Origin of the sequence: Pseudomonas proteolytica, from assembly GCF_007858275.1 — a bacterium.
Classification (GTDB): domain Bacteria; phylum Pseudomonadota; class Gammaproteobacteria; order Pseudomonadales; family Pseudomonadaceae; genus Aquipseudomonas; species Aquipseudomonas proteolytica.
Map to the genome: position 1 here is coordinate 112,957 of NZ_VFEV01000008.1, position 57,226 is coordinate 170,182.

At 60.3% G+C, this 57,226-nt stretch carries 47 protein-coding genes, 1 tRNA gene and 1 pseudogene (1 of these 49 cut by a window edge); 27 read left to right on the forward strand and 22 right to left on the reverse strand.

From position 1 onward, the window contains the following. Positions 1 to 39: 39 nt before the first annotated feature. Positions 40 to 2,136 carry a type III secretion system export apparatus subunit SctV gene (gene sctV, locus FIV38_RS08110; protein ID WP_092237305.1) on the reverse strand — a complete coding sequence of 699 codons (2,097 nt, stop codon included), beginning with the start codon at positions 2,134 to 2,136 and terminating at the stop codon, positions 40 to 42. Continuing rightward, positions 2,133 to 3,224 carry an HrpJ domain-containing protein gene (locus FIV38_RS08115; RefSeq protein WP_092233494.1) on the reverse strand — a complete coding sequence of 364 codons (1,092 nt, stop codon included), beginning with the start codon at positions 3,222 to 3,224 and terminating at the stop codon, positions 2,133 to 2,135. The genes sctV and FIV38_RS08115 overlap by 4 nt, the downstream gene beginning before the upstream one ends. Before the next feature lie 261 nt (positions 3,225 to 3,485). Here FIV38_RS08115 and FIV38_RS08120 point away from each other — a divergent pair, with 261 nt between their 5' ends. Further along, positions 3,486 to 4,037 (forward strand): RNA polymerase sigma factor, encoded by a 552-nt coding sequence (locus FIV38_RS08120; RefSeq protein ID WP_029295739.1) that lies wholly within the window; start codon positions 3,486 to 3,488, stop codon positions 4,035 to 4,037. Between the two features lie 38 nt (positions 4,038 to 4,075). Here the strand turns inward: FIV38_RS08120 and FIV38_RS08125 are convergent, their stop codons facing one another. Beyond that, positions 4,076 to 5,293, reverse strand: coding sequence for an MFS transporter (locus FIV38_RS08125; protein WP_032857819.1), 1,218 nt, complete (start codon positions 5,291 to 5,293; stop codon positions 4,076 to 4,078). Between the two features lie 415 nt (positions 5,294 to 5,708). Here FIV38_RS08125 and FIV38_RS08130 point away from each other — a divergent pair. From FIV38_RS08130 to FIV38_RS08180, 10 genes are all read left to right on the forward strand, one after another. After that, positions 5,709 to 5,785 (forward strand) — tRNA-Met (locus FIV38_RS08130). A 168-nt stretch (positions 5,786 to 5,953) separates the two neighbouring features. Then, entirely contained in the window at positions 5,954 to 7,195 is a 1,242-nt protein-coding gene (locus tag FIV38_RS08135) for a tyrosine-type recombinase/integrase (RefSeq protein ID WP_092233491.1), read from the forward strand. Between the two features lie 252 nt (positions 7,196 to 7,447). Further along, positions 7,448 to 7,987: a hypothetical protein gene (locus FIV38_RS08140; protein ID WP_139273548.1), complete on the forward strand. Its 540-nt coding sequence runs from the start codon at positions 7,448 to 7,450 to the stop codon at positions 7,985 to 7,987. Positions 7,988 to 8,061: 74 nt separating this feature from the next. Further along, on the forward strand, positions 8,062 to 8,295 hold the full coding sequence (locus FIV38_RS08145; protein ID WP_092233482.1) for a helix-turn-helix transcriptional regulator: 234 nt from the start codon (positions 8,062 to 8,064) through the stop codon (positions 8,293 to 8,295). Positions 8,296 to 8,297: 2 nt separating this feature from the next. Next, entirely contained in the window at positions 8,298 to 8,570 is a 273-nt protein-coding gene (locus tag FIV38_RS08150; protein ID WP_092233480.1) for a helix-turn-helix transcriptional regulator, read from the forward strand. After that, entirely contained in the window at positions 8,567 to 8,896 is a 330-nt protein-coding gene (locus FIV38_RS08155; protein ID WP_092233477.1) for a hypothetical protein, read from the forward strand. Before FIV38_RS08150 ends, FIV38_RS08155 begins: the two co-directional genes overlap by 4 nt. 537 nt (positions 8,897 to 9,433) lie before the next feature. Next, on the forward strand, positions 9,434 to 9,718 hold the full coding sequence (locus tag FIV38_RS08165; RefSeq protein WP_235860982.1) for a DUF3077 domain-containing protein: 285 nt from the start codon (positions 9,434 to 9,436) through the stop codon (positions 9,716 to 9,718). Next, on the forward strand, positions 9,715 to 12,507 hold the full coding sequence (locus tag FIV38_RS08170; protein ID WP_092233474.1) for a DUF927 domain-containing protein: 2,793 nt from the start codon (positions 9,715 to 9,717) through the stop codon (positions 12,505 to 12,507). Before FIV38_RS08165 ends, FIV38_RS08170 begins: the two co-directional genes overlap by 4 nt. Before the next feature lie 142 nt (positions 12,508 to 12,649). After that, positions 12,650 to 13,318: an HK97 family phage prohead protease gene (locus FIV38_RS08175; RefSeq protein WP_092233471.1), complete on the forward strand. Its 669-nt coding sequence runs from the start codon at positions 12,650 to 12,652 to the stop codon at positions 13,316 to 13,318. 1 nt (position 13,319) lies between these two features. After that, on the forward strand, positions 13,320 to 14,582 hold the full coding sequence (locus FIV38_RS08180; RefSeq protein ID WP_092233468.1) for a phage major capsid protein: 1,263 nt from the start codon (positions 13,320 to 13,322) through the stop codon (positions 14,580 to 14,582). A 529-nt stretch (positions 14,583 to 15,111) separates the two neighbouring features. Here the strand turns inward: FIV38_RS08180 and FIV38_RS08185 are convergent. The 4 genes from FIV38_RS08185 to FIV38_RS08200 form a co-directional block, all read right to left on the reverse strand. After that, positions 15,112 to 17,166, reverse strand: coding sequence for a TonB-dependent receptor domain-containing protein (locus tag FIV38_RS08185; protein WP_092233465.1), 2,055 nt, complete (start codon positions 17,164 to 17,166; stop codon positions 15,112 to 15,114). A gap of 285 nt (positions 17,167 to 17,451) precedes the next feature. After that, positions 17,452 to 19,935, reverse strand: coding sequence for a TonB-dependent siderophore receptor (locus FIV38_RS08190; RefSeq protein ID WP_235860980.1), 2,484 nt, complete (start codon positions 19,933 to 19,935; stop codon positions 17,452 to 17,454). 126 nt (positions 19,936 to 20,061) lie between these two features. Next, the gene (locus FIV38_RS08195; protein ID WP_092233462.1) at positions 20,062 to 21,009 is read right to left on the reverse strand and encodes a FecR domain-containing protein; all 948 of its coding nucleotides are present in this window, start codon (positions 21,007 to 21,009) and stop codon (positions 20,062 to 20,064) included. Next, positions 21,009 to 21,509 (reverse strand): sigma-70 family RNA polymerase sigma factor, encoded by a 501-nt coding sequence (locus FIV38_RS08200; RefSeq protein ID WP_092233459.1) that lies wholly within the window; start codon positions 21,507 to 21,509, stop codon positions 21,009 to 21,011. The genes FIV38_RS08195 and FIV38_RS08200 overlap by 1 nt, the downstream gene beginning before the upstream one ends. Positions 21,510 to 21,713: 204 nt before the next feature. On the opposite strand from FIV38_RS08200, the gene ggt reads away from it, so the two are divergent. After that, positions 21,714 to 23,558 (forward strand): gamma-glutamyltransferase, encoded by a 1,845-nt coding sequence (ggt, locus tag FIV38_RS08205; RefSeq protein ID WP_092233456.1) that lies wholly within the window; start codon positions 21,714 to 21,716, stop codon positions 23,556 to 23,558. A gap of 36 nt (positions 23,559 to 23,594) precedes the next feature. On the opposite strand, the gene ddlA is transcribed toward ggt, so the two are convergent. After that, the gene (gene ddlA / locus FIV38_RS08210; RefSeq protein WP_092233453.1) at positions 23,595 to 24,689 is read right to left on the reverse strand and encodes a D-alanine--D-alanine ligase; all 1,095 of its coding nucleotides are present in this window, start codon (positions 24,687 to 24,689) and stop codon (positions 23,595 to 23,597) included. A 154-nt stretch (positions 24,690 to 24,843) separates the two neighbouring features. Between ddlA and FIV38_RS08215 the strand changes: the two genes are divergently transcribed. Next, complete coding sequence (locus tag FIV38_RS08215) at positions 24,844 to 25,653, forward strand: AraC family transcriptional regulator (RefSeq protein WP_092233450.1); 810 nt, start codon at positions 24,844 to 24,846, stop codon at positions 25,651 to 25,653. Positions 25,654 to 25,760: 107 nt separating this feature from the next. On the opposite strand, the gene FIV38_RS08220 is transcribed toward FIV38_RS08215, so the two are convergent. Continuing rightward, the gene (locus tag FIV38_RS08220; protein WP_371128938.1) at positions 25,761 to 27,125 is read right to left on the reverse strand and encodes an MFS transporter; all 1,365 of its coding nucleotides are present in this window, start codon (positions 27,123 to 27,125) and stop codon (positions 25,761 to 25,763) included. Positions 27,126 to 27,255: 130 nt separating this feature from the next. Between FIV38_RS08220 and FIV38_RS08225 the strand changes: the two genes are divergently transcribed. Both FIV38_RS08225 and FIV38_RS08230 read left to right on the forward strand, forming a co-directional pair. Next, positions 27,256 to 28,140: a LysR family transcriptional regulator gene (locus FIV38_RS08225; RefSeq protein ID WP_092233447.1), complete on the forward strand. Its 885-nt coding sequence runs from the start codon at positions 27,256 to 27,258 to the stop codon at positions 28,138 to 28,140. Positions 28,141 to 28,212: 72 nt separating this feature from the next. Continuing rightward, entirely contained in the window at positions 28,213 to 28,728 is a 516-nt protein-coding gene (locus FIV38_RS08230; protein WP_029295784.1) for a GNAT family N-acetyltransferase, read from the forward strand. Positions 28,729 to 28,744: 16 nt separating this feature from the next. On the opposite strand, the gene FIV38_RS30870 is transcribed toward FIV38_RS08230, so the two are convergent. From FIV38_RS30870 to FIV38_RS08240, 3 genes and pseudogenes are all read right to left on the reverse strand, one after another. Beyond that, a complete protein-coding gene (locus tag FIV38_RS30870; protein ID WP_405045210.1) occupies positions 28,745 to 29,176 on the reverse strand; it encodes a methyl-accepting chemotaxis protein in 432 nt (143 codons plus the stop codon). Positions 29,177 to 29,284: 108 nt separating this feature from the next. After that, positions 29,285 to 30,061 (reverse strand): annotated as a pseudogene (locus FIV38_RS30875) (PAS domain-containing protein); the annotation flags it as partial. Between the two features lie 104 nt (positions 30,062 to 30,165). Next, positions 30,166 to 30,498 carry a DUF2790 domain-containing protein gene (locus FIV38_RS08240; protein WP_092233441.1) on the reverse strand — a complete coding sequence of 111 codons (333 nt, stop codon included), beginning with the start codon at positions 30,496 to 30,498 and terminating at the stop codon, positions 30,166 to 30,168. Between the two features lie 257 nt (positions 30,499 to 30,755). Between FIV38_RS08240 and FIV38_RS08245 the strand changes: the two genes are divergently transcribed. The 4 genes from FIV38_RS08245 to FIV38_RS08260 all read left to right on the forward strand — a co-directional run bounded on the left by FIV38_RS08245 (position 30,756) and on the right by FIV38_RS08260 (position 34,766). Beyond that, a complete protein-coding gene (locus FIV38_RS08245) occupies positions 30,756 to 32,084 on the forward strand; it encodes an OprD family porin (RefSeq protein WP_092233438.1) in 1,329 nt (442 codons plus the stop codon). A gap of 174 nt (positions 32,085 to 32,258) precedes the next feature. Next, positions 32,259 to 32,453: a DUF2790 domain-containing protein gene (locus FIV38_RS08250; protein WP_029295793.1), complete on the forward strand. Its 195-nt coding sequence runs from the start codon at positions 32,259 to 32,261 to the stop codon at positions 32,451 to 32,453. A gap of 235 nt (positions 32,454 to 32,688) precedes the next feature. Beyond that, entirely contained in the window at positions 32,689 to 33,363 is a 675-nt protein-coding gene (locus FIV38_RS08255) for a heavy metal response regulator transcription factor (RefSeq protein ID WP_029295795.1), read from the forward strand. Further along, positions 33,360 to 34,766 carry a heavy metal sensor histidine kinase gene (locus FIV38_RS08260; RefSeq protein WP_092233435.1) on the forward strand — a complete coding sequence of 469 codons (1,407 nt, stop codon included), beginning with the start codon at positions 33,360 to 33,362 and terminating at the stop codon, positions 34,764 to 34,766. The genes FIV38_RS08255 and FIV38_RS08260 overlap by 4 nt, the downstream gene beginning before the upstream one ends. Positions 34,767 to 35,412: 646 nt before the next feature. Here FIV38_RS08260 and FIV38_RS08265 read toward each other — a convergent pair. The 3 genes from FIV38_RS08265 to FIV38_RS08275 are packed head-to-tail and all read right to left on the reverse strand — an operon-like array spanning position 35,413 to position 40,985. Next, positions 35,413 to 38,562, reverse strand: coding sequence for a CusA/CzcA family heavy metal efflux RND transporter (locus tag FIV38_RS08265; protein ID WP_092233432.1), 3,150 nt, complete (start codon positions 38,560 to 38,562; stop codon positions 35,413 to 35,415). Between the two features lie 18 nt (positions 38,563 to 38,580). Next, a complete protein-coding gene (locus tag FIV38_RS08270; protein WP_092233429.1) occupies positions 38,581 to 39,744 on the reverse strand; it encodes an efflux RND transporter periplasmic adaptor subunit in 1,164 nt (387 codons plus the stop codon). A gap of 17 nt (positions 39,745 to 39,761) precedes the next feature. Beyond that, positions 39,762 to 40,985: a TolC family protein gene (locus tag FIV38_RS08275; protein WP_092233426.1), complete on the reverse strand. Its 1,224-nt coding sequence runs from the start codon at positions 40,983 to 40,985 to the stop codon at positions 39,762 to 39,764. 183 nt (positions 40,986 to 41,168) lie between these two features. Here FIV38_RS08275 and FIV38_RS08280 point away from each other — a divergent pair, with 183 nt between their 5' ends. Next, complete coding sequence (locus tag FIV38_RS08280; RefSeq protein ID WP_092233423.1) at positions 41,169 to 41,843, forward strand: heavy metal response regulator transcription factor; 675 nt, start codon at positions 41,169 to 41,171, stop codon at positions 41,841 to 41,843. Positions 41,844 to 42,007: 164 nt separating this feature from the next. Here the strand turns inward: FIV38_RS08280 and FIV38_RS08285 are convergent, their stop codons facing one another. Continuing rightward, the gene (locus tag FIV38_RS08285) at positions 42,008 to 43,291 is read right to left on the reverse strand and encodes an MFS transporter (RefSeq protein WP_029295808.1); all 1,284 of its coding nucleotides are present in this window, start codon (positions 43,289 to 43,291) and stop codon (positions 42,008 to 42,010) included. A 181-nt stretch (positions 43,292 to 43,472) separates the two neighbouring features. Between FIV38_RS08285 and FIV38_RS08290 the strand changes: the two genes are divergently transcribed. Beyond that, on the forward strand, positions 43,473 to 44,891 hold the full coding sequence (locus FIV38_RS08290; protein WP_029295811.1) for a short-chain fatty acid transporter: 1,419 nt from the start codon (positions 43,473 to 43,475) through the stop codon (positions 44,889 to 44,891). A 37-nt stretch (positions 44,892 to 44,928) separates the two neighbouring features. On the opposite strand, the gene FIV38_RS08295 is transcribed toward FIV38_RS08290, so the two are convergent. Together FIV38_RS08295 and FIV38_RS08300 are read right to left on the reverse strand one after the other, a co-directional pair. Then, positions 44,929 to 45,270, reverse strand: a complete 342-nt coding sequence (locus FIV38_RS08295) for a HepT-like ribonuclease domain-containing protein (RefSeq protein ID WP_029295813.1) — start codon at positions 45,268 to 45,270, stop codon at positions 44,929 to 44,931. Then, a complete protein-coding gene (locus FIV38_RS08300) occupies positions 45,267 to 45,557 on the reverse strand; it encodes a nucleotidyltransferase family protein (protein ID WP_029295815.1) in 291 nt (96 codons plus the stop codon). Before FIV38_RS08300 ends, FIV38_RS08295 begins: the two co-directional genes overlap by 4 nt. Before the next feature lie 262 nt (positions 45,558 to 45,819). Between FIV38_RS08300 and FIV38_RS08305 the strand changes: the two genes are divergently transcribed. Continuing rightward, positions 45,820 to 46,989, forward strand: a complete 1,170-nt coding sequence (locus FIV38_RS08305; protein WP_092233420.1) for a hypothetical protein — start codon at positions 45,820 to 45,822, stop codon at positions 46,987 to 46,989. 169 nt (positions 46,990 to 47,158) lie between these two features. After that, positions 47,159 to 47,683 carry an SET domain-containing protein gene (locus tag FIV38_RS08310; protein ID WP_092233417.1) on the forward strand — a complete coding sequence of 175 codons (525 nt, stop codon included), beginning with the start codon at positions 47,159 to 47,161 and terminating at the stop codon, positions 47,681 to 47,683. Here FIV38_RS08310 and can read toward each other — a convergent pair. After that, complete coding sequence (gene can, locus FIV38_RS08315) at positions 47,680 to 48,324, reverse strand: carbonate dehydratase (protein ID WP_029295821.1); 645 nt, start codon at positions 48,322 to 48,324, stop codon at positions 47,680 to 47,682. The two genes, FIV38_RS08310 and can, sit on opposite strands and share 4 nt — an antisense overlap. 139 nt (positions 48,325 to 48,463) lie before the next feature. Between can and FIV38_RS08320 the strand changes: the two genes are divergently transcribed. Continuing rightward, positions 48,464 to 48,868 (forward strand): hypothetical protein, encoded by a 405-nt coding sequence (locus FIV38_RS08320; protein ID WP_029295823.1) that lies wholly within the window; start codon positions 48,464 to 48,466, stop codon positions 48,866 to 48,868. Positions 48,869 to 48,964: 96 nt separating this feature from the next. On the opposite strand, the gene rimI is transcribed toward FIV38_RS08320, so the two are convergent. Both rimI and FIV38_RS08330 read right to left on the reverse strand, forming a co-directional pair. After that, positions 48,965 to 49,417 carry a ribosomal protein S18-alanine N-acetyltransferase gene (rimI, locus tag FIV38_RS08325; protein WP_005784514.1) on the reverse strand — a complete coding sequence of 151 codons (453 nt, stop codon included), beginning with the start codon at positions 49,415 to 49,417 and terminating at the stop codon, positions 48,965 to 48,967. Beyond that, complete coding sequence (locus FIV38_RS08330) at positions 49,410 to 50,162, reverse strand: flagellar biosynthesis protein FlhF (RefSeq protein WP_092233414.1); 753 nt, start codon at positions 50,160 to 50,162, stop codon at positions 49,410 to 49,412. Before FIV38_RS08330 ends, rimI begins: the two co-directional genes overlap by 8 nt. A gap of 228 nt (positions 50,163 to 50,390) precedes the next feature. Between FIV38_RS08330 and mksB the strand changes: the two genes are divergently transcribed. Genes mksB through mksF form a run of 3 tightly spaced genes read left to right on the forward strand, consistent with a single transcriptional unit; the run spans position 50,391 to position 55,199 of the window. Further along, positions 50,391 to 51,665, forward strand: coding sequence for an Mks condensin complex protein MksB (gene mksB / locus FIV38_RS08335; RefSeq protein ID WP_070996414.1), 1,275 nt, complete (start codon positions 50,391 to 50,393; stop codon positions 51,663 to 51,665). After that, positions 51,655 to 52,362 (forward strand): Mks condensin complex protein MksE, encoded by a 708-nt coding sequence (gene mksE / locus FIV38_RS08340; RefSeq protein ID WP_029295831.1) that lies wholly within the window; start codon positions 51,655 to 51,657, stop codon positions 52,360 to 52,362. Before mksB ends, mksE begins: the two co-directional genes overlap by 11 nt. Then, positions 52,359 to 55,199 (forward strand): Mks condensin complex protein MksF, encoded by a 2,841-nt coding sequence (gene mksF, locus FIV38_RS08345; protein ID WP_029295833.1) that lies wholly within the window; start codon positions 52,359 to 52,361, stop codon positions 55,197 to 55,199. Before mksE ends, mksF begins: the two co-directional genes overlap by 4 nt. Positions 55,200 to 55,267: 68 nt before the next feature. Here mksF and FIV38_RS08350 read toward each other — a convergent pair whose 3' ends face one another. After that, positions 55,268 to 57,226: the 3' portion of a PqiB family protein gene (locus FIV38_RS08350; RefSeq protein WP_070996415.1), read on the reverse strand. The gene runs 345 nt beyond the window's last position; 1,959 of the gene's 2,304 nt are visible here — the last part of the coding sequence; its start codon lies beyond the right edge, outside the window; the stop codon is at positions 55,268 to 55,270.

The window sequence follows — 57,226 nt, forward strand, 5'->3', positions numbered from 1 at the left end:
TGACGTGTTCAACAGCCTGCACAACCACCCCAGACGTGCTCATGCCACCTCCTCGCGCAACAGATTGTCCTGGGCAAGATCAAAGCGCCCCGACACCTTGACCTTGGACGAAGCGCTGAGCTCGGCGAACGACAGGACCGGTACATGGTTGAACTCTTCCAACAGCAAGGTGCGCATGGGACTGCGCAAATCCTGTGCAACCAGCAGCACACTTTTGCTCTTGGGGCGCACGACAAAGGCTTGCTTGAGCAGGCTGACCAGCGCCGCACTGCTTTCGTTATCCAGGGAAAAGAACACACCCGTCTGGGTCTGGCGCAGGGCATCGCGCAACACGTTTTCGGTGTGGGGCGACAACAGCCAGGCATGCAGGCCGTCGGCTTCGCTGTACTGGTGAAGAATCTGCGACTTGAGGGCAATGCGCGCATAGTCGGTCAGGGCTTCCGGTTCACGTTCATGCTGACCGTGTTCGATCAGGGCCTCGACAATCAGCCGCACGGCCCGCAGCGGTACGCCTTCGCCGGCCAGGCGCTGCAACACCGATGAGAACCGCGAAAGCGGCATGATCCGTTGCAGTTCCTGCACCAGCTCCGGCTGATTGAACTCCAGCCAACTGAGAATCGCCTTGCTCTCCTGGATGCCGAGGAACTGCGGGCCGCTGAGCAACATGGCCCGGGTCATCCGCTCCTGAAGCAGGCTGTACGCCGTCGAGCGCGCCAAGTGTTCATCGGCAAGCACAGGGTCGTCGGGCGCAAACCACACCCAGTCCTGTTCATCGCGCTCGGCCAGGCCCCTGCTCCCGCTTTCTGGATCCGCTGCCAGTGCCGCAAGCTCCACGCCAACCCAGTCACCGAGCGTGGCCTTCAACAGGGGCACTTCGTGCACGCAGAAGCGAAATTCATCGTCGGCCAACGCCGGCGCAAACTCGACTTCAAATGGCGGTAACGTCAAGCCAATCTGGGTCACCAGGCTGTTGCGGCTCTGGCGCACGCCGTGGATGACCTCCGTCACCAGCGGGCTGTTCTGCAGGGCCAGCGGAAACTGCAACAGGTAGGGGCGCGACGGATCAAAACCGCGCAGGTCCTCCACCCCGTTTTGCTCAGGCGGGACGGTATCGGTAACCGGCTCCTGTGATTTTTCCTCACGCTGGCGCTGGCGCATCAGGTAATAACCCAGGCTGCCAGTCATCAGCGAAATCAGGATAAACACCACCGTGGGCATCCCCGGCAACGCCGCAAAAGCAAGCATGCCGACCGAAGCGATCATCCAGCTCTTGGGTTCACTGGTCATTTGCCGGGCAATTTCGGCGCCCATGTTGTTGCTGCCCTTGCTGCGCCCGGACGGGGCCACACGGGTGATAATCATGCCGGCAGTCAGCGAGATCAGCAGGGCCGGAATCTGCGCGATCAGGCCATCACCAATGGTCAATACCGAGTACAACGCCATGGAGTCGCCGGCGCTCATGCCATGCTGGAACATGCCGGTGGCAAAACCACCCAGCAAGTTGATCACCACAATGATCAACCCCGCGATGGCGTCTCCCTTGACGAACTTCATCGCGCCGTCCATGGCCCCGAACAGCTGGCTTTCACGCGACAGCTGCTCACGCTTGTCCCGGGCCTGGTTGCCGTCGATCAGCCCGGCACGCAGGTCGCTGTCGATGGACATTTGCTTGCCGGGCATCGCGTCCAGGCTAAAGCGTGCAGCCACTTCCGCGACCCGTTCCGAGCCCTTGGTAATGACCAGGAAGTTGACCAGGGTCAGGATCATGAAGATCACCAACCCCACCGCCAGATTGCCGCCCACCACAAAGTTGCCGAACGCCTCGACAATGTCACCGGCGTCCTGCTCCAGCAGGATCAGGCGTGTGGTCGCAATCGACAACGCCAGGCGAAACATCGTGGTCAACAGCAGAATCGATGGAAACGAAGAAAAGGCTAGCGGCCCCGGCAAATACAACGCCAGCACGATCAACAGGCACGAAATACAAATATTGAGGGCAATCAGGATATCCACCAGCCAGGTGGGCAACGGCACGATAAAGATAAACACGATGGCCATGACCACCACCGCGCCCAGCACCTCGGCGCGTTGTGCAACCTTCAGCAGCAACGCATTGATTGCCCGCAACGCACTCATGCCTTCAATCCCGGCCACGTGTGGGTATGGCGCGAGCCACGCTCCTGCGCGGCGTATTCAAGCAGCACGTGCTTGTAGCTGTTCAACGCTTCTTCGCGCCGTCTTGCATCACACCACCAGGCCAGGGGCAGGGCCTTGAGTTCCGGGAAAAAGGCACTGAGGCCACTCAACTGATGAGCCAGCTGACTGCCGCCCAAATCCCGGGCCAGGTGTTTGATTTCCTGGGAGGAAAGACCACCGGCCGCATACCCCAGCAAGCGTTGCAACAAGCCCACCGGATCCAGCTGCAGTTCGGGGTACAGAAGCAGGGATTGCCCGATCAACGCCTTGCAGCGCGCGAGCACACCACTCAATCGACTGCAATCGTTGAGGCCCAGCAGCAAGGTTCGCAACTGGCCCCGGTCGACCGACGAGGTCTGTGCCGCAACATCATCGGCCAGGGCCCGGCGTATCAGCTTCAACCCGGACGCAAAGTCCCCTTCACCGAACAGCCCCAGCAATGATTGCATCAGGGTCGCCAGCGATTGGCTCGTGACCACGCTGGTGTAATACATGCTGCGTACAGCCTGGCGCAGCTGCGGGTCATCCGTGCCCGCCTGCAGCGCCAACGCGGTATTCAGCCCCGCCTGGATCTGTGGCTTGTAATCGGCCTCCAGGCCAGCCAGGGAAGTGCGCGCCAGGCTCGCCTCTGCGGTGCGGCCCTCGGCATCCGCCTGCAGCGCCACGTGCTTGAGCACCACATAGGCCCGCGCGGGGTCGTTGCCGGTGATGTCCATCATCTTGCCGACCCCGCCACCGAGCAGCAGCTGGACCCTGACATTGCGGGCGATGGTCGCCATTTTCGCCTGGGCCGGGTGACCCAATTGCTCATAGAGCTGGGTCAGTTGCTCGACCGCCGGGATGCGCAAGCCTAGTTGGCGCTGCCCCAACGCCCGGGCGTTGAGTTCGACCTCTTGGCTGAACAGCACACTGAGATCGTCCGCAACGGGGGCGCTTATCGGCGAAGACAGCCCACTTTCAATCCGTGCCGGTGCCGGTTGATTCAGGTGCGCGGAATTTTGCACATCTAGGTTGGGATCGACTTTCATGGAAATGCCATAGCAAGAGATTCGTATCCTTGTGTGGCTGGAAGGCCCGATCCGGTTCCATCTTCATGCGCTTCCCATGGCCCATGAAAATACCCGCACAAATCCACGATGCTCTGCGCAAGCTATTGCACAAAAAACACCTAAAACAAGATATTTCCTTATATTTATCAAATAGATATCTACATATTCCGTTTGGCACAAGCGGTGCTAACAGGGTTCTCGTCGAAACCATTTCGACCGTTTTTACCCTGAGGAAAAATCATGGATATCCCAATCAGTGTTTTAGTCAATCTTCCCCGTGACCCTAGCCAATCCATCCAAGATCTGTCCGACGAGCACCACAAACGCCTGCGCCGGTTCATTCATAAACGCGTACTGAACCCGGAGGATGCGGACGATATCCTGCAACTGACGTATCTGGAGGCATGGCGTAACCGCCATCACTTCAGCGCGCAGGCGTCCCTGAGCACCTGGATGTGCGGGATCGCGCTGAATTTGATCCGCAATCACTTTCGCCGGCTCTATGCCAAGCCGGTGCATTGCGAGTTCGATGAATCGTTGTCCCACGGACACAACGAAGAGCAGGACCTGGCGCGCCAATTCGAGATCAGCCGCCGGCTGGAAAACACCCTCAATGCGATCCAGCACCTGCCCCTGGAAATGCGCAACACCTTGTATGCCTCACTGGAAACCGACGGCAGCTACCAGGACACCGCCGATGCCCTGGCGATTCCGATCGGTACCGTCCGTTCCCGCCTGTCCCGGGCACGGGAACAACTGAAACGCGCGACAAACTCTCACCCGTTCCAGTAGGAGAGGGACCGCCCAGGGATAGGGCCAACCTTCCGGTTTCAGGCTTTTTTCGAACGCGGCAACAAAATCGCCAGCACCCCGAGCAGCGGCAGGAACGAGCACAGCGTGTACACGTATTCGATGCCGTGGATGTCCGCCAGATAGCCCAGCAACGCCGCACCAATCCCGCCAAACCCGAACATCAGGCCAAAGAATACCCCGGCGATCATCCCCACATTGCCCGGTACCAATTCCTGCGCGTAAACAACAATCGCCGAGAACGCCGAGGCCAGGATAAAACCGATCACCACACTGAGCACGCTGGTCCAGAACAGATCGACATGGGGCAGCAACAGGGTGAACGGGGCCACGCCCAGGATCGAGAACCAGATCACCGCCTTACGGCCGATTTTGTCGCCAATCGGCCCACCAAAGAACGTGCCCGCCGCCACCGCCCCAAGGAACAGGAACAGATGCAGTTGGGAACTGGCCACCGACAGGTCGAACTTCTCGATCAGGTAAAAGGTGAAGTAGCTGGTGAAGCTGGCCATGTAGAAGTACTTAGAAAACACCAACAACCCCAGCACCACCAGCGCACCCAGTACGCGGTTTTTCGACAGGCCATGGGTAGCGGCCTGGCCTTGCTTGAGCTTGAACAGGTTCAAGTGGTTGCGGTACCAGCGGCTGATCGCGTACAGCACCCCCAGGGCGAACACCGCGAACAAACCGAACCAGGCCACATTGCCCTGGCCAAACGGAATGATGATCGCCGCCGCCAGCAACGGGCCAAAGGCCGAGCCGGCGTTACCGCCCACCTGGAAGGTCGACTGCGCCAGGCCGTAGCGGCCACCGGATGCCAGGCGCGCCACGCGGGATGCTTCCGGGTGGAAGGTCGAGGAACCGATACCAATCAAGGCCGCCGCCAGCAGAATCAGTGGAAAACTGCCGACCTGGGACATCATCAGAATCCCGATCAGCGTGCAGATCATCCCGCACGGCAGCAGGAACGGCTTGGGATGGCGATCGGTGTAGTAACCCACCCACGGCTGGAGCAAGGACGCCGTGAGTTGGAACGTCAGGGTAATCAGGCCGACCTGGGTAAAGGTCAGGCCATAACTTTCCTTGAGCATCGGATAGATCGACGGCAACACCGCCTGAATCAAGTCATTGATCAAGTGCGCCAGCGCTACGGCGCCGATGATAGACATGACCAACGGGCTGGATTGCCCGGCGGCCGGCGTCGTAGCCACTGAAGGCTGGGAATTGGTAAGAGCCATGAGGAACGTTTCCGTACAGCAGATGGATGCACAGGTGCAGGTGTGACAATGTGCCACTTATTGGGGCAGGAAGGCTATCCCGTTAGCAGGCTAACGAGTAGGTGAATCGATGCAGCGGTCATGTCTTGTAAAGAGCCAGCAAGCTAGTACGCCGACGGTAGAACACCCCAGATCAAATGTGGGAGCGGGCTTGCCCGCGAAGGCGGCGTGTCAGTCAAGTACTGCTAACCTGATACACCGCCATCGCGAGCAAGCCCGCTCCCGCACTTTAATCTTTGCGGCTTTGGGACCTGCGCAAAACCCAGCCAATGGCCGCCTTACCCGGCGTTTTTGCTTAAACAGTTGATAGCGTAGATAAATTTTCAAAAAAAGCGCTTGACGCTTGTTCGTTCTGAGCGAATAATGCGCGCCACTTGGCTACATAGCTCAGTTGGTTAGAGCATAGCATTCATAATGCTGGGGTCCGGGGTTCAAGTCCCTGTGTAGCCACCAAGTACCTGTTTACAGATGTCTACATGAGTCTCTAAACAACCTCAAGAAGCCCGCCTAGTGCGGGCTTTCTTGTTTCTGGCTGTATCTCCTTATCTACCCCTATATCTTCCCGTCGTGTATCCCCCTGTGTATCCTTGATGAAAAATAGAACCGAGGGGATACAAGCCAATGAAGCGCTCCGAAATCAAGCGCCGCCCGCTGTCTGATACCGCCCTAGCGGGCCTGGAGCCCGACACCAAGGAATACCGGGAACAGGATGGCAACGGCCTGTATTTCCGCGTGAAGCCTGACGGCCAGAAGTCCTGGCAACTACGTTACAAGACGCCTGCAGGTAAGTGGAGTTGGCTGGGGTTAGGTGGTTACCCGGAGGTCGGTGGGGCGCTGGCCAGACAGAAGGCTTCCGAACTGCGCGCCGATGCGGCTGAAGGCAAGAATCCGATAGCAACCAAACAGGCCCGCCAAGCTGCCGATCTGGCAGCCAGCAACAGCACCTTTGAATCACTGGCGCGGGAGTGGCACACCTCCCGGCTCAACTCTTGGGATGCTGGCACCGCTAAACGAGTTATGGGCGCACTGGAGCGTCATGTGTTCCCTACCTTCGGCAAACGGCTGTACACCGGCATCCTGTCGATGGAGTGGATGGAGCTGCTACGCGGACTGGAACAGCAAGGCATTCTTGAGCAAATGAGCCGAGTGAGGGCCTACTGCAAGGATGTGTACGATCTGGCCCGGGTGACGGGGCGAGCTGTGAACAACCCGCTTGAGGGCGTCCACAAGTTCTTGGCCTCAGGTAAAGCTGAGAACTATGCCCATGTCAGCCTTGAGGAGCTGCCTGCCCTGCTCCGTGCTATCCGCTCCTATCCCCACGCCAAAGACGTACAACTCGGCTTACGCCTGCTGACCATGATAGCCGTGCGCCCCAGCGAGCTGCGCGAAGCCCGCTGGGAAGAATTCGATCTAAACAAGAAGCTTTGGACAATCCCAGTAGAACGCAAGGGACGCAAGAAAGGGCTTGAACACCTGGTGCCACTCAGCCGCCAGGCCATTGAAATACTGGAAGAGCTGCGCGGCCTGACTGGAGCCTACCCACTGCTATTCCCCGGAAGAAGCGACCGCACCAAACCCCGTAGCGATACCGTGTTTCTGATGGCCTTGCGTCGCCTTGGCTATGAGGGCAGACAGACCGGTCATGGTTTCCGCCATATCGCCAGCACCATCCTGAACGAACACGAGTTTGATGCCGACCACGTCGAAGCCCAGCTCAGCCACAAGGCGCCAGGTGTACGCGGGATCTACAACAAGGCTCAGTATTTGACACAACGCACAACGATGATGCAGTGGTACGCCGATTACCTTGACAGACTGGAGAAAGGCAACGTGATCCAAGGTAATTTTGGAAAGGTGGTTTGAGCATGCACCAGAGCCCCGGCCTAAAATCTCGTGTTCTTAGTGTTCTTGGTGTTCCTGAATCCGTGAAGCCCTTTAAATTCGTGGCTTTCAGATCTGGAACACGAACAAAAAAAAGATGGAACACAACACACAGATACGGTGAAAGGTGTTCTTCAAAACCGCCTCTTCTGCCTGCGGGCCAAGGTGATGGAAACGCTGTGTCGAATCACGGCGCGGGGGGTTCGCAGAGCTTTCGGGGCGAGGGGTTCTGTAATGGATGATGAATTAGAGGACATGGATAACACTTTTAAAAACGCGGTATCTGTTCGTAGTACACGCAGCTGGGTCCTAATTCCTGATGGTGAGAATCCAAAGCGCATGCTTTGGCATTGGGTGCCATGGGCTGAGGACGATCTCGATAAGCTGTTTCGGCGAGTGAACGATGGGAGTTCTTCCGAGGAGGATCACGAACTGTTTGACGCCTGCATGCTGGACAGATTCATTGGCAGGGTTGAAGCCGGAGAACCAGTCGAGCCATGGATTCTCGCCAGCTTGGCCAAGTCCTTCACTCACGTGCTAATGGGAGCGCAATGGAGTGATGCAATCCGGCTACCTGGGCGCCCCGCTCCACGGGTCAGGAGCTGGCGTGAACAGCGGGATCTAGATATTTTTTTTGACGTGATGCATTGCGTAGGCAGGGAAGGACTTGTGGTAACTAAGGCAATCGAAACGGTAGCTGAAAAGCATGCTGTTTCTTACCAGGCCGCCAGAGCCGCCTACTACCGGTGGAAAGCACTTTCTAAAAACTGGTAAAAAACTTAGAAAGACCCATAACAACCGAATGTCTAAATTTCGTCCTGTCTCTCCCAAGTTACAGGACGCTCACCATGAACACCGTAATTCAGCGATTTGCCGAATCGCTCCAGCTCCACCCCTCTGGTCTTCTTACGCCTGCCCAAGTTGCCGTCGAGCTGGGCGTCTCGCATAGGACGCTTGCCGCCTGGCGCAGCTCCCGCAATACGGGCCCAGCTTGGATGCGAATCGGTTCGCGAGTGCGCTATAGCAAAGCAGCATTGCTGGCCTGGCTCAAAGATCGCTCCCAGAAAACGAGCGAGGCCTGACCATGTCTGCGACAACAGAAACCAAGTCAAACAAATCCAACGTAGTTTTGCTCGACCCGGCCACGACGCTCATTCGAATCCCAGAAGTCATGGCGATTGTAGGGTTGGCGCGGCCCACCATTTACAAGTTGATGCGGCGAGCTGACAGCGGCTTTCCGCTGCCTGTAAAGCTCAGTCACAGCAATGCACGTGGTGCCCCTGTTGCTTGGGTATTGAGTGAGGTTCAGGAGTGGGTTCGGGGACGGATCGCAGCCCGTGGGCAGGTGGCAGCATGACCCCTGTGTTCCTGCCGCATTCCCTTCTTGATGCAGTTGAAGCGACTCTGCCTCCAGCGGTAGCCAAGGGCAAACATGACCTCTGCGCGCTGCGTGATCGTGCGATCGCAGAGGGTGCCCATGTTCTGCTGTTGGCCTGGCCGACGCTCGACTGGGTGTTGCTGGCCATCGAGATCCCAGAGGGAGTGGTGATCAAGGATGCACAACAGCTCATCCCCAACCTGCTGGCCAACCCTACCGCCCTGGAGCACATGCGCTCAGAGTCCCGTAAAGGCCAGCACCTGAGCTGGTTGTCTCTGACTCGCTCCGTCGCCACTCAGCACTAACGAAAACGCCCCCGGCTGCAACCGGAGGCGTTAGAGGTAGACTCATATGCCCATTCAATTTATGACGCATTGCGCAATCGCGCAAGCTCCGCTTGTTGCACTTCTAAAATCGAGGCGCTATGCTCCGGCTGTCGCTGCAAATTCAGTGACCGGGTTTGACGGCCCGAGCAACTTGGCGCACAGGCGCCCCATCCGACAGCAGGCGCTTTTTTTGTGCCCGCAGTTTCGTGTTATGGCGGCTGTGCGTGGGAGACCTTCGGGTCTGCCGGGTTCCAAGTTCCCGGTCCGTCAACCTGCGCACAGCTGCCACCTTAAATCGTTTGACGGCGATTCGTGGCAGCTCCATTTAAACTTGGAGTATCGCCTCATGAAGCACGCAAACGCCCTCAATCCGTCCAGTAACTCCAGTCGAGCCGCCGCACACCGTGCCATGGCCATGTCTGCCCTTCATGCAAACTCCAGCCTGTCCACTCGACTGGCTCGCTACAACCAACACATGAGCAAAGCTCGCACCTTGGAAAATGCTGGGGGCGCGCTATGAAGACCACTCACATCGAAGCCAAAACAGCAGGCGGTATGTCCTTCGGCGCCTGCAACGTGGACGGGCAAAAAATATTCCGTATCAACCCTGACATCCCTGTAGGGGACGCTCTGGAACACGCCTCGAATCTGCTGGGAATAGTAAACAGGTTGACTTTGGTTAGCGGCATGGATGACGGCAATGAGACTGTTACGTGGGCCGCTCACGAATTGGGCGAGATGGCAAAAGCGATAATTGACGATGTTACGACCGGCCTTCTAATCGCGGGGAACACCCCATGAGTACGGGAAAAAAACACCCCAGCTTCGCCAGCGTGAAAGCCGCTGCCCTGGGGGCCATTGACCGCGTGCTGGCTCACTGGCTGCCAAACGGAAAACGCGAAGACGGCGGCAAAGAATACTCGGCCCCGAACCCAACCCGCGCAGACAAACACGCCGGATCGTTCAAGGTGAATCTGAACAAGGGTACTTGGTCAGATTTCGCCACGGGCGACAAGGGTGGCGACCTAATTGACCTGGTGCGTTACCTCGATGGCGGAACAGATGTTGAGGCGTGCAATAAGCTGGCTGGCTTTCTCGGCGTAACCGCCGGCGCCTCCAGCAATGAAAAATCGCCTCCCAGCAAAACAGCCGCCTGGGTGCCCATACTTCCAATCCCTGATAGTGCCATGCGTAAGATTCCGGCTAAGCATCGCCAGCACGGAGCGCCATCGAGAATGTGGATCTATCGGGACGCCGCCAGCCAGCCACTGATGGTCCTATACCGCTTCGACCTGGGTTTGGATGACAGTGGTACAGCACGCAAGGTGTTCGCGCCGCTGACCTGGTGCAAAGGTGCCAGCGGATCCAGTCAGTGGCGGTGGCAAGGTCTAAATGCACCTCGGCCACTTTTGCGGCTAGATGAGTTGGCGAAACGCTCTGCTGATCCTGTCGTTTTATGTGAGGGTGAAAAAGCCGCCGATGCTGCCGGAAAGCTGCTACCTGGCTACGTCTCTACGTGCTGGCTCAACGGCACGAACTCTTGGCAAAAAGCGGATTTCCTACCCTTGGCAGGCCGTGATGTATTGCTCTGGCCAGACAACGATAGTCCGGGCTTGCATTGCATGGTGGAGATCGAAAAGCACCTGCTCAAAATCGGCGCAGGGTCAATACGGAGCGTTCCGGTAACCGCACTAAGCGATCAGCTTTCCGAAGGGGATGATGCGGCGGATTTTGAGTCCGCTGGATGGACCAGCGAGCGACTTGATGCGCTGATTGCAGGCTTGAGCCTCGCAAAAAAAGAGGTGATCCCTACCAAGCAAAAACCGAATTCGTCCCATCCAACGGGTTTTCGTGTAACCGCGGATGGCGTGTTCTACGCGAGTGAAGATGGCGAGGCGAGGCCCGTATGCTCGCGGCTTGAAATCCTTGCGCGCACACGGGACGAAAAAGGCCACAACTGGGGTTTGCTGGTGGAGTTCGATGATCCTGACGGTGACCGAAAGCGGTGGAACATCCCCGCTCGCAGCATGGCTGGTGACTTTGGCAAAGAAGTACTGGGGCCACTTGTTGATATGGGGCTTCGGCTTGCAGGTAACCGCGCAGCTCGGAATTCACGCAATGACCTCCAAAGCTACTTGCAGGGATATGACAGTAAGGATCGAGCTCGATTGGTGACCCGGCTGGGCTGGCAAGGCAATGCGTATTTACTGCCCGATCAGCAGGTGGGGGCAAGTCCGGAGCGGCTGCATTTTTACGACGCTGGGGCTCAGCTTCCCCCTATCAGCCGATCCGGGTCACTTGATCAGTGGCAACGTCATATCGGAGCCCTGTGCATCGACAACCACCGCCTGACTTTTGTCGTGTGTGTTGCGTTCGCGGGTCCGCTGCTGCAGCTGCTGGGACAGGAGTCGGGAGGATTCCATCTGTACGGTGATAGCTCGGGTGGTAAGACTACACACCTCCAGGTAGCCGCCTCAGTTTACGGTGGCCAACGCTTGGTGCGTTCCTGGCGATCAACTGACAACGCCTTGGAATCGATAGCGGCGGCACACTCGGACGGTTTGCTGGTATTGGATGAGATAGGAATGTGCGACCCCCGCATTATCGGGGAAACGGTCTACATGCTGGGTAATGGGGCTGGCAAAGCTCGCGCTAACGATCGTGGCCTGGTGGGTAGGCAGGTTCAAGAATGGAGGCTGCTGTTTCTTTCTACCGGTGAAAAAACACTGGCTCAACACATGTCTGAGGCCCATAAGGAATTGAAAGCGGGCATGGAGGTTCGTCTACTTGCTGTACCTGCCGATGCGGGAAAAGGTATGGGTATGTTTGAGGCGCTCCATGGCTTTGCTGATGCGGCGGCGCTCTCTGATGCGTTGAAAGCAAGAGCAGGAAAGTACTACGGCGCCCCTCTACTGGAGTTCCTAAATAACCTCTGCACGCCTGGTCAAATTGAGGGTTATCGGATCCTTCTGCGGCGAACTGTAGAGCGCTTCGTGACTGAGTCATTGCCGCCCAACCCCAGCGGACAAGCACAGCGCGCCGCCGGCAGATTTGGCTTAGCGGCAGCAGCCGGGGAGCTTGCAACCGCCCTTGGCGTCACTGGGTGGCCGGATGGCACGGCCACTAAAGCAGCGGAGGTCTGCTTGGCAGCCTGGCTCGGTGAGCGAGGTGGGGCCGGGAACATGGAAGGTGACGCCATCATTTCGCGTCTGAGAGGTGTAATCGAGCGGTATGGGGAAAGCCGATTCACAAGGTGGGATGCCATCGCGGCAAAAACAGACGATCACGCCCCCCGAACTGTTGACCGACTGGGCTTCAGACGAACTATTGAACATGGCCTGGGTGATGATACCTATACCTCTGTCACATACTATTTTCTTGCGACAACTTGGCGCGACGACGTATTCAAAGGAATGAACGTAGTTGCCGTAAATAAAGAGTTGATAAAGCGAGGCGTACTTGAGCCGGCAGGCGATGGAAAGGCTTCACAATCAATTTCACTGCCGGGAATGCCCAAGACAAGAGCATATATAGTTAATGCTTCGGCACTACTTGACTTGGATTCAGCCCGACAATCTATCGCTGCTTAAAATTAATAATTGCCGCTTGCATTTTCGGCGCACCGTAAGATAATGGCAGTGTAGAGCGTGTGACGCGCTTTACACCCGTTACAGTTGCGCGTGATGCGACCCTGAGCGGCAAATATCATATTTGTCACTTATGGACTTTTATATGCACACATTCCACTCTGCGCCACTTCATCTTAAGCTTCTAGACGCCAATCAAACTCGCACCGGTGAGTTCTCTGGATACGCCTCAACTTTTGGTGGCGATCCGGACTCGCAGGGGCATGTTATTGAGCCTGGTGCCTTCAACAAGAGCCTCACCCGTCATGCTGTTGAAGGGACAAAGCCAGCAATGTTGTGGCAGCACAATAGAAACCAGCCAGTCGGAGTCTGGCTGTCCATGGTTGAAGATAGCCGAGGACTACTTGTTTCCGGCAAGCTAACACTCGATGTTGCGATTGCAAAAGAGAGTTATGCGCTTATGAAGGACGGCGCCCTGGCAATGAGCATTGGCTTTTTCATGCTGGATGCCAAGCCGCTAGGCGCCGGTCTGAGCCTGGTAAAAGAAATAGATCTATTAGAAGTTAGCTTGGTGTCCTTACCAGCCAACAAGCATGCAGTAATTACCGAGGTTAAATCCTTTAACCCAAACAACCCCAGAGAATTCGAAAGGCAAGTGCGCGACGCACTTGGGCTTTCATCCCGTGAAGCCAAACGGCTTATGTCGGGTGGCTGGTCTGCTCTTGTCCGAGATGAACAGAGTGATAACAGCCAAGAGCTTGCTTTGATTGCAAGCAGACTTGAAGAAATCACTAAAACATTGAGGACGAATTAAAATGAGCAATGAAATCGTATTAAAAGCCCTTGAAGAGCACGCCAAAGCGATGGATGGTTTCCGCGCCGGAATCCAGTCGGATATTGCTGCTGTAAAAGGCCAGGTGAGCGACCTCAGTACCGAGGTCGATAAAAAATTGGGTATCCGAAAAAACTTGTCCGTCGCTGACGTTCTTGGTGGCGGGCGCGGCACCAACACTTTCGAGAACTTGAATACTGGCGACATTACCGACGCAGCCGGCAACATCATCAAGCGAGGCAGTATGGAACGCAGTGACACAAAAGGATTGATTGGCGAGTTCTCGCACAGTGAGCAATTCAAATCCTTGGCTAATGGTGCCCCATCTACTGGTCGGGTCCAGATCGAGGGTATTACGCTCAAAGCGTTAACCAACTCCGGCCAAGGTGTCGCGGGCACCACGGGATTCGATGTTCAACCTCAAAGAGCGGAGGGTATTTACAACGACCCTCGGCGTCCACTCACGCTGCTGGATGTAATTCCGTCTCTGCCTGTTGACTCAAGCGCTTTCGAATACATGCAGTTACAAAACTACGTCAACACAGCGGCGTTCCAGACTGAGGAGGGTCAGCAAAAAGCTGAGTCCAACTTTGAAATGACTCCCGAGACGGCGAACATCGCCACTGTTGCTCACTGGACGAAAGCATCGGTTCAAGTGCTTTCCGATGCTCCAGCGCTCGGCCAAAAGCTGATGAATCTCTTGGAGTATGGCGTGCTCGCCAAGCTTGAAAGTGAGATCGTCGCGGGTGCTGGTGGGAAAGGTAAAATCAAAGGGCTGGTAGAGTTGGGGATGGATTTCGTGCCGAGCGGTGTAGCCGACCCTGCGGTGCTCACTCCAACTGATCGCATTGGCGCCGCAGTAGTCAATCTTCAGGCCAATGGATGGAAGCCTGGGCTGATCATCATGAACCCGGTTGACTGGCAGCTCATTGCGTCTCAGAAGGGCACAGACGGTCAGTACGTATTGGGCAGTCCGCGAGACCCTTCTCCATTGACGTTGTGGAACGTACCGGTGGTGCTGACCCCAAGCCTTGCTCGGAACATCACCATCGTGATGGATCCGGCTCAAGCTGCCATTCTTGATCGGGAGCAGCCTTCCCTGTTAGCAAGCCGTGAGGACGGGCAGAACTTCACGACCAACATGGTTACGTTGCTCGGTGAACTACGTGCCGGTCTTGCGGTGTTCGCTCCAGGTGCAGTGTTGATCGTCGATGTGAATGGTGATCTTGGTGCGACTGTACCCTGACAGGCATAGCTAACCGTGTTGGAGCCCGCTCATGCAGCGGGCTTTTTAATGCCTGTTTAGAACACCGACAGCTGTTAGATAGCAGGTGTGTTCTTTATCGTTAAGAACGTGTTCCATCCCTCAAACCCTTGATTTGCTTGGCCTTCAGCGCGAAAGGAACACCGAGAACACGAAGAACACCGATATTTTGGCGTATCTGTAGCAGCATCAAAGGGAGGGGGGGTAAAAAACTTCGTTGCCGATCCACTCTAGACCGCTCGCCCCCCTCTCTGCGCAAAGTCGGGAAATATGAGGAGGGGGGGGTATGGGCAGTAGAGATCAGCTTGTATCCCCACGCGTATCCCTAACCGAAGTCAATGAATTTATACCTATATAAATCAGCATCTTAATAGACCAGTTCAAATGACTGTGTACCACCAAGTACTAAAAACGGCTTACCGAAAGGTAGGCCGTTTTTTTATGCCCGCAGAAATCTTCGAGAGCAAGCCCACGAGCTACTGACGCTCGTGGGCCCTGGCTTAGCTACCCCTCAAAAGTAAGTGGTCGCCCCGGCAAAGAACGCACGGCCCGGCACATAGAACGTCGTCGAACCATCCCGCGCATCTTCATCCAGCAAGTTCTGCACGCCGCCATTCAACGTCAACCACTTGGTCACAGCCAGGTTCGCCGTCAGGTCGTAGGTGGTGTACGACTTGACGAAGTCATTGCCGATACCCCGCTGTTTGCCGACATGCTGCGCCGACAATTCGGTGTTGAGCTTGTCGGTGACTTGCCAGTTGAGCGCACTGAAGGCAGACAACTTGGGCGCGCTGATCAGGTCCTGGCCGGTGGACAGGTTTTTGCTCTCCAGCATGTAGGTGGCGTTGGTGCGCCAGTCCAGGGAGTCGGTCAGCGGGACGCGAACCGAGCCTTCCCAGCCACGAGTCCGGGCTTCTTCGACGTTTTCCAGCATGGTCCACCAGCGGCCCTGGAACTGGCCCAGTGGCGCGTATTCGATCTTGTCTTCGAAATCGGTGTGGAAGTAAGTCAGGCTGGCCTCCCAACCGTCACGGTCGAAGGACACGCCAATCTCCTTGTTGACGCTGGTTTCTGGCGACAGGTTCGGGTTACCGGCCATCCAGCAACTGCCGCTCACGTAACCCAGGGGTTTCAACGAACCGCAACCGCGACCGCCCGACTCGGTGGCGGCACCGGCGCTGCCCTCTTTCAGGCTGGGCGCACGGAAGCCCTTGGACACACCGCCGCGCACGGTCCAGTCCGGATGCGGATGGTAGACCAGGTACGCCCGCGGGCTGTTGTGGTTGCCATAGTCTTGACTGTGGTCGAAGCGGTTACCCAGGGTCAGCGCCAGGTTGTCGAGCAGGTACAACTCATCTTCGATAAACGCGGCCGAGTAGTCGCCCTTGAGCGAAGAACCGGAAACTGCAGCACCTTGATAGTCCACGGGCACCGTGCCCAGGGTGTCGCTGTTGGTCAGCTCTTCACGCTTCCACTGCCCGCCCACCGTCAAACGCTGATCGAGAAGGAATTCAAACGGGATGTTCAGGCTGCCTTCGGCGATTTTTTCTTCGGCGCTGGATTTGCCCCAGTCGATGTCGTTCTTGAACTTGTTCAGGTACAGGTCCACTTTCGACGTACCGAAACTCCAGTCGCCCGTGTGGGACACGGAATAGCTGTCGCGAATCAAACGGCCGGGACCGAAGCCCTCACCCAGGGTTTCACCCCAGTCACCAAAAGTCTTTTTGCTCGACCAGGACCGCTCGACGCCATGCACAGCCTCGAACGACAGGCTTTGCTCGTCATTGATCTTCCAATCGAGCAAAGCGTTGACGCTGTGGTCCTTGGCACCGCCCGCGCCGTCGCCGTACATGAACTCGCCATCCTTATCCAGGCGCGCGGTGACCTCATCGGCCGCACGGCGGGTGAGGTTGGCACCCAGGCGCAGGCCCACCGACTCGGTCAGAGGCCCGGACAGGTTGAGACTGGTCTGGGTAGTCTGGCCGCGGTCGGAATCTTCGGGAATCGTGGTGTTGACGTTGGCCGAACCGCTCCAGGTGCGCGACACCTTGCGGGTGATGATGTTGATCACCCCGCCCATGGCATCCGAGCCGTACAGCGAAGACATAGGCCCGCGCACGATCTCGATGCGCTCGATCATGTTCGGGGTGATCCAGTTCAGGTCCTGGCGCGCCAGGTCGCGGCGATAGCTCAAATCCCCCGAGCCGCCGAGGCGTTTGCCATCCACCAGGATCAAGGTGTACTTGTCGTCCAGGCCGCGCAGTTTGATTTTCGACTGCTCGCCCACCGGCCCGAAGCCACCGGTGACACCCGGCACACGCCGCAGCAGGGTGTTGAGGTCATAAACCGGCTGGCGCTCGATTTCTTCGCGGGTAATGACGCTGACGCTGGCCGGCGCATCGCGCAGGTCGGTGGCGCCGCCGGTGGCGGTGACGAACGAGGTATCAAGTTCCGTGACAGCGTGTTTATCGACCTCACCAATCTCTTCTGCTTGCAACGCCGGGGCGGCGATCAGCATGCCGACGGCCAGGAAAAGAGAACTGAAAAGATAGGGGGGATTATTCATTGCAAACAGTCCTTGTTGAGCCGGCATGCACCAAGACGGAGCACTAAAGGCTGTGGAGTGTAATGCAAATCCTTATCATTTATAAAAGCATTTATGACAAGTCCGATACAATTCCATACATTTCAAGCAGATTTATTTTCTGCTAAATCCGTCGAAAAGTCGGAAAAAGAGCCAATAACTAAGTATTTGGCAACGTTAAAATATTTACTAAAAAGTCGGAATAATGCTCTGCTCATCGCCCCCGAGCAGCCAGTTAAAAGACAGTTCAGGGGGCGGCCTACGCCATCAGAAAGCGTATTTGGTGCTCAGCATGAAGTTTCGCGGCTCACCGTAGGAACCGCTGTAGAAGTTGCCATCCAGGGAGCTGATGTACTTCTTGTCCAACAGGTTGTTGACCGTCGCAGTCGCCGACCACTGCGATGTCAATTGATAGCGGGCCATCAGGTTGACGGTGGCGTAGTCGCCCTGCTTGACCTTCGCCGGTTGGCTGAAGCGCCAGGAGTCCACCGTCAGGTTGATCGCGCTTTGCCAGTTCACCCCGCCACCAATGGTCAGGCGCTCCAGTTCGCCGGGCAGGCGGTAGGTGGTCCAGACCTTGACCAGGTCGGCGGGGATGCTGCTTTTGACGCGCTCGTGCTGCTCATCCTTGACCACACTGTGGCTGTAGCTGGCAGCAAGGTTCCAGTCGGGCAGCAGTTCGCCACTGACTTCCATATCCATGCCACGGGTCTTGGTTTTTTTCGCCGCATAGGCAGTCAGGGTGTCACTGCCGACGACCATGCCATCGGCCACGGCGTCGTTCTCCAGGTCAACCTCGAACAAGGCAACAGAGGTGTTCAAGCGCCCGCCGTAGTAGTCGCTCTTGAGGCCGATTTCGTAGTTGTTGCCTTCACGCGGGTCCAGCAACCTGCCGCCCCGGTTACGGTAGGGCTGGGGTTTGAAAATGCTGGTGTAGCTGGCGTACAGCGAGTGGTTGGGCGTGAGGTCATAGACCACGCCGGCATACGGCGTGACTTCACCATTGACTCGCACGCTGTCGTCGGTGTTGAAACGCACCATGTTCGCTACGTTGTAATGCAGCGAAGCGTCATAACGATAGTTGCTGACCCGCGCCCCGAGGATCACCGACAATTCATCGGTGGGTTTTAGGCGCGTGGCCAGGTAAACACCGTTCTGCCACTGGTCGATGTTGTCGTCTTCGCGGTTGAAGTTGTAGGACGCGTACGGCGCATAGTTGTTCCAACTGTAGATATTCACCGGCTTGCCACTGACGCCGTTGTTGCTGGTGCCGTCGGCCAGCAGGTTGCCGAAACCGTTACGACGGTTTTCGTAGTCCTGAAAGTTGAAACCAAACACCAGCTCATGCTCGCGCCCCATCAACTGGAACGGGCCGGAAAACATGATATCCAGCCCTTTCTGCTCCTGGGTGTTGTCGCCCTTGGTGGCGGTGTAGCTCAGGCCGTTGCCGGTCTGGGCATTCACGAAGCCAGTGGTGGTACCGACGATGATCGAGTCATAGTCACGGGTGCCATACATTGCATTGGCGGAGACCTTCAGGGTCCAGTCATAGGCCAGCTTCTGCTCGATGGAAGCGAAGGTGTTGACCGACTCCTGGCGGTTGCTGCTGTCGCGGCTGGCCGGGTTGTCGGAGCGCGAGGTGCGCAGGCGCTTGCCGTTACTGTCGAGCAGCGGCAGGCCGGTGGTGGAGAAGCCCTTGGGGTCACTATCAAGGTATTCCACGCCCACCGTCAGCAGCGTGGCTTCGCTCAAGTCGGCTTCGAGCACGCCATAAACAATGGTTTTTTCCTGCTGTAAATGGTCGGTAAAGCTGTTGCCCTGCTGATACGCCGCCACCGCCCTGCCCCGCAGATTACCGGTTTCGGTCAAGGGCCCGGACACGTCCACTTCACTGCGGTACAAATCCCAGGACCCCAGCCCGGCGCTGACATAGCCCTTGAAAGTATCGGTCGGCTTCTTGCGAATCAGATTCACCGTGCCGGACGGATCACCAGTGCCCGACATCAGGCCCGAAGCACCACGCAGCACTTCAATCCGGTCGTAGATGGCCATGTCCGACAAGGCCTGGGCCAGCGCCTGACTGAACGCGAAGGACGTAGTCGGCATGCCATCGTACTGATAGTTGTCGATGGCCAGCCCACGGGAAAACACATACAAGCGGTCGCTGCCGGGGCTCTGTACGTTGATCCCCGGAGTCTGCTCCAGCACCTGGCCAATACTGCGCAGGTTCTGGTCATCGATGCGCTGGCGAGTGATCACACTGACGGTCTGCGGGGTTTCGCGCAGCGACAGGTTGAGCTTGGTCGCGGTCTGGGTCGACGCCACAGTATAGGACCCCGTGCCCTCACTGGTAGTCCCCAGGCCGGAAATGGTGGTGGCGCCCAATTGCAGGGTGTCGCCCTGCACTGCCGGCACCAAAATGTAAGTGCCATTGCCCTGGCGCTGGGCCTGCAAGCCACTGCCGACTAGCAGGCGCGCCAGGCCTTCCTCGACGCTATAAGTACCGCGCAGGCCGGTCGTGCTCATGCCCTGAGTCTGCTCACTGCTGAACGACAAGGTGACATTGGCGGCCGTGGCAAACAGGCTTAACGCCGAGCCCAAGGCGCCCGGCTGGATCTGGTAGACCACCGGCAGGCTTTGCGCCATGGCCTGGGTTGCCGCCAGGTTCAGGGCCGAAAAGGCACCAAGGGCCAATGCCAGGTGCACCGCCTTGGCAAGCGGCCGGGCGGCACGCAGAGAGAATCGTGACATGGGGGTTTCCTTTCGTTGGCAGAACATAGCAACAGTCGTAATCGCTGCTTTCGGTACATGGCCGAACGAAAATGAAAATCAGCAACCGCCGATGGGAATAATTCGCAAAAATAAAGCAACGGCCGCTCAGGCGGGTTCCACCGTGACCCAGTAACGCGTCACATAACGCACATTGACCGCGAGGGATTGGCGCAGGTTTTCAAGGACGGTGTCGGTGTCGTCAATACGAAACGCCCCACTCAGGCGCAGGTCTGCAATTGCCGGTGCACAGCGCAGCACGCCGGCACGATAGCGCCCCAGTTCGGCGAGGAAATCCGCCAGGCGCCAGTCCACTACCGTCAACATGCCCTGGCTCCAGGCGCCTGCACCCGCAGGGGCCGGGGTGATCGGGCCGACCTGCTGGCGATTGAAACCGGACTGCTGCCCGGCATCGAGGCGCACGACTTGCACGGGGTTATCCAAGGGGCGCAACTCCACCGCCTGTTCGATCACACACACATCGGTGCGACCGGGCCCGCAGCGCACGGTGAAACGCGTCCCCAAGGCGCGCACCGTACCCTGGGGTGTCTGCACCACAAACGGCCGGCCCAGGACATCGCTGGCAGTGCGCACCAGAATCTCGCCACGGTGCAGACGGATCGAACGCAACTGCCCGCTGAAGACAATATCCATGGCACTGTCAGTATTCAGGTCAACCTGGCTGCCATCTGACAAGCGCACATGCCGACGCTGGCCGGTGGCGGTGCGTTGATTGGCCATCAGCGCCTGGTAGGGCACCGTCTCAGTGGCCAGCCAACCACCGCCGCCCACGGCCAGCAACACCGCGAGGATTTTCAACACCTCCCGGCGCCGAGCCCGCCCACCGGCGAGCGTGGTCAACGATACATCCGCCGGCAGGCCGGCCCATTGGCTGTGCAGTTTCTCCACCCGGGCCCACGCCCGCGCATGCTCGGGACTTGCCTGCAGCCAGGTGCGCCAGGCCTGACGCTCTGCATCGCAAGGGTTCGTCCCCTTGAGCTGCACGTACCAGATGGCCGCGGCTTCCAGGGTCTGGATATCGAGGGCGGTGCTCATCAATCTTCCGTGAGCAGCAGGCAGCGGGTCATGGCGCGGATCAAGTGCTTTTTGACCGTGGTGACAGACACGCCATAACGCGCGGCGGTCGCCACATAGTTCAAGCCTTCCAGCTGAACCGCGAGAAAAATCTGCCGAGTGCGCTCGCCCAGGCCGTCGAGCAGGGTGTCTACGGCCACCAGGGTTTCGAAGATCAGCAGGCGGGTTTCCGGAGATATCTCCAGGGGTTCGGTGCGCAAAGCCAGGGCTTCCAGATAGGCCTGCTCGAGCGCGCGGCGGCGGAATTTGTCGATCATCAACGCCCTGGCGATGGCACTGAGGTAGGTCCGCGGCTCGCGAATCTGTGTCACGTCCCGGGAGGTCAGCAGGCGCACGAACGTGTCCTGCGCCAGGTCCGCAGCATCGCTGGCATTGCCCATGCGTGCGCGCAACCAGGCTTTGAGCCAGCCATTGTGTTCGCTGTACAACACCTGCAGCGCAGCATGATCGGGTGCGGACATGGGCAGTAAAGACCAATAATTCAATTGATAATGAATCGCATTGTCTTGCCCGCACGGGATTTGCGCAAGATCGATTCTGTTACCCCTCAGCTTTTGACGCTCCTGCATCCCCGCTGTTAGTGTCCGCCCTCCTTCCCCGCAGATATCTGCCAGGTGCGACTTAGCCGCAATGCATCACCCCAGGGACAACAGATCATTCTCAAAATGAACGGAGTTCAGCGCGTGCTTTTCACCCTACGCTTGCAACGCCTTACCAGCCTTTCGGTGATCGCCGCCGCCCTCAGCCTCGGCGCCTGCCACAACGCCAGCAGTCCCGACTTGCCGCCCGCCCCGGAGCTGGGTTCGGGCTATCGCACCGACATGCACGTACGCCACGCCGAGCGCCACATGGCAGCGGCAGCCAACCCGCTGGCGGCCGAAGCCGGGCGAAGCATCCTGCGCCAGGGTGGCTCGGCCATCGATGCGGCCATCGCCATGCAGGCGGTGCTGACGCTGGTGGAGCCGCAGTCCTCGGGGATCGGCGGTGGCGCATTCATCATGCTGTGGGATGGCAAGCAGGTACGGGCCTATGACGGCCGTGAAACCGCACCGGCCAGCGCCACGCCCGATATGCTGCTCAATGCCGACGGCACACCGATGGCGTTTGCCCAGGCGCAGATCGGCGGCCGTTCGGTCGCGACCCCCGGTGTACTGCGCGCGCTGAAGATGGCCCACGAACAAAGCGGCCGCCTGCCCTGGGCGCAATTGTTTGCGCCGGCAATCCAGCTCTCCGAGCAAGGCTTTGCGATTTCTGCGCGCCTGCACAGCCTGATCGCCGCCGACCGCTACATCAGCCAGTCACCGGACATGGCGGCGTACTTCCTCAACGCCGACGGCAGCCCAAAGGCCACTGGCACCCTGTTGAAAAACCCGGCGCTGGCCAATGTATTCAAACGTATCGCCAAGGAAGGGCCCGACGCGCTTTACCACGGCCCGATCGCCGAGGAGATTGCACGCAAGGTCCAGGGCCATCACAACACTGGCCGCCTTGCGCTGAACGATCTCCAGGCCTACCGCGCCAAGGAGCGTGCGCCGCTGTGCACCGACTACAAGCGCTGGCAGGTATGCGGCATGCCGCCGCCGTCTTCGGGTGGGGTGGCCATTGCGCAGATCCTCGGCACCTTGCAGGCCCTCGAAGCCCGCGACCCGCGCTGGGCCCTGGCGCCGCTCAAACCCGTGAAGACCGCGACTGCCGCTGGCCTGGAACCCTTACCCGAGGCGGTGCATTTGATCGCCGAGGCCGATCGCCTGGCCTACGCCGACCGTGCGCAATATGTTGCCGATCAAGACTTCGTCGCCGTGCCGGTCGCGGGCCTCATCGCCCCCGGCTATCTGGCCAGCCGCGCGGCATTGATTGGCGAGCGCAGCATGGGCGTAGCCAAGCCCGGCCAACCGGCGGGGGTTCAGGTGGCTTACGCGCCAGATCGCTCGCCACTGCGTATTTCCACCTCGCAAGTGGTCGCTGTGGATGACCAGGGCGGCGCGGTGTCGATGACCACCACCATCGAAGCCGCGTTCGGCTCCCACGTGATGGTCCAGGGCTTCCTGCTGAATAATCAGATGACGGACTTTTCCTTTATCCCCGAAGAAAACGGCCAACCGGTGGCCAACCGAATCGAGCCGGGCAAACGCCCGCGTTCGTCCATGGCGCCGACCCTGGTGTTCGACCGCCAAAGCGGCGAGCTGCTGGCCACGGTCGGCTCCCCCGGCGGGTCGCAGATCATCGAATACGTGAGCAAATCCCTGGTGGGCATGCTCGACTGGAACCTCGACCCACAAGCCGCCATCAGCCTGCCCAACTTCGGTAGCCGCAACGGCGCGACCGAGCTGGAACGAGGGCTGTTCAGCGCGCAATTGAAAGCGGCACTCAAGGACCGCGGGCACGCCTTGAGCGAGATCGATATGACCAGCGGCACCCAGGCCATCGTGCGAGTGCGCGATGCCCAGGGCAAGGCGACGTGGAGTGGCGGCGCGGATCCACGGCGTGAGGGCGAGGCGCTGGGGGATTGAGAGCCAGCCCCCTAGCCACAGTCCTTGGTACGTCCCTTAGCGGCTGATCTTCAAGCCCTTGCGCGCCGTGTGCCGTTCCAGCGCCAGTTCGATCAGGCGGCTGACCAGTTCGCTGTAGCTCATCCCCGCCGCCTGCCACAACTTGGGGTACATGCTGATGCGGGTGAAGCCGGGCAGTGAGTTGACTTCGTTGATCAGGACTTCACCGTCTTCACACAGGAACACATCCACCCGCGCCAGCCCGGCGCAGCCCAGCACTTCAAACGCCTCGACGGCCAGGGCACGGATGCGCTCGCTGGCCTCGACGCTGATGTCAGCCGGCACCAGCACTTGCGCGGCCTGGTCGTCGATGTATTTGCTGTCGTAGGAATAGAAGCCGTCACGGACCACGATCTCGCCACAACCGCTGGCAACCGGACGCTCATTGCCCAGTACCGCGCATTCGATCTCCCGGCCTTTGACGGCGGATTCCACCAACACTTTTTCATCGAAGCCCAACGCCAGCTCAACAGCGGCCAGATACTCGGCTTCATTAGCGACTTTGCTCACGCCCACGGAGGAGCCTTGGTTGGCCGGCTTGACGAACAGCGGCAAACCGAGCTTTTGCCGTGCCTGGTCGAAGGTTGTGCGCGCCGCGTTGCCACGGTTGAGGGTGATAAAGGGCGCCACGGCAATGCCGGCATCGCGCAGCAGGCGTTTGCTGATGTCCTTGTCCATGCACACCGCCGAGCCCAGCACATCGGACCCCACGAACGGCAGGTCTGCCATGCGCAGCAAACCTTGCAGGCAACCGTCTTCGCCAAGGGTGCCGTGGACAATCGGGAAGATCACATCGACGTGTTCCAGCAGGCCCTGGCCCGAGGTTTCCACCAGTTGCTGGCTGGCCTTGCCTGGCACTACCGCCAGTTCGCGGTTGGACTGGTTGAGGGCGATCAGCGCAGGGTTCTCCTGGTTGAGCAGGAAGTTCGAGGTGTCATTGAGGTGCCAGTGGCCAGCCTTGTCGATGCCAATCAGCACCGGCTCGAAGCGCGTCCGGTCAAGGGCGTCGACGATGTTGCGTGCCGACTGCAACGACACTTCGTGCTCGGCCGAACGGCCACCAAAAATAATCCCTACCCGCAACTGACTCATGACCCGGCCTCACTGTAGAAAGTAAGGCTTATTACCACGGGCCGTCAGCGCTTCGCCACCGTTGCGACCGCGCACAATCGTACAAGACCCCGGCAGACAGCCGCCCCAGACTCAGTTAACGTAACTCCATCCGACATCTTTCGAAAAACATTCCATGGGCAAACTCACCGCGAATATCGACTGGCTACACCGCGCGCCCCATGGCAGCGGCCTGGAGCGGATCGAAGCGTATTTTTCCGGGTTTGGCTTCGACCCTCATCGCCACGATACCTACGCCATTGGCCACACTTTGTTCGGTGTGCAGAGTTTTCACTATCGCGGCAGCCAGACCCACAGCCTGCCAGGCACGACCATGGTGATCCACCCTGATGAGGTCCACGATGGCTGGGCCGGCAGCGATGAGGGCTTCAAGTACCGGATGATTTATGTAGAGCCGGCGCTGATCCAGCAGGTTCTCGGCGGCAAACCGTTGCCTTTTATCCACAACGGGCTGTCCAACGACCCGTGGCTGCACCGGGCCTGCCAGGCCTTTGTGCAGCAACTCGATTGCCCGCTGGACCCGATGCAGGAGCAAGACGCATTGTTCGACCTGGCCCACGCCCTGAACAACGCGTCGGGTATCAGCACCAGCAGCAAGACCTTTGACTACCAGGCCGCCGAGCGGGCCCGGGAATTTATCCACAGCGCCTTGGGGCGCAGTATCACCCTCGATGAGATGGCCGCGCACTGCGGGCGGGATCGCTGGGCCTTGTCGCGGGATTTTCGCCTGTTATTCGGCACCAGCCCCTACCGCTACCTGACCATGCGCCGCCTGGATCTGGTGCGCAACCTGCTGGGCCAGGGCCAGTCACTGGTGGATGCGGCGCTGATCGCCGGTTTCACCGACCAGAGCCACATGACTCGGCAATTTCGCAGCACCTTCGGTATCCCACCGTCACGCTGGGTGAAGATGCTCGGCCGCTAACCTGTAGGAGCGAGCTTGCTCGCGAAAAACCTGAGAACGCCACGTTCATTCAGGATAAACGCAGTGCAGTTAAGCGCTTCGCGTGCAAGCTCGCTCCTACACAAACCCTAAGCCGCCTCCAGAACCGGTCCGGGCCGCGATGACCTCAGTCGCAATGCCACCAGCGCTCCCACCAACGCGATGCCAGCGCTCCACCACAACGCCAACTCGATCCCCTGGGCCTGAGCCGCGCCCGTCGCGCCACCGGCGTTGGCCAGCGACACCAGCACCGCCAACCCCAGTGCCCCGCCGATCTGTTGCGTGGTCGAGGCCATGCCCGCCGCCACGCCCTGTTCTCCCGGCTTGACGCCAAGGCCTGCGGCCACCCACATCGCGGTCCAGGTCATGCCCTGGCCAAGGCTCAAGATAAAGATCCCCGGCAGCAACGACCAGAACCCCACCCCCGTGGGCAACGCCAGGCACACCAGGGCAATCCCCAGCGCCCCCGCCAACTGGCCGCTGACCAGGGTGTTGCGCAAGCCGATCTTGACCAGCGCGCGCTCGGCCAGCCAGATGCCCAGGGTGCACACCAGTGTCGCCGGCAAGAACGCCAGCCCGGCCTGCAGCACGCTGTAGCCGTAGACTTGCTGGTAGTACAGCGCGAGGAAGTAGTACTGCACGCCGAAGCTGCTCATAAAGACAGCGGTCAGCACCATGGCCATGCGCAACTCGCGGTAACCCAGCAGGCGCAGTGGCATCAACGGGTCACGGCCACGGTGCTCGATCCAGGCGAACAGCCCGAGCAAGGCCAGCGCCAGCAACATGCAGCCCAGGGTCGCGGGTGCCGTCCAACCCCATTCAGGCCCCTGCACCAGGGCGAACACCAGCAGGGTGCCGCCGACGGTAACGGTCAACGCGCCACTCACATCAAAACTGCGACCTCGGCTGCGCTCGCCATCGGCGGGGATCCAGTAGCGCGCCGCCAGCGCACAGCCGCCAGCCAAGGGCACGTTGACCAGAAACACCGCCTCCCAGCCCCACCATTGGGTCAGCACGCCGCCCAACAACGCCCCCAACGCCAGCCCGGCGGCCGACGCCGCACTCCACACCGCAAAGGCTCGGTTGCGCTGCGGCCCTTGCGCATAGTGCGTGTTGATCAACGCCAAGGTCGCCGGAAACAGCAGCGCACCGCCCACCCCTTGTACGGCGCGCGCCAGCACCAGCAGCAACGCGCTGCCGCCCAGTACCGCCGCCAACGATGACAGCGCGTACAACGACTGGCCCACCCGGTACATACGGCGTTTGCCCAGCAGGTCCGTGGCCCGGCCGCCGAGCAATAGAAAACCGCCAAACGCCACGGTGTACGCACTGACCACCCACTGCAACTGTTGGGCAGAAAAGCCCAGGTGGCTGCCGATCTGCGGCAAGGCGACAAACACAATGGTCGCGTCCAGGGCGATGATCAGTTGGGCCGTGGCCAGCAACATCAGCATCCAGCCCGAGGGACGACTTGAGGGAATGGCGGGCATCACAACATCCTGTCTAAAAAAGAGTGCGGCCAGTGTCTTTCATGCCCAGCAGATGATAAATAGCCATATCACTCTTTCAGTTATGACTTTAATCATGGATCTGAACGCCGTTCGCTTGCTGGTTCGCGTCGCCGAAACCCGCAGTTTCACCCGCGCCGCCGGGGATCTGGGGCTCACCCAATCAGGTTTGTCGCGCGCCATTTCACGCCTTGAAGCCGAGCTGGGCGTACGCCTGCTGCAACGCAACACCCGCAGCGTCAGCCTGACCCCGGATGGGCAAATGCTGTATGAACGCAGCGCACCGTTGCTGGCCGAGCTGGCCGAAACCGAAAAGCTGCTGCTCGACCGTCGTAGCACGCCTTCGGGTTTACTGAAAATCAGCACTCCCTCGCTGTTCGGGCGCAAAGTGGTGATGCCGGTGATTGGCGAGCTGACCCTACGCTACCCCGAGTTGCGCATCGAAGCGGTGATGACCGACCGCCTCGTGGATATCGTCGATGAGGGTTTCGACGCCCTGCTGCGTACCGGCGAGATCCAGGACCAGCGCCTGATCGCCCGGGCCTTGACGCCCCTGCGCTGGGTGACCGTCGCCTCCCCCGCCTACCTGGCGCGCTTTGGCACCCCGCAAACCGTCGAAGAATTGCACGACCATAGCTGCCTGACCGTGCGCAATCTGCGCAGCGGGCGGATGGTGGACTGGCAGTTCATGCTCGACGGCAAGGTGCGCGATGTCAGCGTCGAAGGGCGGCTGATCTTCGACATTGGCGATGCCCTGGTGGACGGCGCGGTGGGCGGCTTCGGGATTGCCCAGGTGATGGACTTTGCCGTGCGCGACGACCTCGCTGCCGGGCGCCTGGTGCCGATCCTGGAAAGCTTCGCCGGGCGCAGCCGCGCAATATCCCTGGTGTATCCACCCTCGCGCCAATACTCGCCGAAGCTGATCGCCTTTGCCGACGCATTGGCACAGGCGCAATGGTAGGCAGCGCTTGAATCCAGCGGCCCGAGTGTGAGAAGAAAGGATGCGCGGCCACCACCAAGAGGTTTTCCAGGGATGAACCTGACATTGACGCCCCCACAATGGGATGACGTGAACGAGTTACTGGCGTTCGAGCTGGCCAATCGGGACTTTTTCGAAAGTTGGATCAATGCCCGGCCCGAGGCGTACTACAGCGTCGAAGGCGTTCAGCGCGCCATCGAGAGCGCACTGCTGGAGGCCAGCGAAGACCGCGCCTATCAGTATCTGATCCGCGAAAACGGCGTGCTGGTGGGGCGGATCAACTTTACCCAAGTGCGCCGCCGCTACTATCACTCGGCGTCCCTGGGCTACCGCATGGGGGCCCAGTTCACCGGGCGTGGCCTGGCACGACAGGCCGTGGCGCTGGGCCTGCAAAAAGCCTTTGGCGAACATGCCCTCAAGCGCATCGAAGCCACCGTACGCCCGCAGAACCCAGGCTCGCTGCGGGTGTTGCAGCGCAACGGTTTTACCCAGTACGGGCATTCACGCAAGGCGTTCCTGCTCGATGGACAATGGTTCGACCTGCTGCTGTTCGAGGTTCATGCCCCCTGATTGGCCGGCCTTGAGTCTAGGTGGACAACTGGTTGGCAAACTGGCCAACCGCACTGACCACTTTCTGCGCGCCGTCCTGGATCTCGACGATCACCGTGCCCGCCTCTGCCGCCAGCGACAAACCCTGCTCGGCCTGCAACCGGCCATCGGTCATCAGCGCCACGGCATCGCGGGCCATGTCCTGGTTCTGGCGCACCACGCCGACGATTTCTTCCGTGGCTTTGCTGGTACGCGAGGCCAACTGGCGCACTTCATCGGCCACCACCGCAAACCCGCGACCCTGCTCGCCGGCACGGGCCGCTTCAATCGCGGCGTTGAGCGCCAGCAGGTTGGTCTGCTCGGCAATCCCGCTGATGGTCTTGACGATAGTGCCAATCACCTGGGACTGGGCGTTGAGCGCCTCGATGCCCTCGCCGGCCTGTTCCATGTGCTTGGCCAAGTCGCGCATCACCTCCACCGCCTGAGTGACCACAGCGGTACCGCGCTGGGCACTGCTGTCGGTGTGCAATGAGGTGCTGTAGGCAATGTTGGCGGCCTCGGCCACCGCGCGTTCCTGATTGATCTGGTCGGTGATTACCGTGGCGAACTTGACCACTTTGTACAGCCGGTCGTTGGCGTCCAGCACCGGGTTATAGGAGGCTTCCAGCCAGACTTCGCGGCCATGGGCATCCACGCGCTTGAAGCGGCCGGCGACAAACTCACCGCTGTTCAAGCGTTTCCAGAAGGCCTGGTAGTCAGGGCTGTTGTAATCCTGGGGCTCACAGAACATACGGTGATGTTTGCCCTGGATCTGCGCCAGGCTGTAACCCATGCCCTGCAGGAAACGCTCGTTGGCGCCCAGCACATTGCCATTGAGGTCGAACTCGATCACCGCCGTGGAGCGCACCAGCGCGGTGATCAGGTTTTCATGCTCACGGGACGCCTCAATGGTGCGGGTCAGGTCGCTGGAGTACACCGAAAACCGTTTGATGCGCCCGTCCGCGCTCCGCACCGGCTGCACGATGGAGCGCAACCACGCTTCCTTGCCATTGCCGCGCAGCAGGCGCACGGTGCCGGCAAAGTGTTCGCCACGGCTCAAGGCGTTGGCAAAGCGCTGCTGGAATTCGTCGCGCTTCACATGCTCCGGCACAAACCCATGGATGGTATGGCCCAGCAGGTCGCTGGACTTGTAGAACATTTCGTCGAGGAAGTTCTGATTGACCGACTCGATCCGGCCCTCAGGGTCGAGGCTCAATGCCAGCATCTCGCTCTCCAGGCTTTCCTTGACCTGCTGCAGGCTGGACAGTTCTTCGCGAAGAGCGGACAGCTCCTGCTTCAAGCGGGTATTGAACATGGGGAACACCGGAGGGCAGTCATAGTGGATTGTCTAACCATCGGCGCTGCCGGCGTTTTCTGAAGAGGGCGTGAGCCCCCTGATACAATTATTTTTTCAGTGCCTCAACTGCCGTTATTACGGCACAAGCCCAAGACCTGATACTCAAGGGTCTTGAGCTGACCGCTGGAATCTTCATAGGTCATGCGCGAGGGCACGACCTTGCAGGTCCGAACCGGCGGCGTGACACTCACCACCCGGGCGATATCCAGCTTCATCCCGTAGCGATAAGCCTGCACTTCAGGCACAGGCTTGCCCTGCGCGGTGGCATAGCGCGCCATGGCCTCCTGGTTTTTTTGCATCAACTGCGCCATGGCGCGGTCCCCGCCACCTTCGGCCATCGCCCCCATGGACAGAGAAAAAACCACCACGCCCAGGGCTCGTGTCAAATGCTTCATTAAAGTGTCCTCGTCTGATTTCAAGTCGTTGAAAGTTCAGGATCGAGGGTAACTAACGCTTCCTGTCAGGAGCTTCACGGGCGGATTACGTATCCGTCATAAACCGTTGAACTGGCAAAATTGTAATGTGCAGGCCACCTCGGCGTTATCCGCTGTTTGCAACTATGAGCCGGGCTCCCCGCATCAGGGATAGCTCTCCAATAAGAACGCCCCAGGCGACTAAAAAGCTCATAGCTGCCAACACCGAGGAGCGATACATGCGTACTAACCGCACACTTTCCCTTTCCATCATCGCAGCACTGGCCAGCGCAACACCGCTGGCGGGCATGGCCGCAGAAGATAAACCCGAGGGGTTTATCGAAGGCAGTACGCTGAACGTACTGGCGCGCAACTTTTACTTCAATCGCGATGACCGCAAAGGCCAGTCAAGCCCGACCGGAAACGGCTATTCAGAAGCCTGGGCCCAGGGCCTGATCGGCAAGTTCGAATCCGGGTTCACCCAGGGCACCGTGGGGTTCGGCCTGGATGCGTTTGCGATATATGGCCTCAAGCTCGATTCCGGCACCGGGCGCAGCGGCGGCCGGGGCTCATTCGACATGTTGCCGGTAAACAGCGACAACCGTCCCGAAGACGACTACAGCAAGCTCGGCGGTGCAGCAAAAATGCGTTTGCTGGACACGGTGGTCAAAGTCGGCGACGTCTTCCCGCAAACCCCGGTGGTGCACTACGGCGACTCACGCCTGCTGCCGGAAAGCTTTCGTGGTGTGACCCTGGAAAACACCAGCCTGGAAGGCCTGACCTTGCAAGGTGGACGCTTGCACGCCATGAGCCAGCCAACCCAAAGCGGCATGCGTGAGGGTTTTGCGACGTTTTACGCAGGCAATGTGAACGCGCCCTGGGTCGGTTACTTCGGCGGCGACTACCAGGCCAATCAGCATTGGAGCCTGAGCCTCTACAGCAGCCGCCTCAAGGACGCGTGGGATCAGTACTACTTCGGTACAGCGGTCAATTATCCGCTGACGGACGAGGTGGCGATGTTTGCCGGTTTCAACTATTACAACGCCCAGGACGAGGGCAAGCGGTTGCTGGGCAAGCTCAACAACAATATCTGGAGTGCCAAGCTTGGGGTGAAGGTCGGCGCCCATCGCCTGGCGCTGTCCCACCAGCGCAACAACGGCAACGATGACTTCGATTACCTGCGCCAGTCCGACTCGATCTTCCTCGACAATTCGATCCAATACAGCGACTTCAACTCGCCCAAGGAACGTTCGTGGGCCTTGCGGTATGACCTGGACATGCAGACCCTGGGCATCCCCGGCCTGTCGTTCATGACCCGCTATGGCAAGGGCACTGGCGCTGACTACAGCAACGCCAACTCGGTGTATATGCGTCGCGACGCCTTGGGTGACCCACTCACCGACCAGCGCCGCTGGGAGCGCGATATCGAGGCCAAGTACGTGTTCCAGGGCGGCAGCCTGAAAGACCTGTCGATACGCATTCGCCAGGCGACGGTACGCTCGAGCGCCTTTGAATCGGACCTGGAAGAATTGCGGCTGATCATGGAATACCCGCTGGCCATCCTCTGATAACACTCAACGGCAAGTGCTTACATTCACTTGCCGTTGACTAGCACTTCTTCACAATTTGCAGCCTGTCAGAACTGTAATATGCGCCTCACGTTCTTGTTAAGTTGCCCTTCATATACTGCCTGCCTCGACCGACCGCGAACTAACGGCACGGGTCTTTTGCGGAGAAAGTTAATGAAGCCACTGCACATTTTATTCAGCGTTTTAATCAGTGCTGCCTCCACCGCAGCCCTGGCCGATGACGGCGGTGATCGCTCCCGCCAGTGGCTGGCCGAGTTTCGCCAGCAGCAGCAACAGATCCACGGCAGCCAAGCCGTGGCCGAGCAAAATCCAGCGCCCTCGGATACATCGGCCCCCACGGCCATCTGAGCGGCGCACCCCGAGCACATTCATCTCTTGAAGCTTTTTTTGTGGAGCTCCTTTGGAAGGAGATGAATTTTTAGCGCCCTCACGGGCGCTTTTTTTTGCCCGCTCGACGCCATCCAACGCCGCCCTTGACCCTGAAGCTACTTCAAGGCTCAGAATTTTCCTACTTTGTGGACTACAGCCGTTATCCCGTGTAGCTCCCGTCGCCTATTCGCTTATCAGTAAGAGGTCAATCTGCATGCGTATCCTTGTGGTTGAGGACGAGCCAAAAACTGCCGACTACTTGCATCAAGGCTTGAGTGAGAGTGGTTATGTCGTCGATTGCGCCGCCAGCGGCATCGACGGCCTGCACCTGGCCGGCCAGCACCGCTATGAACTGGTGATCCTCGACGTCAACCTGCCCGGCCAGGACGGCTGGCAGGTGCTGCAACAGTTGCGCCGCGACAACACCTTGCGGGTGATGATGCTCACCGCCCGTGGCCGCCTGGCCGATAAGATCAAAGGCCTGGACATGGGCGCCGATGACTATCTGGTAAAGCCTTTCGAATTTCCCGAGTTGCTGGCCAGGGTGCGCTCGTTGCTGCGGCGCAGTGAGCCGATTGCGTTGCCGGAAATATTGCGCGTCGCCGACCTGGAGCTGGACCCACGTCGCCACCGGGCATACCGGGGTACGCGGCGCATTGACCTGACCACCAAGGAGTTCGCGCTGTTGCAGGTATTGATGCGCCAGAGTGGCGAGGTGCTGACGCGCACACAGATTATCTCGCTGGTCTGGGACATGAACTTCGACTGCGACACCAATGTGGTAGAGGTCTCGATCAGCCGGCTGCGGGCCAAGGTCGATGACCAGAGCGAGGTCAAGTTGATCCACACCATTCGTGGCGTGGGCTACGTACTGGAAACACGCCAATGAGAACCGGCAGTCTATCCATGCGCCTGGGGCTCACCGTCAGCCTGATGGGCGCCGGCCTGGTGCTGTTGCTGGCGAGCCTGGCGTACCTGGCCCTCACCCATGAGCTGGAAAACCTCGCGCGCAAGGGCCTGGAAAGCAAGATGGAGCAGATCCAGCACAGCCTGCTGCAAGACCTCAACACCCGCGACATCAGTGCCCGGCCCCATTCACTGCTGGACCTGGTGATGGGCCATGACAACTTCTACCTGACCATCATCGGCCCCGCGCCCGCCAATGCGGTGTTGCTGAGCGTCGGTGCCAGGCCCCAGGAGCCCTTGCTGCTGGACTTTGCCGCGAGGCAAACCCTGGGGTTTCTGAACTGGACCGATGGCCGTGATAACCAGATCCTCAGCGCATCGAGCCTGATGCGCCTGCACACCGGGGAGAACGTGCGGGTGTTGCTGTCCCTGGATCGTTCCGACGATCAGGCACTGCTCAGTGCCTACCTGCAATCCACGGTCATCGCCCTGCCGCTGTTGTTGATCCTGATTGGTATGGGTGCGTGGTGGCTGGTGCAGCGCGGGCTCGCCCCATTGCAGCAATTCAGCCGCGTCGCCGCCAAAGTCACTACCCAGGACCTGAGCCATCGCCTGGCCGTCGACAACCTGCCCAGGGAACTCAACGAACTGGCGCGGGGCATCAACGTGATGCTCGATCGGCTGGATGCCGGAGTACAGCAACTGTCGCAATTCTCCGACGACCTGGCCCACGAACTGCGCGCGCCCTTGACCAACCTGATGGGCAAGGCCCAGGTGACCTTGTCCCGTGCCCGGGCGCCCGACGAGTACAAATCGGCGTTGGAGTCCAGCACCGAAGAACTGGACCGCTTGGCGCGGATCGTCGCCGACATGCTATTTCTGGCCCAGGTCAGCCATCCGGCGGCGCGGGCTTCGTTTACCGCAGTGAACCTGCGCGATGAAGCGCTACGGGTCATGGAGCTATTTGCGTTGAGCGCCGAAGACAAAGCGTTGAAGCTGAGCCAGGCGGGCGACGCCTGGGTCCTGGGTGATCGGCTGATGGTTCAACGGGCCATTTCCAACCTGCTGTCCAACGCAATCCGCCATAGCCCGCACGGCTCTAGAATTTCATTGCAGGTCGACACCCATCACCAGCGTGTATCGCTGACCGTCAGCAACCCGGGCACGGGAATTGAAGCGCAACACCTGCCGCACCTGTTCGAGCGTTTTTACCGCGCCGACAACAGCCGCGCCCGCACCGAAGGCGGCACCGGGCTGGGGCTGGCGATCGTGCGCTCGATCATGAGCCTGCACCAGGGCCAGGCCGAGGCCAACTGCGTGCCGGGCGACGTGACCCAGTTCCGGCTGATATTCCCCACCCTGTCCGCCACCCCGCAAGTCCCGTAGCTATCGACTCCCTTGCCACACTCACCAGCCTTATTGCCGCAAACGGGCTTGCTATGGCAAGCAGGTTCGTTGTGGAGAACGGTCTTGTCGTGGCGAGCGGCCTTGTCGTGGCGAGCGGGCTTGCCCCGCGCTGGGCTGCGCAGCAGCCCCAACAAACCCACCCCAGTTACCCCAGGCACACCGAGCAATCAGGTTCTAGGGCGGCTTCGCCACCCAACGGGGGAAGCCCCCTCTCCACAACAAGTCCCCCCTCCACATTTCCCGCGCCAGCCACCCCACTGTGGCGAGCGGGCTTGCCCCGCGCTGGGCTGCGCAGCAGCCCCAACAAACCCACCCCAGTTACCCCTGACACACCGAGCAAGCAGGTTTTAGGGCGGCTTCGCCACCCAACGGGGGACAAGCCCCCTCTCCACAACAAGCCCCCTCTCCACAATAAGTCCCCCCTCCACATTTCCCGCCCCAACCACCCCACTGTGGCGAGCGGGCTTGCCCCGCGCTGGGCTGCGCAGCAGCCCCAACAAACCCACCCCACTTACCCCAGGCACACCGCGCAAGCAGGTTTTAGGGCGGCTTCGCCACCCAACGGGGGACAAGCCCCCTCTCCACAACAAGCCCCCTCTCCACCGTAAGCCCGTCCAGCGCGAGGTCAGGATGCTACCGGCTCTTCATCGCGCCGATGGGCCCAGTGGTAAAGCGCTGGCAGTACCAGCAAGGTCAACAAGGTCGACGAGATAATCCCGCCAATCACCACCGTCGCCAGCGGCCGCTGTACTTCAGCGCCGGTGCCGGTGGCCAGGGCCATGGGGATGAAGCCGAGGGACGCCACCAACGCCGTCATCAACACCGGGCGCAAGCGGGTCAAGGCTCCCTCGTTGATCGCCACCGACAACGAACGCCCCTCCTCACGCAGGTTGCGGATAAACGCAATCATCACCAGGCCATTGAGCACCGCCCCCCCCGACAACGCGATAAACCCCACCCCGGCAGAAATCGACAACGGAATATCGCGCAACCACAGCGCCATGATCCCACCGGTCAACGCAAAGGGAATGCCGGTGAATACCAGCAGCCCATCCTTGAGGTTGTTGAACATCATGAACAACAAGCCGAACACCAGCAGCAACGCCACCGGGACCACGATCTGCAAGCGCTCGGAGGCTTCCTTGAGCTGTTCGAACTGGCCGCCCCAGGTTGTCCAGTAGCCGGCGGGGATCTTTACCTGCTCTGCCATCACCCGTTCGGCCTCGGCGACAAACGAACCAATGTCCCGCCCGCGTACGTTGGCACTGACAATCACCAGCCGCTTGCCGTTTTCGCGGCTGATCTGGTTCGGGCCCAACACCAGGTCCAGGCTGGCCACTTGCGACAGGGCGATAAAGCTCAGTTGCCCCGTGGTATTGCCGGCCAGCGCGGGGATCGGGATCAGTAGCCGCGACAAGCCTTCAATATCGGTGCGCAGGGTTTCCGACAAACGCACCACCATGTCAAAACGCCGGTCGCCTTCGTACATCGTGCCGGCCTGGCGCCCGCCCACGGCGACGGCGATGGTGTCTTGCACATCACCCACATTCAGGCCAAAGCGTGCGGCCTTGTCACGGTCGATGTTGATGGTCAGCACCGGCAGGCCGGAGGTCTGTTCCACCTTCACTTCCGAGGCGCCATCAAGCTTGCGCAAGGTTTCGGCAATTTCCCCGGCAGTGTTGTTCAGCACATCCCGATCATCGCCAAATACCTTCACCGCCACATCACTGCGCACCCCGGAAATCAGCTCGTTGAAACGCAGTTGGATCGGTTGCGACAACTCGTACTGGCTGCCCGGCACAATCGCACTGGCGCGCTGGATATCGGCGATCAGCGCTTCGCGGGACTTTTTCGGATCCGGCCACTGCTCCTTGGGCTTGAGCATCAAGTAGGCGTCGGAAATATTCGGCGGCATCGGGTCGGAGGCAATTTCTGCAGTGCCAGTACGGGCAAATACCCGCTGGATTTCCGGCACCTGCGCCATCAAGGTTTTTTCCAGTTGCTGCTGCATCTGCACCGATTGCGTGAGGCTGGTGCCCGGAACGCGCAAGGCTTGCAGGGCGAAGTCACCTTCGCTGAGGCTGGGGATAAATTCGCTGCCCATGCGGCTGGCCACGGCGCCAGACATCACGATGGTCAACAGCGCCAGGCCGAACGCCCAGCTACGGTGCGCCATCACCCAATCCAGCACCGGCGCATAACCACGGCGCGCGTTGCGCATCACCCAGTTTTCGTCCTCCTTGACCTTGCCGGTGACGAACAGCGCAATCGCCGCCGGGACGAAAGTCACCGACAGAATCATCGCGCCCAGCAAGGCCATGACCACGGTGAACGCCATGGGATGGAACATTTTCCCGGCCACCCCGGTCAGGGCGAAGATCGGCAGGTACACCACCATGATGATCAGTTGCCCGAAGATCAGCGCGCGGCGCGCTTCTTTGGCAGCGGCGAACACTTCGTGCAGGCGCTCACTGCGGGTCAGCAGGCGGCCGTGGCGTTGCTGCGCATGGGCCAGGCGGCGGATGGCGTTCTCGACGATCACCACCGCGCCATCGACGATAATCCCGAAATCCAAGGCCCCCAGGCTCATCAGGTTGGCGCTGACCTTGTTAGTGAACATCCCGGTAAAGGTGAACAACATGGCCAGCGGGATCACCATCGCGGTGATCAACGCCGCGCGGATGTTGCCCAGGAACAGGAACAGAATCACGATGACCAGCAGCGCACCTTCGAAGAGGTTTTTCTTCACGGTGGCGATGGCTTTTTCCACCAGGTTGGTGCGGTCATAGACCGTGACCGCGACCACGCCTTCGGGCAGCGAACGGTTGATCTCTTCGAGTTTTTTCGCCACCGCCCGGGACACACTGCGGCTGTTTTCGCCGATCAACATGAACACCGTGCCGAGTACCACTTCACGGCCATTTTCGGTGGCCGCGCCGGTGCGCAACTCGCGACCGATATCGACCTGGGCCACATTGCGCACGCGGATCGGCGTGCCGTCGACGGTGTTGATCACGATGTTGGCGATGTCATCGATGGACGCCACCTGCCCCGGCGCGCGGATCAGCAATTGCTCGCCGCTGCGCTCGATGTAACCGGCGCCGACGTTGGCGTTGTTGCGTTCAAGCGCCGTCACCAGGTCGCTCAAGGTCAGGTTGTAGGCGGCCAGGCGCTTGGGGTCCGGGGCGATCTGGTATTCCTTGGCGAAGCCGCCAATCGTGTTGATCTCGGCCACGCCAGGCACGTTGCGCAACTGCGGTTTGATGATCCAGTCCTGGATCACCCGCAGGTCCGTCGGCGTATAAGCCAAGCCGTCTTCCTTGCGCGCGCCCTCCTCGGCCTCCACGGTCCACAGGAAGATTTCCCCAAGGCCAGTGGAAATCGGCCCCATCGCGGTTTCAATACCGTCCGGCAATTGTTCGCGGGCCACCTGCAAACGCTCGTTGACCAGTTGCCGGGCGAAGAACAGATCGGTGCCATCCTTGAAGATCACCGTGACCTGAGACAGCCCCGAACGCGACAGCGAACGGGTCTGCTGCAAGCCCGGCAAACCGGCCATGGCGGTTTCAATGGGAAAGGTGATGCGCTGTTCGGTTTCCAGCGGTGAAAAGCCGGGCGCCGCCGAGTTGATCTGCACCTGGACGTTGGTGATGTCCGGTACCGCGTCGATCGGCAGTTTCTGGTAGCTGGCGATGCCGACAACGGCCATCAACAACACCGCCAGCAACACGATGATGCGCTGCTCGATGGCAAATTGAATCAGACGTTCAAACATGGGGAATCACTCGCAGGATCAATGGGCGTGCTCGGCCGAAGCCTTGCCCAGTTCGGACTTGAGGACGAAGCTGCCAACGGTCGCCACCTCGACGCCAGCCTCCAGGCCCTGGCGCACCTCGACAAAGCCGTTTTCACTGACACCCAGTTCAACGTGGCGGGTGACGAAACCTTCGGCGGTGCGCACAAACAGCGAGGGTTTGTCTTCCACGGTCTGGATCGCCTCCACCGGCACAGTGACCGGCGCCGAATAGCTATCCGTGGCCACCTGCACCGCGACAAACAGGCCGGGGCGCCACGAGTCGTCGGGGTTGGCCACGCTGACCCGCACCGTGGCGGTACGCGTCTGCTCGCCCAGCAAGTTGCCGACATAGGCCACGGTGCCCATCACGTCGGTACCCATTTCCGCCGAGCTGACCTTCACCGGCCGACCGACCTGGACCTTGTTCAGATCCTTGGGGAACACACCAAACGTGACCCACACCTGGGACAGGTCCGACAGGGTGAAAGCGGCGCTGGTCTCACTCACCACTTCGCCAACGCCCAGGTGTTTTTCCACCACCACTCCGGCAAACGGCGCACGCAGTTCGTAGCGATTGCCGCCGACCAGGACCGCGCTGCCACTCAGGGCGTTCATCTTTTGCCGTGCGTTGTTCAGGGCAATTTCGGCTTCTTGCAGGGCCTGGCGTGCCAGCAGGTAATCCTGTTCGGCGGAGATCTTGTCCTGCCATAACTGGCGCTCGCGCTGGAAGGTGGTGCGGGCCAGTTCGACCCGGCGTTGGCTGGCCGCCAACTCGCTGCGCTGATCCGAAATCTGCTGGCTGGCGATCACCGCCAACAGCTCGCCTTGCTTGACCCTCTGCCCAAGGTTGACCTTCACCGACTCCACCACCCCCGCCGCACGGGGCACGATATGGGAGGTGCGGTCTTCGTCGAATCGCACCTCGCCCGGCAACGACAGCAGGGTGCTGATTTGTCGGGGCTGGGCCTTGGCCAGTTGAATGCCGGCGGCCTGGATCTGCTGCTCATTGAGCACCAGCACGCCCTCTTCCTCTTCTTCCTCCGGCGCTTTGACGCTCGCCACCGGTGCCTGGGGCGCCACGCTGGTGGCCGGCCAAAACACCATCGCCGCGAGGGCAATAGCCGCTGCAACAGCCAAAGCCAGGCCTTGTTGTTTGTTCATGGGGAACTCCTGAAAGATCAAATGCGGGCGAGGTCGCCGTAAATCCGTTCGATGCGCACCCAGGCATCGGTGGCCTGGGCGAGTGCGGCGAGGTATTGGGTGCGGGCGGCGATCAAGGTGCGCTGGGCGTCGAGCACATCGAGGAAGTTGAACTTGCCCATCTCAAAGCCACGGGTGGCGCTGTCCACCGCGCTTTGGGCGGCGGGCAGGATCACTTGGTTGAAGGCGCGCACCTCACTGTTGGCGGTTGCCCACAGGTCCAGGGCCTGGCGGGTTTCGGTGCGCAGGCGCAGCTCGGTGGCGTTGCGCAGGTCCCGCGCCTGATCGGCTCGGCGGCTGGCCGCCAGCACATTGCCCTGGTTACGATTGAATAGCGGGATCGGCATCGAGACGCCCACCAGATTCACCCGCTCGCGGACGCTGGCGTCATACTGGCTGCCGATGGAGACATCCAGGTCGGGAATCCGCTGGGCCTTCTCCAGGCCCAGGCCGGCGTCCCGTTGCTGGATTTGCAGCTGCGCCAGGCGCAGTTCGGCGGTGCTCTCCAGGCGCGCCAGCAGTTGGGTGGCCGAAGGCAGCGCCGGCGTATTCACGGCACCTGCCTCGACACGTTCAAAACCGATGGTGGCGCTGCCAGTGATGGCCGCCAGGCGGCGATAGGCATCACTTACGCCGATCTCGGCGCGGCTGCGCTCCAGGCGGATTTGCGAGACTTCTACCTGGGCGCGGGTGGCTTCGACCGGCGACGCCTTGCCCGCCGTGACCCGGCCATTGGCAATCACCAGGCCGCGCTCGGCCAGGGCCATTGAACGCTGGGCCAGTTCCAGGCGCTCCTGGGCCCACAGCGCACCATAAAAGCCATCGATGACCTCGGCACGCAGCAGGTTGCGCCGCTGTTCCAGTTCCTGGGCGGCCGCATCTTGGGCCCGCGAGGCCACCTCGATGCGCGCCCCGCGCTTGCCGCCCAGCTCCAGGGTCTGGCTCAGCTTGACGGTGGTTGTGCGGGTGCTGCGGCGGGTGTCTTCGGCATCCCAGGAGGCCACCGGGTTGGGGATCAGCCCGGCCTGCTGGCGACCGCCCTGGGCGATGTCGATTTCCCATTGCGCAGCGGCCAGGTCCGGGTTGCCGGCAAACGCATTTTGCAGGGCCGATTCGAGGGTCAGGGTCTGGGCGCTTGCCACTTGGGCCATCGCCAATAACCCCACTACGGAGCACACAATTGTTCTTGAAAACATTGGCATAACAAGCGTTCCACACCCATGAGTTGGCGGACAAATCCAAGCAGGGGCAATGTAACTTTCGCTACTTATCAGGGGGGGTGGCCAGAACATTACAAATCCGTTAGCAAAGGCTCTGGCCCGGGCTTTTGCTTTAACCTTCGCGGCAATTTCAGCGACTTCCCCTTGCACCGAGGCACCCTCGACATGCGAATCCTGGTTATCGAAGATGAACTGAAAACGGCCGAGTACTTGCACCAGGGACTGAGCGAGAGTGGCTATGTGGTCGACTGCGCAGCCAGTGGCGCGGACGGCGTTCACCTGGCGCGGCAACACGCCTATGACCTGGTGATTCTGGATGTGAACCTACCGTTCATGGACGGTTGGGATGTGTTGCAGCGGATCCGCCAGACCAGCAACACGCGGATCATGATGCTGACCGCCCACGGCCGCCTGGCCGACAAAATCAAAGGCCTGGAACTGGGCGCCGACGACTACCTGGTCAAGCCTTTCGAGTTTCCCGAACTGCTGGCCAGGGTCCGTACCCTGATGCGCCGCAGCGTCGAGGCGGCGGTACCGGACGTGCTGCGGGTGGCCGACCTGGAACTGGACCAGGGTCGCCACCGGGCCTTTCGCGGCAGCCAGCGCATTGACCTGACCACCAAGGAGTTCGCCCTGCTGCACTTGCTGATGCGCCAGAGCGGCGTGGTGCTGTCACGTACGCAAATCATCTCGTTTGTGTGGGACATGAACTTCGATTGCGACACCAACGTGGTCGAAGTCTCGATCCGCCGCCTGCGCGCAAAGATCGACGACCCGTTCGAGCACAAGTTGATCCACACCTTGCGCGGGGTGGGCTACGTGCTGGAAGAGCGCGAGTAGCGGTCCGTGCGCGAGCGGTGCCTGGCTAAAACCCTGGCCTTCGTTATGGACTGCCCCTATGGGAGCGGGCTTGCTCGCGAAAGCAGCCTGTCAGTTGATGCATGTGCCGACTGACACACCGCTTTCGCGAGCAAGCCCGCTCCCACATTTGTAAGGCGGTGGCTTTAAAAAACCGGTCGATTGGCAAACCGCACGGCACTGGCCACGCCGACCGCGCCCATCACCATGCAATAAAAAACGCAAATCCATGGGCTGGCGGGCATCAATGCAATCAGCATCAACGGCGTAGTACTCGCCCACAGCGCGTAGGCGATGTTGTAGGTAAAGGAAATCCCCGACACCCGCACCGGCGCCGGGAACAGGCTGACCATCACCGAAGGCACCGCGCCCACCACCCCGCAACTCAACCCGGCAATGGCATAGGCCGCGCCCAGCCACACGCCGCCGGCAATCAGGCTGGCGTAAAGCACGGCGATGCCCACCGGCAGCAGCAGGCTGTAGACCAGCACCGCGCGCCAGGCGCCGATGCGATCCACCAACAGGCCCGCCAATACGCAACCGATATTCAGGAAGACGATGCCCAATGCACTCAAGGCGAAGGTGTGGCTGGGGCTCATGCCGAAGGTTTTCTGCATCATGGTTGGCGTGATCACCACCAACACCACCACCGCCGAGGTGAGCACACAGGTCAGCAACATGGCCGGCAACAATGCCTGGCGATGGTCGCGCAACACCGTGCGCAGCGGCAGTTCGGCGTCGGCCTGGCGGCGCGCCTGCATGGCCAGGAACACCGGGGTTTCACTGAGCCAGCGGCGTAGCCAGACACCGATCACACCAAACACACCGCCCAATAGAAACGGAAAACGCCAGGCGTAATCGAGGATTTGTTCAGCGGTGAACATCTGCGCCAGCAAGGTCGCCGTCAATGCCCCCAGCAGGTAACCGAAGGTCAGCCCGGCTTGCAGGAACCCCAAGGCATAACCGCGATGGTTGGCCGGCGCGTGCTCAGCGACAAAGACCCAGGCGCTGGGCACTTCGCCACCCACCGCGGCGCCCTGCAAGACCCGCAGCGCCAGTAGGATCAGCGGTGCGAAATAGCCGATTTGCGCGTAGGTCGGCATGATCCCGATCAGTAGGCACGGCAAGGCCATCATCAGGATGCTCAGGCTGAACACCCGCTTGCGCCCCAGGTGATCGGCGAAGTGCGCCATCAGGATGCCGCCCAGCGGCCGCGCCAGGTAGCCGGTGACGAAAATTCCGAAACTCTGCAGCAGGCGCAGCCATTCGGGCATTTCCGGGGGGAAGAACAACTGGCTCAGGGTCAGGGCGAAAAATACGAAAATGATGAAGTCGTAGATTTCCAGGGCACCGCCCAGGGCGGCCAGGCCCAGGGTTTTATAGTCGGAGCGGGAAAAGCGCTGCGCCTGTGGATAAGCGGTGGCAGTCATAGAGAAGCTCGGCAGACAGACAAAATGGCGTGCAGGTTATGAGCTGGGCCGGATCCTGGCAATCGCAGCGGATATATTCGGTTTACTCATTGATCCATGAAAATAACAACATTCCCAAATAAATGGCCGTGGGCCAAGATGCCCGCAATCCGCCCCATAATAAATACAAGAGGTAAATAACGTGGCCGATCCTATCGAAGAAAGCCGCTACGCCCGCTTTGCCCTGCGATGCTCGAACTTTGCCGAACGCTGGTTTCCTGACTCCTGGGTGTTTGCCGCCCTCGCCGTGATCATTGTCGCCGTGGCCGCGCTGGGCATGGGTGCAGCGCCCACCGACGCCGCCAAGGCCTTTGGCGACGGTTTCTGGAGCCTGATACCGTTCACCATGCAAATGGCCTTCGTGGTGATTGGTGGCTATGTGGTCGCCAGCTCGCCGCCTGCCGTGAAGTTGATCGACCGCCTGGCGCGCATCCCGAAAAACGGCCGCTCGGCCGTGGCGTGGGTGGCGTTGATCTCGATGGTTGCCTCGCTGCTCAACTGGGGCCTGTCCCTGGTGTTCGGCGGGTTGCTGGTGCGGGCGCTGGCCCGCCGCACGGATTTGCGCATGGACTATCGCGCTGCCGGCGCGGCGGCCTATCTGGGCCTGGGTGCCGTGTGGGCGCTGGGATTGTCGTCATCGGCCGCGCAACTGCAGGCCAACCCGGCCAGCTTGCCGCCGTCGATCCTGGCGATCACCGGCACTATTCCCTTCACCGATACGATCTTTTTGTGGCAATCGGGCGTGCTGTTGCTGGCGCTGATTGTGGTGTCGCTGGTCATCGCCTACGTCACCGCACCGGGCCCCAACTCGGCGCGTGACGCCAAGGCCTGCGGTGTGGACCCGGCATTCAACCTGCCCAAGCCACAGCCACCAAGCCGTCCGGGAGAATGGCTGGAACACAGCCCGTTGCTCACCATTTTGCTGGCGCTGCTGGCTGCCGGCTGGCTGTTCCATGAGTTCTCGACCAAACCTGCGATCAGCGCTATCTCGGGGCTCAACACCTATAACTTCCTGTTCATCATGGTCGGCGCCTTGCTGCACTGGCGCCCGCGCAGCTTCCTCGATGCCGTGGCCCGCGCGGTGCCGACCACCACCGGGGTGTTGATCCAGTTCCCGCTGTATGGCTCCATCGCGGCGCTGATGACCGTGGTCAAGGGCGGCGATGGCCAGACCCTGGCCCACCATATCTCGACCTTCTTCACCTCCATCGCTTCACACGACACCTATGCGCTGCTGATGGGCGTGTATTCGGCGGTACTGGGGTTCTTTATCCCATCGGGCGGTGGCAAGTGGATCATCGAGGCGCCGTATGTGATGCAGGTGGCCAATGACCTGCAATATCACCTGGGCTGGGCCGTGCAGATCTACAACGCCGCCGAGGCGCTGCCGAACCTGATCAACCCGTTCTACATGCTGCCGCTGCTCGGTGTGCTGGGGCTCAAGGCGCGGGACCTGATTGGCTTCTCGTTTGTGCAGTTGCTGGTGCACACGCCGTTGGTGCTGTTTTTGCTGTGGGCACTGGGGACGACGTTGAAGTACATGCCGCCCGTGATGCCTTAACCCTTGAGAACCGCACCTGTCGTTACGACGGGTGCGGTCAGGTTGGAGTGTCGGGCAATTGGTTCAACAACGCCGGCAGTGCGTGCTGAACGGTATCCCATACCACCTCAAGGTTTATTTCAAAGTATCCATGTGCGATTCGGTTACGCATCCCGCGCATGCTGCGCCAAGGTACTTGTGGCTGACCTGCCGCAAAATCTGGGTATTGGTCCATTATTTTGGTCGACGCTTCGCCGATGATGATCAAACTCATGATCACCGCCTGTTGAGTGCGTTTGTCCTCAAAGAACTCCGCTTTACTCAGACCTTCGACAAAGATAATCGCGTCGGATGACGCTTGGCGCATGTGACCCAAGTAGTCTCCAAGACGTTTTGTCATACTGGCCGAGCCTCGGCCAATACCTGTGCACGAAACTTCAGTGGCAAGTCGCCAGGCGTCAGCAGATCAACGTTGACGCCCAACAGGTCCTGCAACTCGTCCTGAAGCCCACCGAGGTCAAACAGTGTGGTCCCAGGAGGGGCATCGACCAATAAATCAAGATCGCTGCCCTCTTTATCTGTACCCAGCAAAACCGAACCAAAGACTCTTGGATTAGAAATGTGAAAGCGCCCGACCACTTCACGCACGGCAGCTCTCTTAAGATCAAGGGCTATTGAAGGTTTCATGATTCACCTCGACGACATGCAAGATCAGGCCAGTCTAGCAGTGCCGCGAATGGATTCGCATGCTCGCGTCACTCCCTGGCAGCAGACGCTGCGTCAACTCCATGGCAAGCAATGTGGAAAAAGTTGCACCTCACGCACCAGGCCGCTTGTATGCGCCCCGCAAAAAAACGCATTTCCCGACGCATTTTCCCGGTCAGCCGCTACTGTGTGAGGGTGGGCATTCATCCCGCGCAGACGGGCTTTAGCTGACAAGGAAACACGCATGTTTAAACTGACCAGGCTGTCCTTCACCTTTGTCGCACTGACTGTGAGCACGGTCGTACACGCCGATGTCGAGCTTGACCTGGGCACCGTGCAACGGGTCAGGCAATTGTTCGCCTACCCCAATAATTGCAGTGTGATCTGCTTTCGGCCGCTGACGCTGGAACAGACAGTCGAGCACTACCTGACCCAGAGCCTGCACCGCGACGGCTACAGTCGGGCCAGGGTCAGTGTGAAAACCCAGCAGGACCAGGTCCGCGCCCACTTTACCGGGGTACCCGATGGGTATGGCCAGCCCTTGACCGCATTGTTGGACACCGCCGACCTGGCCTATGACGGGGCCCACCGGCTGAACCATGATGGCAAGTGGCAATTTAGCTGGTACCTGTTCCTGCCGTTGGGCATGGCCTTGGAAAACCGCAAGAGCATCGAGTTGATGCATTTTCCGCCCGACTACTCCCTGACCCATTACCAGGACTATCTGGAGTCGGCCACGACTGACCGTTGGGCCACATTACTGACCGCCAATGGCATAGCGGCGGCCCAGACCCCGGAGTACCAGACCATCATCGACATTGCGCCGATAGCCGCGCCCTCCACGGCCGGCAAGGACCTGGAAGGCGTGTATGGCTATTTCACCGAGTACCAGACGCGGATTGTCCGGGAGCTGAGCCTGCATCCCAGCGGCTCATTGCCAATGGTCGCCTTCGGCGCCCCCGTTCGCAGTTGGATCCAGCAACAGTACGGGCAAACCCTTGGCGTATTGGGCCTGGGGCAGATAAGCCCGGCCGAGGGCAGTAGCGTCGCCGTATTGGGGGCCAATCACCCCAGTTACATCTGGTACGCCGCCAACCCGGACAGCTACGACGGTGATGAACAGAAGGCCGACGACGCCGGCCTGAAAGTCATGGGCCAGGACTTGAGCGCAGCGTGCTGGCAGGCCGGCATGGGCCAGAAGCCGGCCAGCGATCCCAACGTGTTGCTCAAAGGCTGCATGAATACCTGGCAGGTCACGCGCAAGGAACAGACTTGCGAGCTGTTCTACACCTCGATTCGCGAACTGTCCGCCGACCACGCCAGGGAAAAATGCGCCACCGCCACCATCAAGACGCAGCTCAAGCGCCTGAAAAGCCCGCTGCCAGAAGCCTCTGTACCCGCCCCCGCCCTTTGAGCATCCGGCTTATCCGTTTTGGCTTACGCAAAAAAAAGCCGATATCTACTGTCAGATTTGACAGTAGATATCGGCTGCAACTTGCGTAAACCTTGGAACGTGCCCACTTGCTGCAAGACTGGCAGTCATATCAACACCAGGAGGTCGATGCAGCCCGACAAGGAATGCTATGAAAACCCAAGTCATGGAAGATGCGCCGGCTGATGCGATCGACTGTATTTATCCCTTCGCCAACCTGCTGGCCAAAAAAGGTTACCCCTCGCCCCGACAGTTCGAAGTCGTAAGCACCCGCAATGGTCGCGGAACCGGCATCAAAACCCGCGTCGCCTTCGACAGCCGTATACGTATTGCGAAGATTTCCGGGTACGCATTGGGCGAACGGCACTTGCACACGCTGCAGATATCGTCACGTATCCACTTGTACGACCCGTGGTTCAGCGGCCTGCTCCTGCATTCGTGCGATCCGAATGTGTTTCTCGACATCAGCGAACTGGAGCTATGGTCGATCCAGGCCATTCGCCCCGGCACGCTGCTGACGATGGATTACGCTACCACCGAAGATGTGCTGTTCCGCCAGTTCGCTTGCCGCTGCGGTGCCGGTAACTGCCGCGGCTGGATCACCGGCGCAAAAGAGCCGCTGAACCCGCAGGGCCAACTGTTCATGGAACAGTGGCGCCAACGCAAACGCTATTAAATCGCCTCAATCGGGCGCAGGCGGTACTGCGGCGGCAGTTGCTCGAACCCGGTGATGGTGGCGTTGAGGCTTTTCCAGCGGCCGTCCTTGATGCCGTAGATGCAACCGTGGATCGACAGGCTCTGCCCGCGGTGCCAGGCGTTCTGCACAATGCTGGTGTGACCGACATTGGCCACTTGCTGGATGACGTTGAGTTCACACAGGCGATCAACGCGTTCTTCTTCGGTGGGCAACTGGGCCAGCACTTCGCGGTTCTCGTAGTACAGGTCGCGGATCGAGCGCAGCCAACCGTCGATCAGGCCAAACTGGCGATCCTGCATCGAGGCACGTACGCCGCCACAGCCATAGTGGCCGGTGACCAGGATATGTTTGACCTTGAGCACATCCACCGCGTACTGGATCACCGACAGGCAGTTAAGGTCGGTGTGCAGCACCACGTTGGCCACATTGCGGTGCACAAACAGGTCGCCAGGCAGCATGCCGACGATCTCGTTGGCCGGCACCCGGGCGTCCGAACAGCCGATCCACAGGTATTCCGGGGTCTGCTGGCGGGCGAGCTTGGCGAAGAATTCGGGATCTTCCTGTTTGATCGCATCCGCCCAGCGTTCGTTGTTATCAAGCAGGTCTTGTAGTTCGTTCATCAGGGAAAGCCTCAGGAATGATGCGCAGTTTTGTGACTGACAACCGCTCGCCCAGGTCACGCCGCACGCAAATTAGCTTGAATCTTTGGGAGGCTGTGCCTGTCCACACACTATAAGCCCCACAGTATGAGGATTGGCCATGACGCAATCACGACGTCCGTACGGCGCCCCGACGCCTGCACCGATTGATGACAACGAAGATCGCATGGGCTCGATGCGCGAGCTGGATTTTGACGAGGAGGAGCCGACGGCGGAAATCGGCGATGAGATCCCCCGAGGTGAACGCGAGCACCTGATGCCCGACGAACGGGTGCGCGAGGCGGGGATGACGGGGGCTTCGACGGCGGATCACGAGCCCACGGATGATGATATGAGCCCCGAAACCCTGATCCATGAAGATGGCGCGCGGGATGCCCGGGAAGAAGGTGACGGCGAACAGGCCGATTGGGACCTGAGTATCGTCGATGAAGATGAGATTGGCGGCGGCAATGGCCTGGATGAGGCTGAGTTGGCCGATATTGACCCGATAGACGGCAACCGCTGACACACCTGGCCCTTGCAGGAGCTGGTTTGCCAGCGATAGCGGTATTGGATTCACCACTGCTATCGCTGGCAAGCCAGCTCCAATTACAAGGGGTGTTTAGTCGACCAGGGTGCAGGCCATGACGACGGCGTCTTCGCGACCACCGACGGCAGGGTAGTAATCGCGGCGACGGCCGATTTCGTTGAACCCATAGCGTTCATACAGGCGAAATGCGCCGGTATTGCTGTCGCGCACTTCGAGGAAGCATTCCCGGGCGCTGGCGGCATAGGCACGGGACATCAGGTGTTCCAGCAACGCCAGGCCCAGGCCGCGGCCCTGGTTTTCCGGTTTGACGGTGATGTTCAGCAAATGCGCTTCATCGAGGATGATCTGCACTACACCGTGGCCCACCTGCTGCTCGCCTTCGAACATCAGCCAGATCTGGTACTTGCCCAGCCCGTCGAGAAAGATGCCACGGGTCCAGGGGTGGCTGAACGCCGCATATTCGATTTTCAGCACGGCGTCGAGGTCAGCCTCGGTCATCGGGCGAAAGGATAAAGCCTCACTCATCGGTTGTTTTCCAGCGCGCCATCAGCCGGCGCATGGCTTGCCAGACATCAGCCTTACGCTGTGGCTCTTCCATTAATAATTCCAGGCCCGGCAAGGCCCACACCGAACCCAGGCCGTCGACCTGCAGCTCGCGGTACCAGGCCTCGGCATTCGCCTCACCGGCAAACCGCACGGCGGGCAGGCCGATCAGCCACAGGCATACGCAGGGTTCGTCTTCCAGGCGGGCCGAAACAAAGCCTTGCACGAAGTCACGCGCGGCGTCCGGGCCCTGGTCCATATTGCCGCGCACCAGCAGCGGCCAGCGCACGGGCTCGCCGACGATCTGCGGGCTGTCGGGCAGGCCGGCGGCGCGCAGCATGTCCTTGAGCAGCAGATAGGCAGGATCGCGGGCCTGGAAACGTTCGCCGGTCGGCAACTCCACCAACAACAAACAGCGCCCGGCCCGCAGCAGTTGCAAGGCAAAGCGCGGTGGCGGTACGACCGGGGTCTTGGCGACCGGCGCCGGGGCATCTTCGGCCACTGCGGCGACCTTGGGCGCCATTGATGGGCGCGGCACTTCGATCTTGACCCGCTCCGATGGCCGCACGGACGCTTCAGCCGCGGGCTTGACTACCGCAACCGGCGCCGCCGCTTCTTCGCCCGAGGCAGCGAACGGCTCGAACGGTTCCAGCGCTTGCAGCAGTTCGGGCCGCGACGGGGCGGCAAAGGGCAATTCGGTGCGCGGCAGCCAGTTGACCACCTGCATGGCGGTCAAGTAAGCGCGACGTCGGGACTCGATAAGCAAGGCTCGGCCACTTGTGGATAACTAAAGAGCGCAGATTCTACCGCCCTTCGGCAACGATCGCCCACCGTTGATGCTTTTCTCTGCATTCCTGACCCTCTATCGCGAAGGCGCCCTGACCGGCTGTGGATAAATCCCGCGCCTGATGCAGTACAATCGCCGCTTTTAATCGCCAACCAGCCGGCCATTCCGATGATCGAACCCAAGCGCGTCTTGCGCGCCCTCGCCGAACACTGGGCCCTGCTTGAGCCACTGTGCGAACACTTCGACCAAGGCACCCTGAGCCTTGGCGAGTTGCGCGCGCAACTGGCCGCCCAACAACTGGACAGCACGCCACAGGACATCACCAGCCTGCTGGACGTGTGGATTCGCCTGGATATCCTGGTGCCTGTCGCCAAAAGCCCGAACCGTTTCGAGCTCAATGCGCAGATCCATGACTTCCTGGCCTATCTTCGCAAGGAGCACCGGCTAGGCCTGTGCCTGGAAATCGAAGCCTACCTGCGCCATCTCGAGCGCCTGGCCGGCTATATCCAGGACGCCTTCGACATCCGCGACGGCCATGACCTGGCCCGCCAACTGCGGTTGTTGGACATGCGCGTGCGTGACGTGCTGAAAAAACTCGCCAACGACGAACAGGCCCTCGCTGCCGTGGCCGACCGCGCCAAGACCAGCGACCGGCAGATCCCGTTGCGCCAGCGCTATGCCGAGGTCCTGGCGACCTGGGATGAGTACGTCGAACCGATGATTCAACTGGTGAACGCCGACGGCGCCTTCGAGCAAGGCGTACGCAAGGTGGAGAACGTGCTGCTGCGCATGCTCACCGAGCAGCAGCGCCTGGGCCACCTGGTGGATGACGACATGTTGCTGCGCACCCACGCGCGCATCCTAGAAATGCAGACCAGCGCCCAGTTGACCTTGCGTCACGCCCGGGAACTGCTGCTGCCGCTGCGTGAAGAAGCACGCCGGCACAACGCGGTGACCCGTGGCGCGGCGCTGGCCCTGTCGGCAATCCGGCGCAAGGGCCTGGACGCGGTGCCGCAAGCGGCGATGCCGATGTTTACCCGGCCGCAAAGTACCTTCCTGGGCAGTGCCAGTCAGGTCGAGGCCTACGTGTATGCCCTGGCGAACTTCGAACCTAAACCGGCGCGCTTCCCCAAGGCGCACAAATCCCATAAGGGCGAAGCCCAGCGTGCGCCGCGTACGGTCAAGGAGATGCTGGAGCGTTGCGAAGACGCCCTGCCGATGCCGGACCTGATGACCTGGCTGCTGGAGCAGGAACCGGACGGTGCCACCGACGAATTGCTGTACTGGTTCTCGCGCCTGTCGCGGGAGAAGCGTTTCAAGCGCGAGCGCCTGGAACGCCAGGATTACCATACTCACGAGCACCAGGTCAGCCTGCGCTCATTCGCCCTGCTCCCGGCCAGCGACGCGGCCGAGCACTCTGCGAGCACACCTCATGCATCTTGATCTATCCGAACTGTCCCAACTGGCGCCGATCTTTCGCGAGTTGTTCAAGGGTTACCACGTCAGCCGCCGCGACCCAGAGTTGTACGCGCAACTGTCGAACTTCCAGGACCAGTACCGCACGCTGTTCAAGGCCTTGGGCTTTGAGCTGGTGTGCGATACCCGTGGTTTCTACTACTTCGTGCCGGACACCGCCGTAGCCGCCGCGCAGGTGAACAAGACCGCACAGCGCCTGGCACTGTTCACCTTTATCATCGTCGAGCACCTGGCCGATCAGGGCCGCGACCCGATTGCCGTGCTGGATGGTGGCAGCCTGGGCCGCGATGAGTTGCCCTCCTTGCTGGAGAAATACCGCGACCTGTTTATCCAGGCCGAAGTGCAGACCCAGGAAGAGCTGGAAGAAAAAATCATGCGCCGCATGACCCAGCTCGGCTTTGCCAGTGAAGATAACGGCGTCTACCGTTTCCTGCCGCCAATGCACCGTTTCCTCGACGTGTGCCTGTCGGTCCAGGCCGACCGCGACCTGGCGGCCAGTGTGCACAGCGTGCTGCCGTTGCCGGCGCCGGTGATCATCGACGAAGACAGCGATGAAAAACTGCTGCAGACCGATGACCCGCTGGACTTGAGCGAATTTGAAACACAAAGCGAGGAAGACGCCCTGGCCCGCGCCATTGCCGAAGAACAGGAGACCGATGCATGAGCAAGGAACGCTACGGCATTCGCCGCTTCGCCCTATTGAATACCGCCGGCTACAGCCTGGGCCTGTTCCCACTGGAAGAGCCGCTGTCGGTGTATGGCGCGAACAACCTCGGTAAATCGGCTTCGATCAACGCCTTGCAGTTCCCGATCCTGGCGCGCATGTCGGACATGAGCTTCGGCAAGTACACCCTGGAACAGTCGCGACGCTTCTACTTTGCCACCGACACCAGCTACATCCTCGTCGAAGTGTCCCTGCCCCATGGCCCCCACGTGATCGGCGTGGTCGGCCGCGGCCCGGGCGGCGGTTTCGGTCACCAGTTCTTTGCCTACGCCGGCAAGCTGGACCTGGCCCACTATCAGAAGAACGACACCTGCCTGCGCCAGAAAGAGCTGTTCACCAACCTTGAGCGCGAAGGCCTGAAAGCCTATGAGCTCAAGCCCGATGAACTGCGACGTTTGCTGGTGGGTGGCCATACTTCGATCCCGCTGGACCTGACCCTGATTCCGCTGCGCTCCACCAGCGAGCAAAGCCTGAAGACCTTCCGCGCACTGTTTATCAACCTGCTGCACATGCGCGAAATCACTGCGGCCAAGCTCAAGCAACTGTTCCTCGATGCGTTCGAGCACAGCCTGCGCTCTGGCAGCGTGGATTACATCGCCGCGTGCGAAGAAGCCTTCCGCGATGTGCGGCGCATGGAGCAGGACTACAACTCCCTGGTCGCCGCCGGCCCCTTGGTCGAAGCCTTGGCCAATGGTGTGAAACAGCGCGACGTCCTGCGTGGCAAGCTGCACCGTTTGTCGCCGTTGCTCGATTCGTTGCTGGGCACCTGGTCGGACTACGCCAGTGCACGCAAGGAAGAGCTGACAATCCAGGCCGAACACTACCGCAACGAGCAGGATGCGCTGCAGAACGATCAGCGCGGTGGCACCCAGGAATTGATGCGCCTGGAGCGGGAAATCAGCGGTATCCAGCGCTGGTTGGGCGAGTTGTCGGTGCTCAAGCATCGCTTTGCGCTGGTGGATGACGTCAAGGTCCTGGAGCAGCAACTGCTGGCCGCCAAGGATGCGCACGACGAACTGGCCGGCGCCCTGGCGCAGTCGCGACAGTTCAGCGCCGAGGATCTGGATGAGCGCCTGCGCGACCTGGAAAAACGCCTGAAGTCGGTCAAGCAGCAACTCGATCACGCCGACAACAACAGCTACGCCAAACTGCGGGAAGAATTCTCACAGCAGGACGTCGAGCGTCTGATGCGCCTGTTCAACAGTTCGCTGTTCAGCCTGCCGCTGGGCGAACATGGCATCACCCTGGATGAAGACGGCCAGTGGGTAAAATCCCTGGAGCTGATCCTTGATGGCTTCACCGGCGAGCGCTTTGAAGTGCCGGGGCTGTCCATCGACATCTCGCATATCGAGCCACCTGCCCTGCAAGCCTTGGCGGATCGTGCGGCATTGCGCGACCAGAAAGAACGCCTGGAAAAAGAACTCAAGCAACTCAAAACCCAGCAGGCGGTAGCGTCTGACCGGGCGGCGAGCAAGACCCAGACTGAAGCGCTGTACCAGCAAGTCCTGGATGCGCAGAAAGCCCTGGAAGACTTCCGTCGCAGCCAGACCCTGAGCGCCGAGGAAGGCGAAAAACTGGAGCACCTGGCGCAAATGGAAGCCGCGCAGGACGAGTTGAAACGCTCCAGCGATGCGTTTACCGAGCGCGTGCAGCAGCTGTCGGCCAAGTTGCAGCTGGTCGGCCGGCAAATCGGCGATATGGAAGCCAAGCAACGCACTTTGGATGACGCGCTGCGCCGTCGTCAGTTGTTGCCGGCTGACTTGCCGTTCGGCACGCCGTTCATGGACCCGGTCGACGACTCCATGGACAACCTGCTGCCACTGCTCAACGACTATCAGGACAGCTGGCAGGGTTTGCTGCGCGCCGATGGCCAGATCGAGGCGTTGTATGCCCAGGTGCGCCTCAAGGGCGTGGCCAAGTTCGACAGCGAAGACGATATGGAGCGTCGCCTGCACCTGTTGATCAACGCGTACGCACACCGTACCGACGAAGCCCTGACCCTGGGCAAGGCACGCCGTGCGGCGGTGACGGATATCGCGCGGACCCTGCGCAATATCCGCAGCGACTACGACAGCCTTGAGCACCAGTTGGCGCTGTTCAACCGCGAGATCAACAAGCGCCAGGTGTCGAACCTGCAAAGCTTCCGCATTGTGCTCGCGCCCAACAAGGAAGCCCTCAAGCATATCGACCAGATCATCCACAGCGCTGGTCAGTATGAGGAAGGCGAGACCCTGTCGGTGTTCGACCTCAGCCAAAGCGCCGAGCAGGACAACAAGAACGAAGAGGCTAAGGAATACCTGGCGCGCCTGGTCGCCGCCAACCATAACCAGTTGGGGCTCAAGGATCTGTTCGAGTTGGCGTTCGAGATCACCAAGGTCAATGGCCAGCCGGTGATTCACACCGACATCGATGGTGCCGCGTCCAACGGCACCACCATGACCATCAAGGCGCTGACCAACATGTACTTGTTGCTGCACTTGATGGACCGCGACCAGGCCGGTCGCGTGCGCCTGCCGTACTACCTTGATGAGGCAGCGGATATCGACGAGAAGAACCAGGCAGCCCTGCTGGAAACCAGCCTGCAACTGGGCTTCGTGCCGATCCTGGCCAGTGTGAAGCCGCAGGTTTCCGCCCAGGTGGCGATCGACCTGGAAGGCGGCAGCGGGCCGAACGGGATCTACATCGATGAGGCGGACTGGAAATACATCCGTCGCCATGATGTGGTGAAGGCAACGGTGAATGTGCAGGCGGACGAGCCGGAGTTGGATGAGGTCTGACCAGCCCCTGTGAAGCAATAAAAAGGCCGCGATCTTTTGGATCGCGGCCTTTTTTGTGGCTCCTGGATTTATTTCCCCAGCGGGATCTTCGGCGCCCAGATCAGCCATTCGTCTTCAAACTTGTCGAACAACGGGAACGTCTGCTCAGGCAGCGCCGGGTTGCCCATGCGCTCGCCGTCGGGAGTGGCAAAGGCGATCCCGCCCTGAATCAGGGTTTCCAAGGACTCGGTGCGTACGGTCGCGCCTTTGAACAGACCGAAGTCCAGACCAAAGCCACTGCTGTTCCAGAAACGGCTGCCACTGCGAACCAACGGTGCGTACTTGGGCTCGATCAGCACATGAATCAGCACGCGATCAGCGGTCTTGCCCAGCTCGTATCCAGTGACCTTGCCCACGGTGACTTCACGGTAGGTGACCGGTACGCCGACTTTCAACGAACCACGACGGGCGGCGCTGAGTACCAGGCTCAAGCCGGCCTCCTGCACATTGGTCTCTGGTGGCTGGGCCAGGGCCACGAAGTTCTTTTGCGGGCCGGTGCTTTTCACCGGTGGCAGAACTTCGATGTACTGGCCTGTGACCAGGGTTTCCAGGTTGGCGGTTTTCATCAGGCCCAACTCGGGCTTGACCACCCAGAACTGGCTGCCGGCGCGGGCGATCCGCTCAGGCACTTCGGTGATGCGTGCGCTGAGCATCACCGACTGCATGTCGGCGCTCAGGTCGACGCTTTCAATCTTGCCCACGTCCAGGCCTTTGAAGCGGATCGGCGTGTCGGTGCGCAGGCCATCGGCGCGGTCCACCTTGATGGTGATCAGGGTGCCGCGTTGGCTGGAGGCTTCATGATCGGCAAACAGGCGGAAACGTGGAATGCGATTTCTCAGCGGCACATTCGGCTCAGGGGTTTCAAAGGCGATACCACCGGCCATCAGGCTTTGCAGGGATTCGCTTTTGACCTGGATGCCGCCGGTGAGTCCACCGGTAAGGGTCACGCCACTGGCGTTCCAGAAACGCGTCGAGCCGTTGACCAGGCCTTCGTATTCCTTCTCGATATGCACGCCGATCACCAGTTGCTTGCGCTTGCGCGAAAACTGATAGCTCTGTACCGAACCGACCTTGACCTGCTTGTAGAGGATCGGGCTGCCGACCTCCAGGGAGCCGAGGCTCTCGGTGAGCAGGACCAGGTGCAAGCCTGGGGAGCGCAGGTCCAGCGGTGGCGCCTTGGGCCGCGCGACAAACTCGCGTTGCGGGCTGGCGCCTTTGTCGCCGGGACGGATAGCAATGTAGTTACCCTTGACCAACGCTTCCAGGCCAGTGATGCCCGCCAGGGAAATGGACGGCTTGACCACCCAGAACTGGGTGCCTTCCACCAGGTAGTCCTCGGCCAATGGGTCGAGGGTCAGGTCGGCGCTGGCGCTGGACAGATCAGAGTCCACCTTCAGAGCCTTGAGGCTGCCGACCTGGATACCTTTGTACATCACCGGTGTGCGACCTGCCTGCAGGCCCTCGAAGTCACTGAGCTTGACCTTGACGCGGATACCCGCGGCGGCGGCATCGAAGTCTTCGTAGAGGCGGAACGGCAGGCTCGGATCGGTGGGCGGGCTGTCCTTGCGATTCTCCGGCGTGGCGAAGGCGATACCTCCGGAGACAATGCTGGCCAGGGACTCGCTGCGCACTTTGACCCCGGACAGGTTGGCGTCGATGCTGATGCCGCTGGCATTCCAGAAGCGCGTATGTTTGCGCACCAGGCTGGCGTAGGTCGGCTCGATGTAGATCTTCACCTCGACGGTGTTCTGATCGGCGGACAGCAGGTAGCTTTTGACCTGGCCGACCTGGATCTGTTTGTAGAACACCGGGCTGCCACGGTCGAGCGAGCCGAGCCGCTCGGCCTTGACGGTCAGGTGCAGGCCGGGCTTGGCGTCGGATAAAGGTGGCTCTTCGGAGAGCGCCTTGAACTTGCGCGTAGGCTCGCCGTCGCCAGGGCTGGCAGCGATATAGTTGCCCGAGACCAGGGTTTCCAGGCCTGTAATGCC

Excerpts from the sequence above, each read along its gene's own strand:
- sctV (WP_092237305.1), bottom strand. The coding sequence starts at position 2,136 with ATGAGTGCGTTGCGGGCAATCAATGCGTTGCTGCTGAAGGTTGCACAA.
- FIV38_RS08115 (WP_092233494.1), bottom strand. The coding sequence starts at position 3,224 with ATGAAAGTCGATCCCAACCTAGATGTGCAAAATTCCGCGCACCTGAAT.
- FIV38_RS08120 (WP_029295739.1), top strand. The coding sequence starts at position 3,486 with ATGGATATCCCAATCAGTGTTTTAGTCAATCTTCCCCGTGACCCTAGC.
- FIV38_RS08125 (WP_032857819.1), bottom strand. The coding sequence starts at position 5,293 with ATGGCTCTTACCAATTCCCAGCCTTCAGTGGCTACGACGCCGGCCGCC.
- FIV38_RS08135 (WP_092233491.1), top strand. The coding sequence starts at position 5,954 with ATGAAGCGCTCCGAAATCAAGCGCCGCCCGCTGTCTGATACCGCCCTA.
- FIV38_RS08140 (WP_139273548.1), top strand. The coding sequence starts at position 7,448 with ATGGATGATGAATTAGAGGACATGGATAACACTTTTAAAAACGCGGTA.
- FIV38_RS08145 (WP_092233482.1), top strand. The coding sequence starts at position 8,062 with ATGAACACCGTAATTCAGCGATTTGCCGAATCGCTCCAGCTCCACCCC.
- FIV38_RS08150 (WP_092233480.1), top strand. The coding sequence starts at position 8,298 with ATGTCTGCGACAACAGAAACCAAGTCAAACAAATCCAACGTAGTTTTG.
- FIV38_RS08155 (WP_092233477.1), top strand. The coding sequence starts at position 8,567 with ATGACCCCTGTGTTCCTGCCGCATTCCCTTCTTGATGCAGTTGAAGCG.
- FIV38_RS08165 (WP_235860982.1), top strand. The coding sequence starts at position 9,434 with ATGAAGACCACTCACATCGAAGCCAAAACAGCAGGCGGTATGTCCTTC.
- FIV38_RS08170 (WP_092233474.1), top strand. The coding sequence starts at position 9,715 with ATGAGTACGGGAAAAAAACACCCCAGCTTCGCCAGCGTGAAAGCCGCT.
- FIV38_RS08175 (WP_092233471.1), top strand. The coding sequence starts at position 12,650 with ATGCACACATTCCACTCTGCGCCACTTCATCTTAAGCTTCTAGACGCC.
- FIV38_RS08180 (WP_092233468.1), top strand. The coding sequence starts at position 13,320 with ATGAGCAATGAAATCGTATTAAAAGCCCTTGAAGAGCACGCCAAAGCG.
- FIV38_RS08185 (WP_092233465.1), bottom strand. The coding sequence starts at position 17,166 with ATGAATAATCCCCCCTATCTTTTCAGTTCTCTTTTCCTGGCCGTCGGC.
- FIV38_RS08190 (WP_235860980.1), bottom strand. The coding sequence starts at position 19,935 with ATGTCACGATTCTCTCTGCGTGCCGCCCGGCCGCTTGCCAAGGCGGTG.
- FIV38_RS08195 (WP_092233462.1), bottom strand. The coding sequence starts at position 21,009 with ATGAGCACCGCCCTCGATATCCAGACCCTGGAAGCCGCGGCCATCTGG.
- FIV38_RS08200 (WP_092233459.1), bottom strand. The coding sequence starts at position 21,509 with ATGTCCGCACCCGATCATGCTGCGCTGCAGGTGTTGTACAGCGAACAC.
- ggt (WP_092233456.1), top strand. The coding sequence starts at position 21,714 with ATGAACGGAGTTCAGCGCGTGCTTTTCACCCTACGCTTGCAACGCCTT.
- ddlA (WP_092233453.1), bottom strand. The coding sequence starts at position 24,689 with ATGAGTCAGTTGCGGGTAGGGATTATTTTTGGTGGCCGTTCGGCCGAG.
- FIV38_RS08215 (WP_092233450.1), top strand. The coding sequence starts at position 24,844 with ATGGGCAAACTCACCGCGAATATCGACTGGCTACACCGCGCGCCCCAT.
- FIV38_RS08220 (WP_371128938.1), bottom strand. The coding sequence starts at position 27,125 with ATGCTGATGTTGCTGGCCACGGCCCAACTGATCATCGCCCTGGACGCG.
- FIV38_RS08225 (WP_092233447.1), top strand. The coding sequence starts at position 27,256 with ATGGATCTGAACGCCGTTCGCTTGCTGGTTCGCGTCGCCGAAACCCGC.
- FIV38_RS08230 (WP_029295784.1), top strand. The coding sequence starts at position 28,213 with ATGAACCTGACATTGACGCCCCCACAATGGGATGACGTGAACGAGTTA.
- FIV38_RS30870 (WP_405045210.1), bottom strand. The coding sequence starts at position 29,176 with ATGCGCGACTTGGCCAAGCACATGGAACAGGCCGGCGAGGGCATCGAG.
- FIV38_RS08240 (WP_092233441.1), bottom strand. The coding sequence starts at position 30,498 with ATGAAGCATTTGACACGAGCCCTGGGCGTGGTGGTTTTTTCTCTGTCC.
- FIV38_RS08245 (WP_092233438.1), top strand. The coding sequence starts at position 30,756 with ATGCGTACTAACCGCACACTTTCCCTTTCCATCATCGCAGCACTGGCC.
- FIV38_RS08250 (WP_029295793.1), top strand. The coding sequence starts at position 32,259 with ATGAAGCCACTGCACATTTTATTCAGCGTTTTAATCAGTGCTGCCTCC.
- FIV38_RS08255 (WP_029295795.1), top strand. The coding sequence starts at position 32,689 with ATGCGTATCCTTGTGGTTGAGGACGAGCCAAAAACTGCCGACTACTTG.
- FIV38_RS08260 (WP_092233435.1), top strand. The coding sequence starts at position 33,360 with ATGAGAACCGGCAGTCTATCCATGCGCCTGGGGCTCACCGTCAGCCTG.
- FIV38_RS08265 (WP_092233432.1), bottom strand. The coding sequence starts at position 38,562 with ATGTTTGAACGTCTGATTCAATTTGCCATCGAGCAGCGCATCATCGTG.
- FIV38_RS08270 (WP_092233429.1), bottom strand. The coding sequence starts at position 39,744 with ATGAACAAACAACAAGGCCTGGCTTTGGCTGTTGCAGCGGCTATTGCC.
- FIV38_RS08275 (WP_092233426.1), bottom strand. The coding sequence starts at position 40,985 with ATGCCAATGTTTTCAAGAACAATTGTGTGCTCCGTAGTGGGGTTATTG.
- FIV38_RS08280 (WP_092233423.1), top strand. The coding sequence starts at position 41,169 with ATGCGAATCCTGGTTATCGAAGATGAACTGAAAACGGCCGAGTACTTG.
- FIV38_RS08285 (WP_029295808.1), bottom strand. The coding sequence starts at position 43,291 with ATGACTGCCACCGCTTATCCACAGGCGCAGCGCTTTTCCCGCTCCGAC.
- FIV38_RS08295 (WP_029295813.1), bottom strand. The coding sequence starts at position 45,270 with ATGACAAAACGTCTTGGAGACTACTTGGGTCACATGCGCCAAGCGTCA.
- FIV38_RS08300 (WP_029295815.1), bottom strand. The coding sequence starts at position 45,557 with ATGAAACCTTCAATAGCCCTTGATCTTAAGAGAGCTGCCGTGCGTGAA.
- FIV38_RS08305 (WP_092233420.1), top strand. The coding sequence starts at position 45,820 with ATGTTTAAACTGACCAGGCTGTCCTTCACCTTTGTCGCACTGACTGTG.
- FIV38_RS08310 (WP_092233417.1), top strand. The coding sequence starts at position 47,159 with ATGAAAACCCAAGTCATGGAAGATGCGCCGGCTGATGCGATCGACTGT.
- can (WP_029295821.1), bottom strand. The coding sequence starts at position 48,324 with ATGAACGAACTACAAGACCTGCTTGATAACAACGAACGCTGGGCGGAT.
- FIV38_RS08320 (WP_029295823.1), top strand. The coding sequence starts at position 48,464 with ATGACGCAATCACGACGTCCGTACGGCGCCCCGACGCCTGCACCGATT.
- rimI (WP_005784514.1), bottom strand. The coding sequence starts at position 49,417 with ATGAGTGAGGCTTTATCCTTTCGCCCGATGACCGAGGCTGACCTCGAC.
- FIV38_RS08330 (WP_092233414.1), bottom strand. The coding sequence starts at position 50,162 with ATGCAGGTGGTCAACTGGCTGCCGCGCACCGAATTGCCCTTTGCCGCC.
- mksB (WP_070996414.1), top strand. The coding sequence starts at position 50,391 with ATGATCGAACCCAAGCGCGTCTTGCGCGCCCTCGCCGAACACTGGGCC.
- mksE (WP_029295831.1), top strand. The coding sequence starts at position 51,655 with ATGCATCTTGATCTATCCGAACTGTCCCAACTGGCGCCGATCTTTCGC.
- mksF (WP_029295833.1), top strand. The coding sequence starts at position 52,359 with ATGAGCAAGGAACGCTACGGCATTCGCCGCTTCGCCCTATTGAATACC.